52 protein-coding genes (2 of these 52 cut by a window edge) are annotated in these 56350 nt (G+C 61.3%); 26 read left to right on the top strand and 26 right to left on the bottom strand.

The annotated features are described in order from the left end of the window. Positions 1 to 1745, bottom strand: partial view of a leucine--tRNA ligase gene (gene leuS / locus KSS91_RS25360; RefSeq protein WP_217836455.1) — the 5' portion only. It extends 862 nt beyond the left edge of the window; 1745 of the gene's 2607 nt are visible here — the first part of the coding sequence; the start codon lies at positions 1743 to 1745; the stop codon falls past the left edge of the window. A gap of 281 nt (positions 1746 to 2026) precedes the next feature. On the opposite strand from leuS, the gene KSS91_RS25355 reads away from it, so the two are divergent. Together KSS91_RS25355 and KSS91_RS25350 are read left to right on the top strand one after the other, a co-directional pair. Next, positions 2027 to 2347 (top strand): hypothetical protein, encoded by a 321-nt coding sequence (locus KSS91_RS25355; RefSeq protein ID WP_007975866.1) that lies wholly within the window; start codon positions 2027 to 2029, stop codon positions 2345 to 2347. A gap of 104 nt (positions 2348 to 2451) precedes the next feature. Further along, complete coding sequence (locus tag KSS91_RS25350; protein WP_217836454.1) at positions 2452 to 3231, top strand: YdcF family protein; 780 nt, start codon at positions 2452 to 2454, stop codon at positions 3229 to 3231. Between the two features lie 117 nt (positions 3232 to 3348). On the opposite strand, the gene lnt is transcribed toward KSS91_RS25350, so the two are convergent. The 5 genes from lnt to miaB form a co-directional block, all read right to left on the bottom strand. Next, positions 3349 to 4872 (bottom strand): apolipoprotein N-acyltransferase, encoded by a 1524-nt coding sequence (gene lnt, locus KSS91_RS25345; RefSeq protein ID WP_217836453.1) that lies wholly within the window; start codon positions 4870 to 4872, stop codon positions 3349 to 3351. Positions 4873 to 4880: 8 nt separating this feature from the next. After that, positions 4881 to 5720 carry a CorC family transporter gene (locus KSS91_RS25340; protein ID WP_015096964.1) on the bottom strand — a complete coding sequence of 280 codons (840 nt, stop codon included), beginning with the start codon at positions 5718 to 5720 and terminating at the stop codon, positions 4881 to 4883. Positions 5721 to 5725: 5 nt separating this feature from the next. Continuing rightward, complete coding sequence (gene ybeY, locus KSS91_RS25335) at positions 5726 to 6220, bottom strand: rRNA maturation RNase YbeY (protein ID WP_217838475.1); 495 nt, start codon at positions 6218 to 6220, stop codon at positions 5726 to 5728. After that, positions 6213 to 7220 (bottom strand): PhoH family protein, encoded by a 1008-nt coding sequence (locus KSS91_RS25330; protein WP_015096962.1) that lies wholly within the window; start codon positions 7218 to 7220, stop codon positions 6213 to 6215. Before KSS91_RS25330 ends, ybeY begins: the two co-directional genes overlap by 8 nt. 215 nt (positions 7221 to 7435) lie before the next feature. Continuing rightward, the gene (miaB, locus tag KSS91_RS25325) at positions 7436 to 8764 is read right to left on the bottom strand and encodes a tRNA (N6-isopentenyl adenosine(37)-C2)-methylthiotransferase MiaB (RefSeq protein WP_217836452.1); all 1329 of its coding nucleotides are present in this window, start codon (positions 8762 to 8764) and stop codon (positions 7436 to 7438) included. Positions 8765 to 8899: 135 nt separating this feature from the next. Between miaB and KSS91_RS25320 the strand changes: the two genes are divergently transcribed. After that, on the top strand, positions 8900 to 9229 hold the full coding sequence (locus KSS91_RS25320) for a DUF1820 family protein (RefSeq protein WP_003185742.1): 330 nt from the start codon (positions 8900 to 8902) through the stop codon (positions 9227 to 9229). A gap of 128 nt (positions 9230 to 9357) precedes the next feature. On the opposite strand, the gene KSS91_RS25315 is transcribed toward KSS91_RS25320, so the two are convergent. The 4 genes from KSS91_RS25315 to KSS91_RS25300 form a co-directional block, all read right to left on the bottom strand. Then, positions 9358 to 9912, bottom strand: a complete 555-nt coding sequence (locus KSS91_RS25315) for a tetratricopeptide repeat protein (protein WP_095965710.1) — start codon at positions 9910 to 9912, stop codon at positions 9358 to 9360. Positions 9913 to 10136: 224 nt separating this feature from the next. After that, on the bottom strand, positions 10137 to 11420 hold the full coding sequence (gene hemL / locus KSS91_RS25310) for a glutamate-1-semialdehyde 2,1-aminomutase (protein WP_217836451.1): 1284 nt from the start codon (positions 11418 to 11420) through the stop codon (positions 10137 to 10139). 10 nt (positions 11421 to 11430) lie between these two features. Next, positions 11431 to 12054 (bottom strand): thiamine phosphate synthase, encoded by a 624-nt coding sequence (thiE, locus tag KSS91_RS25305; RefSeq protein ID WP_217836450.1) that lies wholly within the window; start codon positions 12052 to 12054, stop codon positions 11431 to 11433. Positions 12055 to 12085: 31 nt separating this feature from the next. Then, the gene (locus KSS91_RS25300) at positions 12086 to 12883 is read right to left on the bottom strand and encodes a hydroxymethylpyrimidine/phosphomethylpyrimidine kinase (RefSeq protein WP_008052407.1); all 798 of its coding nucleotides are present in this window, start codon (positions 12881 to 12883) and stop codon (positions 12086 to 12088) included. Positions 12884 to 13269: 386 nt separating this feature from the next. Between KSS91_RS25300 and KSS91_RS25295 the strand changes: the two genes are divergently transcribed. The 4 genes from KSS91_RS25295 (at position 13270) to KSS91_RS25280 (ending at position 19774) form a co-directional block, all read left to right on the top strand. After that, on the top strand, positions 13270 to 15654 hold the full coding sequence (locus KSS91_RS25295; RefSeq protein WP_217836449.1) for a hybrid sensor histidine kinase/response regulator: 2385 nt from the start codon (positions 13270 to 13272) through the stop codon (positions 15652 to 15654). 74 nt (positions 15655 to 15728) lie between these two features. Continuing rightward, complete coding sequence (locus KSS91_RS25290) at positions 15729 to 17378, top strand: acyl-CoA dehydrogenase family protein (protein WP_217836448.1); 1650 nt, start codon at positions 15729 to 15731, stop codon at positions 17376 to 17378. Between the two features lie 186 nt (positions 17379 to 17564). Next, on the top strand, positions 17565 to 19064 hold the full coding sequence (amn, locus tag KSS91_RS25285; protein ID WP_217836447.1) for an AMP nucleosidase: 1500 nt from the start codon (positions 17565 to 17567) through the stop codon (positions 19062 to 19064). Positions 19065 to 19135: 71 nt separating this feature from the next. Beyond that, positions 19136 to 19774, top strand: coding sequence for a pseudouridine synthase (locus tag KSS91_RS25280; RefSeq protein WP_095965705.1), 639 nt, complete (start codon positions 19136 to 19138; stop codon positions 19772 to 19774). Here KSS91_RS25280 and KSS91_RS25275 read toward each other — a convergent pair. Continuing rightward, positions 19769 to 19978: a DUF2788 domain-containing protein gene (locus KSS91_RS25275; RefSeq protein ID WP_015096955.1), complete on the bottom strand. Its 210-nt coding sequence runs from the start codon at positions 19976 to 19978 to the stop codon at positions 19769 to 19771. The two genes, KSS91_RS25280 and KSS91_RS25275, sit on opposite strands and share 6 nt — an antisense overlap. Positions 19979 to 20184: 206 nt before the next feature. Continuing rightward, a complete protein-coding gene (locus KSS91_RS25270) occupies positions 20185 to 20664 on the bottom strand; it encodes an Lrp/AsnC family transcriptional regulator (RefSeq protein ID WP_007937367.1) in 480 nt (159 codons plus the stop codon). Between the two features lie 438 nt (positions 20665 to 21102). Here KSS91_RS25270 and KSS91_RS25265 point away from each other — a divergent pair, with 438 nt between their 5' ends. Beyond that, the gene (locus tag KSS91_RS25265) at positions 21103 to 22164 is read left to right on the top strand and encodes a DUF6515 family protein (protein WP_217836446.1); all 1062 of its coding nucleotides are present in this window, start codon (positions 21103 to 21105) and stop codon (positions 22162 to 22164) included. Here the strand turns inward: KSS91_RS25265 and KSS91_RS25260 are convergent. Together KSS91_RS25260 and pmcY are read right to left on the bottom strand one after the other, a co-directional pair. Next, the gene (locus KSS91_RS25260; protein WP_217836445.1) at positions 22158 to 23054 is read right to left on the bottom strand and encodes a cation diffusion facilitator family transporter; all 897 of its coding nucleotides are present in this window, start codon (positions 23052 to 23054) and stop codon (positions 22158 to 22160) included. The two genes, KSS91_RS25265 and KSS91_RS25260, sit on opposite strands and share 7 nt — an antisense overlap. Positions 23055 to 23095: 41 nt before the next feature. Continuing rightward, positions 23096 to 23515, bottom strand: coding sequence for a periplasmic Zn2+ metallochaperone PmcY (gene pmcY, locus KSS91_RS25255; RefSeq protein ID WP_102673653.1), 420 nt, complete (start codon positions 23513 to 23515; stop codon positions 23096 to 23098). Positions 23516 to 23624: 109 nt separating this feature from the next. Between pmcY and hrpB the strand changes: the two genes are divergently transcribed. Further along, positions 23625 to 26141, top strand: a complete 2517-nt coding sequence (gene hrpB / locus KSS91_RS25250; RefSeq protein WP_217836444.1) for an ATP-dependent helicase HrpB — start codon at positions 23625 to 23627, stop codon at positions 26139 to 26141. A 135-nt stretch (positions 26142 to 26276) separates the two neighbouring features. Here hrpB and KSS91_RS25245 read toward each other — a convergent pair whose 3' ends face one another. Further along, complete coding sequence (locus KSS91_RS25245; protein ID WP_015096950.1) at positions 26277 to 27197, bottom strand: LysR substrate-binding domain-containing protein; 921 nt, start codon at positions 27195 to 27197, stop codon at positions 26277 to 26279. A gap of 226 nt (positions 27198 to 27423) precedes the next feature. Between KSS91_RS25245 and KSS91_RS25240 the strand changes: the two genes are divergently transcribed. The 5 genes from KSS91_RS25240 (at position 27424) to KSS91_RS25220 (ending at position 33301) form a co-directional block, all read left to right on the top strand. Beyond that, complete coding sequence (locus KSS91_RS25240) at positions 27424 to 28914, top strand: aldehyde dehydrogenase (RefSeq protein ID WP_217836443.1); 1491 nt, start codon at positions 27424 to 27426, stop codon at positions 28912 to 28914. Between the two features lie 21 nt (positions 28915 to 28935). Then, positions 28936 to 30306 (top strand): aspartate aminotransferase family protein, encoded by a 1371-nt coding sequence (locus KSS91_RS25235; RefSeq protein ID WP_217836442.1) that lies wholly within the window; start codon positions 28936 to 28938, stop codon positions 30304 to 30306. Between the two features lie 375 nt (positions 30307 to 30681). Next, complete coding sequence (locus KSS91_RS25230) at positions 30682 to 31668, top strand: ABC transporter substrate-binding protein (RefSeq protein ID WP_217836441.1); 987 nt, start codon at positions 30682 to 30684, stop codon at positions 31666 to 31668. Positions 31669 to 31676: 8 nt separating this feature from the next. Further along, positions 31677 to 32480 (top strand): ABC transporter permease, encoded by an 804-nt coding sequence (locus KSS91_RS25225; protein ID WP_007975817.1) that lies wholly within the window; start codon positions 31677 to 31679, stop codon positions 32478 to 32480. Further along, a complete protein-coding gene (locus KSS91_RS25220; RefSeq protein WP_007975815.1) occupies positions 32468 to 33301 on the top strand; it encodes an ABC transporter ATP-binding protein in 834 nt (277 codons plus the stop codon). The genes KSS91_RS25225 and KSS91_RS25220 overlap by 13 nt, the downstream gene beginning before the upstream one ends. A gap of 135 nt (positions 33302 to 33436) precedes the next feature. On the opposite strand, the gene KSS91_RS25215 is transcribed toward KSS91_RS25220, so the two are convergent. After that, complete coding sequence (locus KSS91_RS25215; RefSeq protein ID WP_217836440.1) at positions 33437 to 34516, bottom strand: endonuclease/exonuclease/phosphatase family protein; 1080 nt, start codon at positions 34514 to 34516, stop codon at positions 33437 to 33439. A 66-nt stretch (positions 34517 to 34582) separates the two neighbouring features. Continuing rightward, the gene (locus KSS91_RS25210; RefSeq protein WP_217836439.1) at positions 34583 to 35257 is read right to left on the bottom strand and encodes a YciC family protein; all 675 of its coding nucleotides are present in this window, start codon (positions 35255 to 35257) and stop codon (positions 34583 to 34585) included. A gap of 177 nt (positions 35258 to 35434) precedes the next feature. Here KSS91_RS25210 and KSS91_RS25205 point away from each other — a divergent pair, with 177 nt between their 5' ends. The 3 genes from KSS91_RS25205 (at position 35435) to KSS91_RS25195 (ending at position 37441) form a co-directional block, all read left to right on the top strand. Further along, positions 35435 to 36211: a DUF2076 domain-containing protein gene (locus KSS91_RS25205; RefSeq protein ID WP_217836438.1), complete on the top strand. Its 777-nt coding sequence runs from the start codon at positions 35435 to 35437 to the stop codon at positions 36209 to 36211. A 122-nt stretch (positions 36212 to 36333) separates the two neighbouring features. Next, entirely contained in the window at positions 36334 to 36813 is a 480-nt protein-coding gene (locus KSS91_RS25200; protein ID WP_015096943.1) for a LabA-like NYN domain-containing protein, read from the top strand. Positions 36814 to 36835: 22 nt separating this feature from the next. After that, positions 36836 to 37441, top strand: a complete 606-nt coding sequence (locus KSS91_RS25195) for a 3'-5' exonuclease (protein ID WP_217836437.1) — start codon at positions 36836 to 36838, stop codon at positions 37439 to 37441. Positions 37442 to 37561: 120 nt separating this feature from the next. Here the strand turns inward: KSS91_RS25195 and KSS91_RS25190 are convergent, their stop codons facing one another. Next, on the bottom strand, positions 37562 to 38017 hold the full coding sequence (locus KSS91_RS25190) for an Lrp/AsnC family transcriptional regulator (protein WP_007994028.1): 456 nt from the start codon (positions 38015 to 38017) through the stop codon (positions 37562 to 37564). A 165-nt stretch (positions 38018 to 38182) separates the two neighbouring features. Between KSS91_RS25190 and yedA the strand changes: the two genes are divergently transcribed. Together yedA and rhlE1 are read left to right on the top strand one after the other, a co-directional pair. Beyond that, entirely contained in the window at positions 38183 to 39112 is a 930-nt protein-coding gene (gene yedA, locus KSS91_RS25185) for a drug/metabolite exporter YedA (RefSeq protein ID WP_217836436.1), read from the top strand. Between the two features lie 78 nt (positions 39113 to 39190). After that, complete coding sequence (gene rhlE1, locus KSS91_RS25180) at positions 39191 to 40531, top strand: RNA helicase RhlE1 (RefSeq protein ID WP_217836435.1); 1341 nt, start codon at positions 39191 to 39193, stop codon at positions 40529 to 40531. Between the two features lie 130 nt (positions 40532 to 40661). Here the strand turns inward: rhlE1 and KSS91_RS25175 are convergent, their stop codons facing one another. Beyond that, on the bottom strand, positions 40662 to 41903 hold the full coding sequence (locus KSS91_RS25175) for a TIGR03862 family flavoprotein (RefSeq protein WP_217836434.1): 1242 nt from the start codon (positions 41901 to 41903) through the stop codon (positions 40662 to 40664). 281 nt (positions 41904 to 42184) lie between these two features. After that, entirely contained in the window at positions 42185 to 43105 is a 921-nt protein-coding gene (locus KSS91_RS25170) for a histone deacetylase family protein (protein WP_217836433.1), read from the bottom strand. A gap of 79 nt (positions 43106 to 43184) precedes the next feature. On the opposite strand from KSS91_RS25170, the gene KSS91_RS25165 reads away from it, so the two are divergent. The 3 genes from KSS91_RS25165 (at position 43185) to KSS91_RS25155 (ending at position 45319) form a co-directional block, all read left to right on the top strand. Then, the gene (locus KSS91_RS25165) at positions 43185 to 43754 is read left to right on the top strand and encodes a GNAT family N-acetyltransferase (protein ID WP_217836432.1); all 570 of its coding nucleotides are present in this window, start codon (positions 43185 to 43187) and stop codon (positions 43752 to 43754) included. Positions 43755 to 43859: 105 nt separating this feature from the next. Continuing rightward, positions 43860 to 44729, top strand: coding sequence for an acyl-CoA thioesterase II (tesB, locus tag KSS91_RS25160; RefSeq protein ID WP_104451364.1), 870 nt, complete (start codon positions 43860 to 43862; stop codon positions 44727 to 44729). Continuing rightward, positions 44726 to 45319, top strand: a complete 594-nt coding sequence (locus KSS91_RS25155; RefSeq protein ID WP_015096935.1) for an HAD family hydrolase — start codon at positions 44726 to 44728, stop codon at positions 45317 to 45319. Before tesB ends, KSS91_RS25155 begins: the two co-directional genes overlap by 4 nt. Positions 45320 to 45444: 125 nt before the next feature. Here the strand turns inward: KSS91_RS25155 and KSS91_RS25150 are convergent, their stop codons facing one another. Beyond that, positions 45445 to 46404: an alpha/beta hydrolase gene (locus KSS91_RS25150; protein ID WP_217836431.1), complete on the bottom strand. Its 960-nt coding sequence runs from the start codon at positions 46402 to 46404 to the stop codon at positions 45445 to 45447. Beyond that, a complete protein-coding gene (gene ypfJ, locus KSS91_RS25145) occupies positions 46405 to 47298 on the bottom strand; it encodes a KPN_02809 family neutral zinc metallopeptidase (RefSeq protein WP_217836430.1) in 894 nt (297 codons plus the stop codon). Between the two features lie 166 nt (positions 47299 to 47464). On the opposite strand from ypfJ, the gene KSS91_RS25140 reads away from it, so the two are divergent. Further along, on the top strand, positions 47465 to 48241 hold the full coding sequence (locus KSS91_RS25140) for an IclR family transcriptional regulator (RefSeq protein WP_015096932.1): 777 nt from the start codon (positions 47465 to 47467) through the stop codon (positions 48239 to 48241). Positions 48242 to 48366: 125 nt separating this feature from the next. Continuing rightward, positions 48367 to 49251 (top strand): DMT family transporter, encoded by an 885-nt coding sequence (locus KSS91_RS25135; RefSeq protein ID WP_217836429.1) that lies wholly within the window; start codon positions 48367 to 48369, stop codon positions 49249 to 49251. A 63-nt stretch (positions 49252 to 49314) separates the two neighbouring features. Here KSS91_RS25135 and KSS91_RS25130 read toward each other — a convergent pair whose 3' ends face one another. Beyond that, on the bottom strand, positions 49315 to 50652 hold the full coding sequence (locus KSS91_RS25130) for an MFS transporter (RefSeq protein WP_217836428.1): 1338 nt from the start codon (positions 50650 to 50652) through the stop codon (positions 49315 to 49317). 612 nt (positions 50653 to 51264) lie between these two features. Here KSS91_RS25130 and quiC point away from each other — a divergent pair. Further along, positions 51265 to 53166: a 3-dehydroshikimate dehydratase QuiC gene (quiC, locus tag KSS91_RS25125; protein WP_217836427.1), complete on the top strand. Its 1902-nt coding sequence runs from the start codon at positions 51265 to 51267 to the stop codon at positions 53164 to 53166. Between the two features lie 102 nt (positions 53167 to 53268). Further along, complete coding sequence (locus KSS91_RS25120; protein WP_217836426.1) at positions 53269 to 53946, top strand: TetR/AcrR family transcriptional regulator; 678 nt, start codon at positions 53269 to 53271, stop codon at positions 53944 to 53946. Positions 53947 to 54025: 79 nt separating this feature from the next. Here the strand turns inward: KSS91_RS25120 and KSS91_RS25115 are convergent, their stop codons facing one another. The 3 genes from KSS91_RS25115 to KSS91_RS25105 all read right to left on the bottom strand — a co-directional run. Beyond that, positions 54026 to 54880 carry a shikimate dehydrogenase gene (locus KSS91_RS25115; RefSeq protein ID WP_217836425.1) on the bottom strand — a complete coding sequence of 285 codons (855 nt, stop codon included), beginning with the start codon at positions 54878 to 54880 and terminating at the stop codon, positions 54026 to 54028. Between the two features lie 5 nt (positions 54881 to 54885). Next, positions 54886 to 55326 (bottom strand): type II 3-dehydroquinate dehydratase, encoded by a 441-nt coding sequence (aroQ, locus tag KSS91_RS25110; protein ID WP_008022574.1) that lies wholly within the window; start codon positions 55324 to 55326, stop codon positions 54886 to 54888. Between the two features lie 140 nt (positions 55327 to 55466). Beyond that, positions 55467 to 56350 carry the 3' portion of a LysR family transcriptional regulator gene (locus tag KSS91_RS25105; protein WP_015096925.1) on the bottom strand. It continues 28 nt past the right edge of the window, so the window shows 884 of its 912 coding nt (coding positions 29-912); its start codon lies off the right edge, out of view; the stop codon is at positions 55467 to 55469.

Below are 56350 nucleotides of genomic sequence, written 5' to 3'. Positions count from 1 at the left end.
TAGTAAGTCTCGGCGATCACCATGCCCTGGGTCAGCAGGTTCTTGAACGGCTCGTTGGAGCTCACCAGGCCTTCGTCGCGCATCAGCTTGTGGAAGAAGCGCGCGTACAGCAGGTGGAGAATCGCGTGTTCGATACCGCCGATGTACTGGTCAACCGGCAGCCAGTGGTCGGCCGCCGATTTTTCCACCAGGCCGCCTTCGAAGTGCGGCGAGGCGTAGCGGGCGTAGTACCACGAGGACTCGACGAAGGTGTCCATGGTGTCGGTTTCACGCTTGGCAGGCGCGCCGCATTTAGGGCAGCTGCACTCGTAGAACTCGGGCATGCGCGCCAATGGCGAACCGGCGCCATCCGGCACCACGTCTTCGGGCAGCACGACCGGCAGTTGATCTTCAGGTACCGGCACGTCACCGCAGGTGGTGCAGTGGATGATCGGGATCGGGCAGCCCCAGTAGCGCTGACGGCTGATGCCCCAGTCGCGCAGGCGGAACTGGGTACGCGAGGCGCCCAGTTCTTTCTTGATCAGCGCGACTTCGATGGCGTCGAAGGCGCCCGCGAAGTCGAGGCCGTCGAACTCGCCGGAATTGATCAGCGTGCCGTGCTCGCCGTAGGCGTCTTGCCATGGCGCGGGGTTGGTGTCACCGGAACTGGTGCGCACGACCGATTTGACCGGCAGGTTGTATTTGTGGGCGAATTCGAAATCGCGCTCGTCGTGGGCCGGAACCGCCATTACCGCGCCATCACCGTAATGCATCAGCACATAGTTGGCGACCCATACCGGCAGCTTTTCGCCGGTCAGCGGATGCTCGACGAACAGGCCGGTCGGCAGGCCTTTTTTCTCCTGGGTGGCGACGTCGGCTTCAGCCACGCTGCCGCCTTTGCATTCAGCGATGAACGCTTGCAGCTCGGGATTGTTCTGTGCCGCGAGGGTGGCCAGGTGGTGTTCGGCGGCCACGGCGACGTAAGTCGCTCCCATTAAAGTGTCCGGACGGGTGGTGAAGACTTTCAGTGCACCGGTTTCGCCGATGGAGTCGACGTTGTACGGGAACTGCACTTCCATGCCGCGGGACTTGCCGATCCAGTTGCGCTGCATGGTCTTGACCTGTTCAGGCCAGCCAGTCAGTTCGTCGAGGCTTTCCAGCAGTTCATCCGCGTAGGCAGTGATCTTGAAGTAGTACATCGGGATTTCGCGCTTCTCGATCAGCGCGCCGGAACGCCAGCCGCGACCGTCGATCACCTGTTCGTTGGCCAGGACGGTCTGGTCGACCGGGTCCCAGTTCACGGTGCCGCTTTTCTTGTAGATCACGCCTTTTTCGAACAGGCGGGTGAACAGCCATTGTTCCCAGCGGTAGTAATCGGGCTTGCAGGTGGTCACTTCGCGCGACCAGTCCACCGCCAGGCCCAGGCTGCGCAGCTGGCTTTTCATGTAGGCGATGTTTTCGTAGGTCCACTTGGCGGGCGCTACGTTGTTCTTCATCGCGGCGTTTTCCGCCGGCATGCCGAAGGCGTCCCAACCCATCGGTTGCAGAACGTTCTTGCCCTGCATGCGCTGGTAGCGGGAGATCACGTCGCCGATGGTGTAGTTGCGCACGTGCCCCATGTGTAGCTTGCCGCTGGGGTAAGGGAACATCGACAGGCAGTAGTAGGTCTCCTTGCCTGGCTGTTCACTGACTTCAAAGGACTTTTGCTCGTCCCAGAACGACTGGGCGGCGGCTTCGATTTCACGGGGCTGATATTGTTCGTGCATGGCTACTTTTGAACTGAATAGGGGTGGCCTAATCCTCTTCAATGCAACGCTGGACGTTGAAGCCGCCACATTGGCGTTTTCGCTGCCCAGCCGAGCTGGAAGTGGAGTTACAGGAAGCGCCGTAGCATACATGACCGCGCTCTACCGAGGGAAACCCTGATTGCTGCCATACATCCTGCGAAAACCGCTGCGAGGGCCGTTGGTCGCGGCGTTCAGCCGGTTTGTTCATGGAAGCTAAGCTCTAACTGGGGAGTAGGTCATATCTTCCAATGAGGTGAGGGATGGTTGAGTCACAGCAAAAAGCTACAAAACCGGAGCTATACGAAAGGCTGATCGATCGTTTGGCCTTGGCCCTGGAAGCGGCAAGGACCGCTGGCCGGTTGCGCGACGAACGCCCTCTGGAGCTGGAACTGCGCGGCCTGAGCGCCGCAGAGTTTGCACTGGTCAAGGCGTATCTGGATCGCAGTGAACGTGAGACGCACGGATGCTTGTCAGAAGCGGTAAAGCAGCTCGACGCACCACGTTCAGCCAAAATCATCTGGCTCAAGGACAAGGTACCCGGCAGAGACGCGGTAAAGGTCCGGTCTTTGCAGTTCAAATAGGACACGGTGCCATGCTCCTTGAATTTTTGAAGCATAGTCCTTCCATATTGATTGTCGCATTGCGCCAACCCACTTAGGCTTCGGGCATCTCCAGGAGATGCTCGATGCCGTTCCGATATTTCGTAAAACAACTTCTATTGCCGCCCGGCATTCTATTGCTGCTGCTTTTGCTCGCCTGGTGGTTGCGCCGCTCAAGGCCGAGGCTTGCCGGTGCGTGCTTTGCTCTGGGCCTGGGTGGTTTCTGGCTGATGAGCCTGCCGGTGGTTGTGCAGTGGGGTGCCGGCCTGCTCGAGCGGGAGCCACCGCTGGCCCGCGATGAATGGGCTGTCCTGGGGCAACGTGCGGACGCGATCGTGGTCCTTGGCTCGGGGCGTGAGCGCGGTGACGTGGCCTGGGGTGCCGACCAGCCCACGGGCGTCGGTCTGGAGCGCCAACGCTTTGCCGCGCATCTGGCCAAGGCTTCCGGGTTGCCGGTACTGACCAGCGGCGGCCTGCATTACGGCACGCCGCCCAGCGAGGCGCAGATGATGGCTGACGCCTTGCGTGACGATTTTGGCTTGAGCGTGCGCTGGCAGGAAGGGCGCAGCCGCACGACCTGGGAAAATGCGCAGTTCAGCGCCGAGGTGTTGCTTCCCCAGGGCATCAAGCGAGTCGTGCTCGTGACTCAGGCCTGGCATATGCCACGGGCGGCCTGGAGTTTTCGCAAGGCCGGTTTTGAGGTGGTGCCGGCGCCGGTAGGGTTTCTGGGTGGCGATAACGCGCGGCCGCTGGGCGGCTGGATGCCGGAGTTCAAGGCGATCTGGCAGAACGGGCAATTGATCAACGAGGCGGTGGGGCAGGTCGGTTATTCGCTGTTCTATCGAGGTGATGTCGGCACTGATTGATGCGGTGCAGTGAGGCCGCCTTCGCGAGCAAGCCCGCTCCCACATTTGATCGGCGTCGTACACAAATACTGTGACCGACTTAGATCCAGTGTGGGAGCGGGCTTGCTCGCGAAGCTTTTAAAGGGTCTTGGCCATCCGGCTGGCAATCAGCGCCCAGCCAAACAACAACACGCAGACTATGAGCAATGGCCATGAACGCCATTCCAGGTATGGCGTCAGGTTGTGCATCGGCACCACTTCGCCATACAGGATGCCGCGTTCGAACTGCGGGATCTGATCGGTAATCTGACCGAACGGGTTGATCAGGCCGGACACGCCGTTGTTGGTGGCGCGGATCATCCAGCGGCCGGCTTCCAGCGCGCGCATCTGTGCCATCTGCAGGTGTTGCAGCGGGCCAATGGAGGTGCCGAACCAGGTGTCGTTGCTGATGGTCAGCAACAGGTCGCTGCGGGCGGCAAGGCTGGCGGCGAATTCCGGGTAGACCACTTCATAGCAGATGAACGGCGCGATCTGATAACCCTTGGCTTGCAGCAGCGGCTGGTCAGACGGGCCGCGAGCGAAGTCCGACATTGGCAGGTCGAAGAAGGCGATCAGCCCGCGCAGGATGTCCTGCAAGGGAACATATTCACCAAAGGGCACCAGTTTTTGCTTGAGGTAAGTGCCGTCGCCTTCACCGGTCACGGTGATGCCATTGAAGAAACGCTTCTCGTGGCGTACCTCCATGCGGACCGGGACGCCGGTAATCAACGCCGATTTACGTTCGGCCGCGAAGTCGCCCATCATGTTCAGGTAGCCTTCGGCGGACTCCTTGAGTACCGGGATCGCCGTTTCTGGCCAGATGAGCAAATCGACGCGTTTGGAGCTGAAGCTCATGTCGCGGTACAGCGCCAACTGCGCGTTGAGCTGCGCCGGATCCCACTTCATGCTTTGTTCGATGTTGCCCTGAATGGCGGCGACGCTCAGTGGCGGGCCCGAAGGGCTGGTCCAGGCGTGGTGTTTGAGCGCCATGCCGACCAGCCATGGGCCGACCAGCAGCAATACACCGGCAGCGATGAAGCCTTTGCGTCCCGTGCGAACCAGGCGCAAGCCGTTGTAGATCAACGCCGCTGTCAGGGCCAGGGTAAAGGAAATCAGCCACATCCCGCCGAGAGGGGCGAGCCCGGCCAGCGGGCCATCGAGCTGGCTGTAACCGGAATACAGCCACGGGAAACCGGTCAGGAACCAGCCGCGGAAGGCTTCCTGGGCGACCCACAGCGCAGCGAAGGCCAGGGCGTCGGCCAGCGGCGCCTCATTGCGGCGCAGCCAGCGCGCCCAAATCCAGGCGGGCAGGGCAAAGAACCAGGCAATCGCCGCCGTGAAAAGCAGCATCAGGAAGCCGGCCAGCAATACCGAAGCGCCGCCGAAGTGGTGAATGCTGTAATAGATCCAGCTGGTGCCGGCACCGAACAGGCCGAAACCGAAACACCAGCCGCGACCCAAGGCTTGACGTGGGCTCAGTTCGCGCAGGCCGGCATAGAACAGGCCGACGGCGAGCAGTGCCAGTGGCCAGATATCGAACGGCGCCAGGGCCAGGGTGGTGATTGCACCGGCCGCCACGGCCAGCAGGTTACCGGGCCAGCCGGGGCGGGTTGTCCAGCGCATTTCAATCCTTAGCGAGCAATGGGCGTCAGGCGAAGCAAGTGAATCCGACGGCTGTCGGCGTTCAGGATGCGGAAGCGGTATGTGCCGATTTCAGTGATTTCGTTACGTTTTGGCAGATGTCCGAACGCACTCATCACCAGACCGCCAACGGTGTCGAATTCATCGTCGGAGAACTCGCTGTCGAAAAACTCGTTGAAGTTCTCGATCGGCGTCAGGGCCTTGATCAGGAAATCACCGCTCGGCAGCGGCTTGATGTAGCTGTCTTCTTCGACATCGTGTTCGTCTTCGATGTCGCCGACGATTTGTTCCAGCACGTCTTCGATGGTGACCAGGCCTGCCACGCCACCGTACTCGTCGATAACGATGGCCATGTGGTTGTGGTTGGCGCGAAATTCGCGCAGCAGCACGTTAAGGCGCTTGGATTCCGGCACGAAGGTGGCTGGACGCAGCAGATCCTTGATGTTGAAGCTGTCGCCGTTCTCCTTGAGGATCAACGGCAGCAAGTCCTTGGCCAGCAGCACGCCCATCACGTCATCGTGACTTTCGCCGATGACCGGGTAGCGCGAGTGAGCCGAGTCGACCACGGCAGGCAGGAACTCGCGGGGTGTCTGGTTCGCCTTGATGCTGACCATTTGCGAGCGCGGGACCATGATGTCCCGCACCTGCAAGTCAGCCACCTGGATGGCGCCTTCGACGATGGCCAGCGCTTCGCTGTCCAACAGTTTGTTCTGGTGTGCATCGCGCAGCAGCTCCAAAAGCTCCTGGCGGTTTTTCGGCTCGTGGGCAAAAGCCTGGGTGAGCTTCCCCAGCCATGACTTCTGCCCGTTGCTCGATCGATCTTCGCTCATAGCGATTACTCTGAATCCTTTGTTGTTTCTGTGGGGGATAAATCGGTTTCGTCGTCCGCGTACGGATCGGGAAAGCCCAGTTCTGCAAGCAACGTTCGTTCCAGTGCTTCCATCTCCTCGGCTTCGTCGTCATCAATATGGTCGTAACCAAGCAGATGCAAGCAGCCGTGAATCACCAGATGTGCCCAATGGGCCTTGAGTTGCTTGCCTTGTTCGGCGGCTTCACGCTCGACCACGGCGACACAGATCACCAGATCGCCCAGCAGCGGGATGTCGAGGAACTCATCCGGCACATCGGCCGGAAATGACAAGACGTTAGTTGCGTAATCCTTTTGCCGCCAGGTGTGGTTCAGCTCGCGTCCTTCGGCTTCGTCGACCAGGCGAATGGTCATTTCCGAGTCGGCGCTGCGCTGGCGCAAAGCCAGTTCGCACCACTGGCGGAACTCGGTTTCGCTGGGGGCAGGGGCTTGGGTAGCGATTTGCAGGTCAAGCTCAAGCATCGCGGCGGCTATCCTTGGCGGCTGCATCATCGGCCGCACGGGTTTCGAAGCGCTCGTAGGCTTCAACGATGCGCTGTACCAGCGGATGGCGCACGACGTCCTTGGGCTGGAAATGGGTGAAGCTGATCCCCGGCACTTCCTTGAGCACTTCAATCACATGGTGCAGGCCGGACTTGGTGCCGCGTGGCAGGTCGACCTGGGTGATGTCCCCGGTGATGACGGCCGTGGAGCCAAAGCCGATCCGGGTCAGGAACATCTTCATTTGCTCGACCGTGGTGTTCTGGCTTTCGTCAAGAATGATGAAGCTGTTGTTCAGCGTGCGACCGCGCATGTAAGCCAGTGGCGCGACTTCGATCACCTGGCGCTCGATCAGCTTGGCAACGTATTCGAAGCCGAGCATTTCGTAGAGTGCGTCATAGAGCGGGCGCAGGTACGGGTCGATTTTCTGCGACAGATCGCCGGGCAGGAAACCGAGTTTTTCACCCGCTTCGACCGCTGGGCGCACCAGCAGGATGCGGCGAATCTGCTCGCGCTCCAGTGCATCCACCGCGCAGGCGACGGCCAGATAGGTCTTGCCGGTACCGGCCGGGCCAATGCCGAAGTTAATGTCGTTACCGAGGATTTCCTTCACGTAGCGCAACTGATTCAAGCCGCGGGGGCGAATCATGCCTTTCTTGGTGCGCAGCGCCACGGACGGTTCGGCGGGGGAGTGGTTGTCCAGCTGTTCTACGGCAGATTCCTGCAGGAACAGGTGCACCATGTCCGGCGACAGCTCGGTACCCTTGGTTTCCCGGTACAGGCGGCGCAGGAGGTTTTCCGCGGAGGTGGTGTGTTTGGGCTCGCCGATCAGCTCGAACTGGTTGCCGCGATTGCGGATCTCGATGGTCAGGCGTTGTTCGATCAAGCGCAAATGCTCGTCGAATTGCCCGCACAGATTGGCGAAGCGGCGAGCTTCAAAAGGCTCGAGGATGAAACGATGTGGTTCTATGGGTGCGTTCAAGGTCGTATTTAGCCGCCCTGGGGCAATTGAGATGAAATCAAGGATAACGCCAGTGGCGCGGGTACGAAAGCTCTTAAATGAGGCAACCCGATTCCCGCCTCTGGCGCTGTACCTGTGGGAGCGGGCTTGCTCGCGAAGACGGAGTGTCAGTCGACATTAATGGCGCTGACAGACCGCCTTCGCGAGCAAGTCCGCTCCCACAGGGATATTCGGTGTTATTGAATCAGCGAACCCCGCAGCGAGTGCGGTTGCGCGGCATCGATGTGCACGTCCGCGAACTGGCCGATCAGGGTCGGATTGTCGCAGCGGAAGTTGACGATACGGTTATTCTCGGTCCGGCCTTGCAGTTCGCCCGGGTCTTTTTTCGAGTAATCGGTCACCAGGATCCGCTGGATCGAACCGACCATTTGTCGGCTGATCTCGAAACCTTGCAGGTTCAGGCGATGCTGCAGGGCGTTCAGACGTTCTTTTTTCAGCTCTTCCGGCGTTTCATCGGCAAGGTCGGCGGCCGGTGTGCCCGGGCGTTGGCTATAGACGAACGAGTAGGAAAAGTCGAAACCGACGTCGGCAATCAGCTTCATGGTCTGTTCGAAGTCTTTCTCGGTCTCACCCGGGAAGCCGACGATGAAGTCCGAGCTGATGCAGATTCCCGGCACGGCGGCGCGCAGCTTGCGCAGTTTGGATTTGTATTCCAGCGCGGTGTGGTTGCGTTTCATCGCGGCGAGGATGCGGTCCGAGCCCGACTGCACTGGCAAGTGCAGGTGCTTGACCAGTTCCGGTACATCGGCGTGGGCCTGGATCAGGCTGTCGGAGAACTCCAGCGGATGCGACGTGGTGTAGCGGATGCGGTCGATGCCATCGACGGCGGCAACCACGCGGATCAGCTCGGCCAGATCCGCCAGGCGCCCGTCATGGGTGAGGCCGCGATAGCCGTTGACGTTTTGCCCCAGCAGTGTCACTTCGCGCACGCCGTTTTCGGCCAGGTGAATGATCTCGGCAATCACGTCGTCGAACGGCCGGCTGACTTCTTCGCCGCGGGTGTAGGGCACCACGCAGAACGTGCAGTACTTGCTGCAGCCTTCCATCACCGACACGTAAGCGCTCGGGCCGTCGATGCGCGGCTCGGGCAAATGGTCGAACTTTTCGATTTCGGGGAACGAGACGTCGACTTGCGGCAGCTTGCTGATGCGCGCGGCGTCGATCATTTCCGGCAGGCGGTGCAGGGTTTGCGGGCCGAACACCACGTCGACGTACGGCGCGCGATCGCGGATGGCCGCACCTTCCTGGCTGGCCACGCAACCGCCGACGGCGATCACCATGTCCGGGTTGGCCAGCTTCAGTTCGCGCCAGCGCCCGAGTTGGGAGTAGACGCGGTCCTGCGCACGTTCGCGGATCGAGCAGGTGTTGAGCAGGATGACGTCGGCGTCTTCAGCGCGCGCGGTGACTTCCAGGGCCTGGTGTTCGCCCAGCAGATCGACCATGCGCGAGCTGTCGTACTCGTTCATCTGGCAACCGTGGGTTTCGATGTAAAGCTTCTTGGCCATGGAAAGAGTCATCAAGTGATTCAAAGAACCGCGCATTATAGGGAACATGTCTCAAGGTTCCTACCGCTGTGCGTCCGGCGGCTATGCTATAGTTCGCGCCCTCTTTTTTATCCCTCGATGTGTTACCCGCCCACCATGACCAAACGTGAAGCTCCAATCTACAAGGTGATTTTCCTCAACCAGGGCCAGGTGTTCGAAATGTACGCCAAGCAGATCTATCAAAGTGATCTGTGGGGCTTTCTGGAAGTGGAAGAGTTCGTCTTTGGCGAGCGCACGCAAGTGGTCGTCGATCCGAGCGAAGAAAAGCTCAAGGCTCAGTTCGAGGGCGTGGTGCGCAGTTTTGTGCCGATGCATTCGATCGTGCGTATCGACGAAGTCGAGCGTCTGGGGACCCCGAAAATCAGCGAAGCCCGCGGCGCGGTCGGCAATGTCATGCCGTTTCCGATGCCGATGCCTGAGAAGTAAGCCTCAAGATCGAGTCGCCCCTTTCGCGAGCAAGCTCGCTCCCACATTTGACCGTATTTCCATGAGAAAACTCGGTTAACTGTGGGAGCGAGCTTGCTCGCGATGGGGCCAGTCAGATCAACGCAAAATCAGGGCAGCGGCGCGAAAGGCGTACGCCCATCGGCACTCTGCAGCTCCATAAGATATTTACGGAAAATTTGCCCGAGCACCTGGGTGGCGAGTTCGAGCTCTTCGCGGGGCATTTTTTCGGTGACTTCGTCAGCGGTGTCCAGTGCGTCTTCGGCGCCGTTGACCGCCGCCATCTTCAGCAGGATGTACGCCTGAACGTTATTGGCCGGTACGCCTTCGCCGTGGAAGAACATGGTACCGAGCTTGAATTGCGCCTGGGCGTGGCCTTGCAACGAGGCTTTTTCGAAATAGCTCAGGGCTTGATTGAGGTCGCGCGGTGCGTTTTTGCCTTCGTAGTAGAACTCACCCAACTCGTATTGCGCTTGCGCATCCCCTTCATCCGACGCTTTCTGGCAGGCGGCGATCGCCTGTTCCAGGTCTTGCGGCTGGGTATTGAGGGTGCAGCGACCCATCGCTGGGATCAACAACGAGTTGCCGCCTGCTTGTGCGTGCGCGAGCAGGGGCTGAAGAAGCAACAGGCAGCCCAGTGCAAGGGTGCGGCCGGTGCGGTTCATGGGAATCGACTTACCTCTGAAGGGCGCGCGGACCCATCGAGGGATCCAATAAGCGCGCATTATGAAATAAGCAGGGCCAACCTTACAAAGTCTTTACTCGTTTTTCTGCTGCGCGGGAAATATATCTCCCGTTTTGCGGAGGATTTTTGCTGGAAGTGCAGGAATGGAGGCGGGCGTGTAGGTGAAAGCTGACGCTGGCAATGGCCAACGTCAGCGCTACAGCGTTATTTCAAGGCAGCGAAGGCACGTTCGGCGGCGTCCAGGGTCAGTTTCAGTTCGGCTTCGCCGTGGGCGATCGACGTGAAACCGGCTTCGAAGGCACTCGGTGCCAGGTACACGCCACCTTCGAGCATCAGGTGGAAGAAGCGGCCGAACAGCGCGGCGTCACTGGCCATCACGTCATCGAAAGTGACGATGTCGTCGGCGCCACTGAAGTACAGGCCGAACATGCCGCCGGCTTGTGTGGTCACGAACGGAATGCCCGCCGCATCGGCGCGCTGTTGCAGACCGTCGAGCAGGCGAGTGGTGTAGTCGGTCAGTTCGGCGTGGAAGCTCGGACGGCTGATCAGGCGCAGGGTAGTCAGGCCGGCGGCCATCGCCAGCGGGTTGCCCGACAGCGTGCCGGCCTGGTAGACCGGACCCAGCGGGGCGATGCGCTGCATGATTTCACGCTTGCCGCCGAAGCAGCCGACCGGCATGCCGCCACCGATGATCTTGCCGAAGGTGGTCAGGTCCGGCGTCACGCCGTAGTACGCCTGGGCTCCGCCGAGGGCGACGCGGAAACCGGTCATCACTTCGTCGAAAATCAGCACCACGCCGTGCTTGTCGCACAGGGTCCGCAGGCCTTCGAGGAAACCCGGTGCCGGCGGCACGCAGTTCATGTTGCCGGCCACTGGCTCGACGATGATGCAAGCCACGTCCTGGCCGACTTCGGCGAGCATGGCTTCAACGGCGTCGATGTCGTTGAACGGCAGGGTCAGGGTATGTTTGGCGAACGCTGCCGGTACGCCGGCCGAACTCGGTACGCCCTGGGTCAGTGCGCCGGAACCGGCCTTGACCAGCAGGCTGTCGGAGTGACCGTGGTAGCAGCCTTCGAACTTGATGATGCTGTCGCGGCCGGTGAAGCCTCGGGCCAGGCGAATGGCGCTCATGGTCGCTTCGGTGCCGGAGCTGACCATGCGCACCATTTCCATCGACGGCACGAGGGAGCAGACCAGGTCGGCCATCTGCGTTTCCATCTCGGTCGGCGCGCCGTAGGACAGGCCGTGCTCCAGCTGCTTGCGCACCGCGTCCAGCACATCCGGGTGGCTGTGGCCGAGGATCATCGGGCCCCAGGAACCGACGTAATCCACATAGCGCTTGTCGTCTTCGTCGGTGACGTAGGCGCCTTCGGCGTGCTTGAAGAACAACGGCGTGCCGCCGACGCTCTTGAACGCGCGAACCGGCGAGTTCACGCCACCGGGAATGTGTTTCTGGGCATTGGCAAACAGCGTTTCGGAACGAGACATGATCGGGTTCTCAGATTTTAAGTAATTCGTTAAAGGCGCGGGCACGGCGGGTGACTTCAGCTGTGCTCTCGGCGCCGAACAGGCCATGCACCACGGCCAGCAGATCGACCCCATGGGCCACCAGCGGGGCGGCGTTGTCCAGGGTGATGCCGCCGATCGCGCAGATTGGCAGGTGCAGTTGCTTGCGGGCCTGGTCGAGCAGTTCGAGGCTGCAGGTCGGTGCGCCGGGCTTGGTGTTGGAATTGAAGAAGCGGCCGAAGGCAACATAACTGGCGCCCTCTTTGGCAGCCTGTTCGGCCAGTTCGAGTTGCGCGTGGCATGTCGAGCCGATGATGGCTTTGGAACCGAGCAGGGCGCGGGTCGGTGACAGCGGACCATCGGTCTGGCCCAGGTGCACGCCCACATTCAGGCGCGCGGCCAGTTCGGCATCATCGTTGATGATCAGATGGGTCTTGTAGCGTTCGCACAGCTCGCGCAAGGCTTCGGCCTCACGCAGGCGGCGGGCCTCGTCGCTGCTTTTGTCGCGGTACTGCAGCAAGGTGACGCCGCCTTCCAGCGCCGCCTCCACGTACTTGAGCAACTTACCATCCAGCAAATGGCTGTCGGTAATGGCGTACAGGCCACGTAATTTCATCGGACAAGTCTCACCGCATTACAAAAGGAAGTTACGAACAGAAATCCAGCGGCAGGCGGCGCGGCACAAACTGGCCTTTGCCCAGCTGCTCGGCGTCACGCAGGGTGCGCCATGTGTAGTTAAGCGCGGTCTGCACGGCGCTGGCGAGGTTTTCACCTTGGGCCAGACGACCGGCCAGCGCGCTGGCCAGGGTGCAACCGGAACCGTGATAACTGCCGGGCAGGCGCTGGCAGGTATAGGTTTCGCGCAGGCCGTCGCGACTGTACAGGCGATTGTGGATTTCGGTTTCGTCGCCATGGCCGCCGGTGATCAGCAGGTGTTTGACAAACGGCAAGAGTTTTTCAGCGCACTCGTCCGCGGTGCCTTCGGGCAGTTCGGCGAGGATCCGGGCTTCGGGAAGGTTGGGGGTGGCAATGATCGACAAGGGCAGCAGGCGTTCGCGCATGGCGTAGCCGACTTCGTCCTTGCCCAGGCGTCCGCCACCGCCGGCGCGCAGCACCGGGTCGCAGACCACTGGCAAATGCGGGTGCGCCGATAGCAGTTCGACCACGGTGTCGACCATTTCCAGGGAGCCGAGCATGCCCAGTTTGACCGCCGCGACTTCGGAATCGTTGAGCACGGCATTGGCCTGGGCCAGTACCCACTCACGGTCGAGGACGCGGAAGTCAGTGACATTGACGGTGTCTTGCACGGTCAGGGCGGTGACGGCCGGAGCCGCATGGCATCCCTGGGCGAGCAGGGCTTCGATATCTGCCTGCAAGCCGGCGCCACCACTTGGGTCGTGGCCGGAGAGACAGAGGACAACGGGGCGAGAGCTGTAGATATTCATGGTGCGCGAGCTTACCACCAAACATTCTTTTTCGGGTGCAGCGACACTCCATTGTGGCGAGGGAGCTTGTCGGATCGCCGCACCGTCCCGCTGGGCGCGAAGCGGCCCCAAAAAACCTTCATGTTCATTGCGTCGACTGGTTTTACGACTGCTTCGCAGCCGAGCGGGAGCAAGCTCCCTCGCCACAGTCGTCTTCGTGCCACTGTTTGTGTTGCTGAAACGCCCGTCCTAGAGCCTTTTCATGAAAAATTTCAATGGTGTTTAATGGCCATCAACGGCTATGCTAGAGTGGATCCAAACCAATAACAGGTGATACCGGTTTTACGTCTGCTCAAAAGGAATGGGGGGCTTCCTGACAGAACCGGACAGGCCACGCTGGGGCTTCAATGCGCTATTTGCTGATGTTGCTGTTGTGTTTGCCCCTCCTGGCAAACGCCGTCGAGTTCGATGAGTTCACTCAGAGCCTCCCCTTGGGCCGAACCCTGCAGGTCTATGAGGACGCGGGTGGTCAGGCAACCATCGCGGATATCCGCGCGCAAGCGGCGGCCGGCAACTTCAAGGCGCACAACAAAGACACGCTCAACGCCGGGTACTCGCGCTCGGTGTTCTGGCTGAAAATCGACCTGCATTACCGCCCGACCGATCCGGCGGTGCAACGGACCTGGCTGCTGGAACTGGCCTATCCACCCCTCGATCATCTCGATCTCTATTTGCCCGATGCGGCCGGCAACTATCAGTTGGTCAGGCAGACCGGCGATGCCTTGCCCTTCGCCAGTCGCGAGATTCGTCAGAACAACTATCTGTTCGACCTGACGTTCAAACCTGAACAGGCCGAAACCCTATTCCTGCGATTGCAAAGCGAAGGCTCGATTCAGGCACCGGTAACCTTGTGGTCGAGCACCGCCTACCTCGAAGAGCAGCCTGTGCGCCTCTACGTACTGGGGCTGATCTACGGCGTGTTGCTGGGGATGCTGGTCTACAACCTGTTCATCTACCTCAGCGTGCGCGACACCAGTTACCTCTACTACATCTTCTATATCGCTTCGTTCGGCTTGTATCAGCTGTCGGTCAATGGCGCGGCGGTGCAGTATTTCTGGCCGGACAACCCTTGGTGGGCCAACGCCGCGACGCCGTTTTTCATCGGCTGCGCGGGCCTGTTCGGCAGTCAGTTCGCCCGCAGTTTCCTGCAAATGGCTATCCACAGTCGCTGGCTCGATCGCTTGTTGCTGGCGCTGGTCGCCTTCGGTGCGCTGGTGGTTGGCCTGTCATTGATGACCAGCTACGCCCTGGCCTTGCGCCTGGCCACGGCCCTGGCGCTGACGTTCACGGTGGTGATTTTTGCTGCCGGGATCTTTGCCTGGCTGCGGGGCCTGCGCGTCGCGCGGTATTTCATCATTGCCTGGTCGGCGTTTTTGCTCGGCGGCATCGTCAATACGTTGATGGTGCTTGGATACCTGCCTAATGTGTTCCTGACCATGTATTCCAGCCAGATCGGCTCGGCCATCGAAGTGGCGTTGTTGTCCCTGGCACTGGCCGACCGCATTAACGACATGCGCGAGCAGCAGGCGCAAACGCTATTCGACGCCGGCCAGAAGCTTGAAATCCTCAACCAGCAACTGGCTCGCAGTAACAAGCTCAAGGACGAATTCCTGGCCACCCTGACCCACGAACTTCGTACGCCCATGAACGGTGTGATCGGTTCACTGGAACTGATGCAGACGGTCGAAATGAACCCGGAGCTTGAGCAGTATCAGCAGACGGCTTCGGGGTCGGCGCGGGACATGATGCGCATGGTCAACGGTATCCTGACCCTCACCGAACTGCAGGCCGGCAAGCTTCAGGCCTCGACCGACACCTTCAGCTTGCGCAGCATGGTCGAGGCACTGCGCACGCAGTTCGAGGGCAACGCTTCGAGCAAGTCGCTGGACTTCAAGGTCGACGTCGCATCCGGTGTACCGGATCGCGTGCACGGCGACAACACCAAGATTGCGCAATGCCTGGAGTGTCTGCTGGACAACGCCATCAAGTTCACCCGGGTCGGCGGCCTGGCCTTGCGGGTGACCGGCAATGCCACTGGGACCGACCGGCTGGCGTTGACCTTTGCGGTGATCGACACGGGCATTGGCTTCACCGATCTGGGAGAGGCCACGATGTATCAACGGTTCTTTCAGGTCGATGGCTCTATGACCCGTGAATACGGTGGCCTGGGTGTTGGTCTGGCGATTTGCCGGCAGTTGGTCGAATTGCTCGGTGGACGCCTGACGCATCGTTCCGAGCCAGGACGCGGCAGCCGGTTTCAGCTGGACGTGGAAGTCGGGCTGCCGGTGTCCGAACGCCCGCTGGCGCCGTTGAAGTCCCGGGATTTTCCGCACCTGCGCTTGCCTCAGGATTGTGCCGTGTTGTTGGTGGATGACAACAGCATCAGCCAGTTGGTGATGCGCGGCATGTTGCTCAAGCTGGGTTTCCGCGTGCGTACGGCCGACGGAGCCGATGTCGCGCTCGATCTCCTGCAGCGCGAAGTGTTTGATGCGGTGCTGGTCGATTGCCAGTTGCCGCGCCAGGACGGTGAGTCGCTGTGCTGCCGGATCCGCGCGCTGCCGGGCTATGCCGAGCTACCGTTGTTCATGATCGCCCTGGGGGGTGACCGTGAACGCTGCCCGACCGGTGCGTTGATTGATTACTTGAGCAAGCCGGTGAAATTCGAAGACTTGCAGGCCGCACTCTACCGCCGGGTGCTCTGCTCGCAACAGGGCGAAAGCGCCGACAGTTAGGCGGATATGACACTTTGTTCGGTTGAGGGGCGGTGCTTAACTGAAGTCCCTTGGCCGACCAAAGGAGCCCAGTCATGAACCTGCATCAGTTTGCCGAAACCCACGAAGTCACCAACCAGCCACCGTCCCTGGACGGCGCTAACCTCTACCGCATCGACTTGCCGTTGCAGGAATGGTCGCGGCGGTTCGGGGCCGGTTGGGCCGAATCGCGGATCGACGCTTACGGGGCGCTGGCCGGTGGTCCGTTGATGGAAGCCGGGTTCCTCGCCAATCAGAACAAGCCGGTGTTCAACAGTCATGACCGCTTTGGTCATCGCATCGATCTGGTGGAATTTCATCCGGCCTATCACCAACTGATGCGCACGGCAGTCGAGCACGGCCTGACCTCGTTGCCCTGGGCGCACCCGCAGGACGGCGCTCATGTGGCCCGCGCTTGTATGTCGTATCTGCATAGCCAGGCCGAAGCCGGCAGTGGCTGTCCGTTGACCATGACCTTCGCCAGCGTTCCGGCCATGCGCCTGCAGCCGGACCTGGCGCAAAAGTGGTTGCCGAAAATCCTCGCCACCGAATACGACCCGCGCAACGTCGGCATGGCCCACAAGGCCGGGGTCACCATCGGCATGGCCATGACCGAGAAGCAGGGCGGCACCGATGTGCGGGCCAATACCACCAAGGCTTATCCGGTCGGAGCCAGCGGTCCGGGCCAGGCCTATGAGTTGGTGGGGCACAAGTGGTTTTGCTCGGCGCCGATGTGCGACGCCTTCCTGACACTGGCGCAGACCGACAAGGGCCTGACCTGTTTCCTGCTGCCACGCCATCGCCCGGACGACACACGCAATCAGTTCTACATCCAGCGCCTGAAGAACAAGCTCGGCAATTGCTCCAACGCTTCCAGCGAAGTGGAGTTCCGCGGCGCACTGGCGTGGATGATCGGTGAAGAGGGGCGTGGTGTTCCAACGATCATCGAGATGGTCGCCATGACCCGCTTCGATTGCATGGTCGGTTCCAGTTCGCTGATGCGTCAGGCGTTGACCCAGGCCAGCCATCATTGCGCTCATCGTTCGGTCGGCGGCAAATTGCTCAGCGAACAGCCGTTGATGCAGAACGTGCTGGCGGACCTGGCGCTGGAAAGCGAAGCCGCCCTGGCCTTGAGCCTGCGCATGGGCCGGGCACTGGATCATCTGGACGATTCGCAGGAAGCCGGGTTCGCCCGGCTGGTAACGGCGGTGGGCAAGTACTGGATCTGCAAGCGGGCGCCGGCCATGATCAACGAAGCCGCCGAATGCATGGGCGGCGCGGGTTATGTCGAAGACAGCATTCTGCCGCGGCTTTACCGCGAGGCGCCGGTAAATTCGACGTGGGAGGGTTCCGGCAACGTGCAGTGTCTGGACGTGCTGCGTGCCCTGTCAAAGGAACCGGGCGTGCTCGATGCACTGTTCAGCGAGCTGGGCGATGGCCATGGCGACAAGCGCCTTGCCGCGCACATCCAGCAATTGCAGGCAGCCTTCAAGGACACCAGCGACATTCAGTATCGCGCCCGGCAACTGACGGAAGACATCGCCTTGGGGTTGCAGGCCAAGTTGCTGCTGGAAGCCGGGAATTCGGTGGTCAGTGATGCCTTCATCGCCAGTCGCCTGGACGGTGGCGGCCGGGTGTACGGCGCGTTGCCACGCGGGCTGGACGTGGAAGCGATTGTTGCCCGTTCGACCCCGCAGGGTTTCTGATCCCAGGTGCAAGGTCACCACTGGCCAATGTGGGAGCGGGCTTGCTCGCGAATGCGGTTTCACATTCAACCTTGATGTGACTGACAGACCGCTTTCGCGAGCAAGCCCGCTCCCACATTTGATCTGCGGTGCGCCCCGGGGTTTGTGTAGCAATCACTGTTCCCGTGAAGCGACGATGCAGGCAAGATGAAGGTCTGCAAGTCAGAACACAGGATGCTGATCGTGACCGAAGCTTTTATTGTCGTTCAAACCGCCGAGCAAGCCGTGGATCGGCTTGCACTCTTGCACAATCGTGCAACCACCGCGCTGAGTCAGGCGCTCAAGCGTTACCTCAAGGACCGCGTCGAGCCTGATGCCGAGCAGCGGGCGTTGTTCCGGTATCCCGAGCTGCGCCTGACCTACCACTGCCAGGGCGAAGTCCCGCAGACCACGCGTGCCTATGCCAAGGTCCAACTGCCGGGCACCTACAGTGTCACCGTCACCCATCCGTCGGCTTTCCGTAAGTACCTGCTGGAACAACTGGTTCCGTTGATGCACGACTTCACCGTGACGGTGGAAGTCGGTGTCAGCCAGCAGAACATCCCGTATCCGTATGTGGTCGAGCAGGGCGATGAATTGGGAGGTTCCGGCGTCACCGCAGCCGTGCTGGCGCGGGTGTTCCCGAGTACCGACCTGTCGGCCGCGACCGACGGCATTGCCGACGGTTTGTACGACTGGGAAAACACCGATCCGCTGCCCCTGGCGCTGTTCGATGCCGCACGGGTGGATTTCTCCCTGCGCCGACTGGTGCATTACACCGGCAGCGACTGGCGCCATGTGCAGCCGTGGATTCTGCTGACCAACTACCACCGCTATGTCGACCAGTTCATTGTCCACGGCCTGGAACAATTGCGCCAAGACCCGCGCTTCGTGCGCATGGTGCTGCCGGGTAACGTGATCATCGAAAAGAGCATGGATCACGGCGAAGCGTCGGCGATTGCCGCCGGCGTGGTCTGGCACCGTTACCAGATGCCGGCCTATCACCTGATCGCCAGTGACGGCCACGGCGTGACCCTGGTCAACATCGGTGTCGGCCCGTCCAACGCCAAGAACATCACCGACCACCTCGCCGTTCTGCGTCCGCATTGCTGGCTGATGATCGGCCACTGCGGCGGCCTGCGTCAGTCGCAGACGATTGGCGACTACGTGCTGGCCCACGCCTACATGCGCCGCGACGGCATTCTCGACCGGGTCGTGCCGCCGAACATTCCGATTCCGGCCCTGGCCGAAGTGCAGATGGCGCTTCAGCAGGCGGCGGCCAACATCACCGGCGAGAAGGGCGACGAACTGAAAAAACGCCTGCGCACCGGCACCGTGCTGACCTACGACGACCGTAACTGGGAGCTGCGCTGGGCGCAAGAAAGGCCGCTGATCAACCTGTCCCGCGCCGTGGCGGTGGACATGGAAAGTGGCACCATCGCCGCCCAGGGTTATCGTTTGCGGGTGCCGTACGGCACGTTGCTCTGCGTCTCGGACAAACCGCTGCACAGCGAAATCAAGTTGCCGGGCTCGGCCAACGCCTTCTATGAGCGCGCGGTCAGCCAGCACTTGAAGATCGGTATCGAGGCGGTGGATCTGTTGCGCACCGAACTCAACTCACTGCACTCGCGCAAACTTCGCAGCTTCGACGAGCCGCCGTTCCGCTAACGGTTGTCATGGTCATTTGACGGTTGGGGCACTAGCATTGGCAGCCCTGACCGTTAGATGTTTCCTTTCTCATGTCTCGTCCTCCTCAACGCCCCGTTTCCCGCCGCCCAGGCACGAAACCATCGCCTGCAGCCCCGCGCCGTGTCGCCAAGGCACCACCGGCCGAGCCGAAGCTGATCCTGTTCAACAAACCCTTCGATGTGCTGACGCAGTTCAGCGACGGCGAAGGGCGCGCGACGCTCAAGGACTACATCGATGTACCGGGGATCTATCCGGCCGGACGGCTGGATCGCGACAGCGAAGGCTTGTTGCTGCTGACCAACGACGGTCAGCTTCAGGCGCGAATTGCCGACCCGAAGCACAAGCTGGCAAAAACCTATTGGGTGCAGGTCGAAGGCGAGCCGAGCGCCGAGCAATTGCAGCGCCTGCGTGACGGCGTCGAATTGAATGACGGCATGACCTTGCCCGCCGAGGCGCGACAACTGGACGAGCCCGAGCTATGGCCGCGCAATCCACCGGTGCGCTTTCGCAAAAGCGTGCCGACCAGCTGGCTGGAGTTGGTGATTCGCGAAGGGCGCAATCGGCAGGTGCGGCGCATGACCGCTGCGGTCGGTTTGCCGACCTTGCGCCTGGTGCGGGTCAGAATCGGTGACTGGACGATCGAAGGGCTCGATCAGGGGCAGTGGAAAGAAGTACCGGCGCGCTTATAAGGTGCCGGATTCGATCAAGCCGATCACCACGCTCTTGATGATGAACGCGGCCACGCCCAGGCCCAGCACGAAGAACAGGATGAACGAGCCAAAGCGTCCGGCCTTGGACTTCTTCGCCAGATCCCAGACGATGAAACCCATGAAAATGATCAGGATCGTGACCAGACCGGTCATCATCCACTCTTCAAAAACTGCAGGATCCATCGAACATCTCCAGCGCGGGCGAGGCTAAAAGGGCGCGGGGAGTATACGCCTCGCTGGCTGCGTGCAGTATTGACCTGCGTCGGTGTGTCGCAGTCATTCGTCGCCTGTGCCGGCCTCTTCGCGAGCAAGCCCGCTCCCACATTTAACCGAGTTCTACCATGAGAATGCGGTCGATTGTGGGAGCGGGCTTGCTCGCGAAGGCGTCATCAGCTACGCAGATGAGTCAGAGGCAGTTCGGTGCTGTTCAAAACCTGGTTCAGCACAAAACTCGAACGCACGCTGGTCACGCCTTCAATCCGGGTCAGATGCCCGAGCAGCAGTTTCTGGTAGTGATCCATGTCCGGCACCACGACCTTGAGTTGATAGTCGGCATCCATCCCGGTCACCAGGCTGCATTCGAGCACTTGGGGCAAGGTGCGAATGGCCGCTTCGAAGTTCTCGAAACGCTCCGGCGTATGGCGGTCCATACCGATCAGCACGTAGGCCGTCAGGCTCAGGCCGAGCATCTTGCGGTCGAGAAGGGCGACCTGACGGGAAATGTAGCCGTCGTCTTCCAGTTGCTTGACCCGCCGCGAGCACGGCGAAGGCGACAGACCGATGCGCTCGGCCAACTCCTGGTTGGAGATGCGTGCGTCGCGCTGCAATTCCGCCAAAATACTCAGGTCGTAACGATCGAGCTTGCTCATCAATCAGTCCTTTGTCGTAACTATTGCGGCAGATTATGTATCTTGGGTTAAAAATTGCGCAAGTGATGTTTAATCAAGCAATCTTCGCAATCCTCTGTCGGCGCTCACGGCCTATTCTTATCACCAGAATCACTGCTCGGACAAACAGTCCAGTGCGGCTCGCCCAATCAGGCCCGCCGCGGTCGCCACCCCCACCGGGGATGTGCCGGCCCCCGAGCTACACACTGTCCAGAAGACGGCGTGAGGTGAGCCGGCGCCACAAGCGTTGAGCCAGGACGAAGTTCTCCAAGGGGAGGCCGACGGGTCTCCCCTTTTTCTTGCGTGGAATTTGACCCTCCTGGCCTCAATAAATAAGTTGCGCGACTGATAACCTGTCGCAGAACCGGCCACTGCTTTCCCAGTCTTACGTACAGGCCTTGACCCGCAATGAGGATAAGCATGAAATCGCGCATCTGGCGTTTGGCCGGTGTTGGTTTGCTGTGTGTCAGTGTCACTGCGCAAACGCTGGCCGATGATCAGCAAAACCGTGGCCATGATGGCGGGCAACACGGCCAGGATGGGCATCAGGGTGGTAACCAGGGGGGGAGTCAGGGCCGTGGTGGCAACAACCAGCCACGCCCGCAGAACGGCCCGCCACAGAACCCGCCGCGTGCGCAGAACAACGACAATCGCCAGTACGAGCACAACGGCCAGAATCAACATCAGAACAATAGCCAGAGGCAGCCCCGTCCAGCGCCGGATTTCAACAGCCCGGTTCGCTCACCGCCACCACCGCCGCAGGCACCGGCCACTGACATGCCGATCCAGCCCCGCCCCGACACCGTGCGCCAGACCCAGCCGCCGCGGCGCGGTGACTATCAGGATCAGCCGCATCGCAACGATTACAATCAGCGCTGGAAGGGCTATATCGGTGCGCCGACCAATGACAATCACTGGGACGGACGCCCGAGTGGACGCAGTTACGGCTGGGGGCCAGGTCCCAGGTATCGCCCCGGCCAGGTGATCGATCGCTTCCCCGAGCGTAACTTGCGCGTGCCTTACCGTGGCATGGATTACTACTATTCCGGTGGCTACTGGTATCGCCCGCTGGGCCCGCGTTATGAGGTGGTAGCGCCGCCACGCGGGATTCGCGTCAACTACCTTCCTGATTACGCCGAGCAGATATGGATCGGCGGGGCGCTGCTGTTCCTCGCGGCCGGTTCGTATTACGCCTATCAGGAGAGCACCCGGGATTACGTCGTGGTCGAGCCGCCGATTGGCCAACCGCAGTCGCCACCACCGGCCGCCAGCAATGGTTATGACGTGGAGGCGTACCCGGCCAACGGCCAGTCGCCGGAGCAGGTCAGTCGCGATGGCTACGAGTGTTATCAGTACGCGGTGCAGCAGAGTGGTTTCGATCCACGCACCGCCACTTACCAGCCAGACCCGTCGGTGGTGCAAGCCTACCGACAGGCCCAGGGCAATTGCCTGAGCAGTCGTGGTTATCAGGTCAACTACTGAACCCGAGCGGTTTTCACCACTTCCTGCGGGTCGGCGTGCACCAGCACTTCGGCTCGCGGGTAGGCGTCGTGAATGGCCGCGGCAGCCTGATCGCTGATGCCGTGGGCCACTGACAGCGTCAGCTCCCCCGGCAGCTCCAGATGCAACTGCACAAACCACTGGTTGCCGGAGATCCGCGTGCGCAGGTCATGGGCACCCAGCACGCCGGGCACGCTGCACGCCAATTCCAGCATGTGCTGGCTGACCTCCGGCGGCAGTTCTTCATCCATCAACACCGCAAAGCTCTCCCGGGCGATCTGCACTGCGCTCCATAGAATGTAGGCGGCGATTCCCAGACCGAACCAGGGGTCGACCTGATGCAGGCCATACCCGGCCAGCACCAGCGCGATCAGAATGCTGCCGTTGAGCAGCAGGTCCGAGCGGTAGTGCAGGGAGTCGGCGCGTACCGCGTTGGAGCCGGTGGCCTTGACCACCCTATGTTGAAACATCAACAACGCCAGGGTCAGTACGAGGGAGAACACAATCACGCCGATACTGATCCACGGCGCGCCGACCGGTTCGGGATGTTTGAGCCGATCATAGGCCTGCAACGCAATCAGTACCGCACTGCCGCCAATGAACAACGCCTGGGCCATGCCCGCCAATGACTCGGCCTTGCCGTGCCCGTAGCGATGATCATTGTCGGCGGGGCGCAGGGCGTAATGCACCGCCAACAGGTTGAGCAATGAGGTGACGCCGTCGAGTGTCGAGTCGGTGAGCCCGGCGAGCATGCTCACCGAGCCGCTCAGCCACCAGGCGATGGCTTTGGCGATGATCAACATGCATGCCACCGCCACCGAGGCACGGGTCGCCAGCCGCAGCAGGCGGGCGTGTTCGGAGCTGGAGGTCATAGTGGCCATCGTTCCTTGAAGAGTCCTTTCGCGTGTAGGGGTTACGCGGCCGGTTGCAGGCCGAACATCGCCAGTTGCTGGGTGCTGCCTTTGCTCTGGATCAGGCGTGGATCGTCCAGCGGGAAGCTGCGGCCCAGCTCGCTTTCCAGAATAGTCTGCAACTTGCGGTTATCGACCTGACCGTCGGGGCCGATGGCATCCTTGAGTTTTTGCGGATCGACCTGGGCGGTCTTGCCCGGTTCGAAATAAATCGCACCGGTGGCGAAGTCCACGGCAAACGCGATCAGGCCGGGGATGATGTAGAACAGCAGGCCCACGGCATCGAGTGCGGCGATGGCCGGGTCGATCTTGCCTTCGATCTGGCCACGGCGGTCGGGGTAGAAAATCGACCCGCAGGCGGTCACTTGAGTCAGCAAGGTTGCGACCAGAACACCGCCAATCAGGCGAAAGGGAGCACGCATATGAAATCTCCTGGGTAATCTCGAAACGAAACGTCGTCGGTATGAATTAGGACCGTGATTAACGCCACGCAGTTCGCCGTTATACTCGCGGCTCTGTTTGGGAGCCAGCATGATTTCTTTGCCGATCGATGAAGTTTTACCCGCCCTGCGTGAAGCCCTCGCTACACGCCACGAAGCCGTGCTCGAAGCTCCGCCCGGCGCCGGTAAAACCACCCGCGTGCCTTTGGCCCTGCTCAACGAGCCGTGGCTGGCCGGGCAGACCATCCTGATGCTCGAACCCCGTCGGTTGGCCGCACGCGCAGCGGCGGAACGGTTGGCCAGTGAGCTGGGGGAAAAGGTCGGCGAAACCGTGGGCTATCGCATTCGCCTCGACAGCAAGGTCGGCCCCAATACCCGAATCGAAGTGGTCACCGAAGGCATCCTCACCCGGCGCCTGCAGGATGATCCGGCGCTGGAAGGCGTGGGCCTGCTGATTTTCGACGAGTTTCACGAGCGCAGCCTCGACGCTGACCTGGCCTTGGCCCTGAGCCTCAATGGCCGCGAACTGTTCCGTGACGATCAGCCGCTGAAAATCCTCTTGATGTCCGCCACGCTTGAAGGCGAACGCCTGGCCGGGTTGCTCGACGACGCGCCGATCCTGCGCAGCGAAGGGCGCATGTACCCGGTGGCGATGCGCTGGGGCCGGCCGTTCCAGGCCGGTGAATTTATCGAGCCGCGCCTGGTGCAGACCATCCTCGAAGCCTTGAACGACGAGACCGGCAGCGTGCTGGTGTTCCTGCCGGGGCAAGCGGAGATCCGCCGCGTGCATCAGCAATTGGCCGATGCCTTGGGTGACAACCCACAGGTTCTGCTGTGTCCGTTGCACGGTGAACTGGACCTGACGGCGCAACGGGCGGCGATCGATCCGGCGCCGCCGGGCAAGCGCAAAGTGGTGCTGGCCACCAACATCGCTGAAACCAGTTTGACCATCGACGGCGTGCGCGTGGTGATCGATGCCGGGCTGGCGCGGGTGCCGCGTTTCGACCCGGGCAGCGGCATGACCCGTCTCGACACCCAGCGCATTTCCAAGGCCAGTGCGACCCAGCGCGCGGGCCGGGCCGGGCGTCTGGAACCCGGTGTTTGTTATCGCCTGTGGTCCCAGGATCAGCACGAGCAGCTGGCGGCTTATGGCAGCGCGGAAATCCTCTCGGCGGACCTTGCCGGGCTGGCCTTGCAGCTGGGTCGTTGGGGTGTGATGCCCGGGCAACTGGTGTGGCTCGACGTTCCACCTGCAGCGGCTTATGCACAGGCTCAGGACTTGCTGGAACGCCTGGGCGCACTGGACGGCGAAGCGCTGACCCGTCACGGCCAGGCCATGGCCGAACTGCCGGCCCATCCGCGTATCGCGCATTTGCTGTTGCGCGGCCAGGCACTGGGTCTGGCGGAGATGGCTTGCGACGTCGCCGCACTGCTCGGCGAGCGCGATATCTTGCGCGGCGCCGGGGCGGACTTGCACAGCCGACTGGTATTGCTGTCTGGCGAAGAACGCGCCGCACGTGGCGCGCAGGGTGGCGTGCAACGCGCACGGCAACTGGCGCGGCAGTATCGTGGTTACTTGCGCGGCAAAGCCTCGGAGCCGGTCAGCGATCCGGATCACCCGCGTTGGCTCGGTGCGTTGCTGGCGCTGGCCTATCCCGACCGCGTCGCCCAACAACGGCGCGCCGGTGGTGCGGAATATCGCCTGGCCAACGGTCGTGCCGCGCTGTTCGCCGAGGCCGACAGCCTGATGAAGCAACCGTGGCTGGTGATCGCCGATCTGGGCAGTCGCCAGGGGCAACGCGAAGAGCGGATTTATCTGGCGACGGATTTCGATCCGGCGCTGTTCGACTCAGTGCTGGCCGAGCAGGTGCGTTGCGTCGATCAACTGGATTGGGATGAGCGCGAAGGTGTGCTGCGGGCCGAGCGTCAGCGCAAGGTTGGCGAATTGATCCTCAGCCGTGAACCGCTCACCGGCCTCGACGAAAGCGCCCGCAGCCAGGCACTGGTGAATCTGGTGCGGCGCAAAGGCCTGGAGCTGTTGCCATGGACCCCGGAGCTGCGTCAGTGGCAGGCACGAGTGGCGTTGTTGCGGCAACTGGACCTCGCCGGCAAGGGCGAGAGCGAATGGCCGGATGTCAGCGATGCAGCATTGCTCAAAGGCCTGGAACACTGGCTGATGCCGTATCTGGGTAAAGTGTCGCGTCTCAGTCACTTCGCCAATCTGGACCTGTCGAGCATCGTCCACAACCTGCTGCCGTGGCCGCTGCCGCAGCGGCTGGACGAGTTGGCGCCGCATCATTTGAGCGTGCCATCGGGCTCGTCGATTCGCCTGGACTACAGCGAACAGCCGCCGATTCTGGCGGTGCGTCTGCAGGAGTTGTTCGGCCTGGCCGAAACCCCGCGTATCGCCGGAGGGCGGCAAGTGGTCAAGCTGCACCTGTTGTCCCCGGCGCGGCGGCCGGTGCAGGTCACGCAGGACCTGGCGAACTTCTGGCGCAGCACCTACGCCGAAGTGAAGAAGGATTTGAAGGGGCGTTATCCGAAGCATTACTGGCCGGATGATCCGCTGGTGGCCGAAGCGACTGCGCGGATCAAGCCGCGTAAATAATCATTTGGATGCGAACTCTGTGGCGAGGGGGCTTGCCTGTGGCGAGGGGGCTTGCCCCCGTTGGGTCGCGCAGCGGCCCCAGCTCCAGGGCCTGCTACGCAGTCCAACGGGGGCAAGCCCCCTCGCCACAGGGGATCAGTCTGATCGTTCGGACTTGGCGGTCAGTTGCTCGCGGCAATAGTCGGCAAACAACTGCGCCGGCTTGGTCAGTTGCCCGCGCTTGAGCCAGGCCGCCACCAGCCCGGAGCCGGTGACGTCTTCGGCGATGTCCACGCACACCACTTTCTGCCCGTCGTAGGTGCACTCCGAATGCGGCTTGGTCACCAGGATCGAGAAACCAAAGCCTTGTCCGACCATGCCGCGCACCATCTCGATCGATGGCGAGCTGAAGGCAATGCGCGGGGTCAGGTCCAGCTCTTCGAACAGGCTGACGAAATAGGTCCGGCTCGGCTGCACGTCCAAAAGAATCATCGGCTCCAGGTACAGGTCGCGCAGTGAGACTTGTGCCTGCTGGGCAAAACGGTGATCGGCCGGCAGCAGCGCGTAAGGCCGTTGCGCCGGCATCAAGGGTTCGGTTGCGATGGTGCCGTCGAGATCGTGCTCATAGAGGATCGCCAGGTCGAAGGCGCCGGAGGTCAGGCCCTGCACCAGTTCCTGCTGCTCGCCGTCGCGGATGCGGATTTCCACTCCCGGGTACAACGCCGAAAACCCGGCGATCAATTGCGGCAGGTACAGCGGCGCGACGGTTTCGAAGCAGCCGATATCGATCTGCCCGGACACCACATCGTTGTCGGCCAGGGCATTCTGCTCGAACTCCTTGGCCATGCGCAGCAGTTCCTGGGCCTTGCGGTAGAAGCGTGCACCGCTGGGCGTCAATGACACGCCCTGTGCATGGTGACGAATCAGCAATTGCACACCGAAGCTGTCTTCCAGCCCTTTGATGGCCGTGGAGATCGACGGCTGGGCGATGTACAGCTTGCGCGAGGCCTCGGCGACGCTGCCGCACTCGACGGTGGTGATGAAGTATTTCAGTTGACGCAGATTGTAGGCAGCCACAGCAAACCTCGGGGGAGAACGAATCAGGCATCCAGGCAATTTGCGCGCCACCCCTATCCGCTCGGGTAGCGATTTGTTGTGGTTGAACAATAACCACATGCTGCGCCAGAAGGGAGATTGGCTACGTAGTTTTTTCTTGGCCTGCGAACACATTTTTACTGGTTTTCCACCGCTCGGGCCTGAGCGACTATCCAATACACAAGAATGTCCTCTGGAGCATCCGAACGTGTTCGAGCTTGAGTATTGGCAACGCAAAGCCGCTTCCCTGCGGTTTCCCGACCAGGCCGTGATCGATGGCCAGCGCCGAGCGGCGCAATCGGGGCAGACTTTCGCCGCGATCAACCCCGCCACCGGGCAATGCCTGGCCAATGTCGCGGCCTGTGGCGAGGAAGATGTGAATGCGGCGGTGCGCAATGCGCGGCAAGTGTTTGAAGCCGGCACCTGGTCGGCACGTTCGCCGACCGAACGTAAACAAGTGCTATTGCGCCTGGCCGACTTGATCCTCGAAAACCGTGAAGAACTGGCGCTGCTCGATTCGCTGAACATGGGCAAGCCCGTCACGGACGCCTACAACATCGATGTGCCGGGTGCCGCCGGGGTGTTGCGCTGGTACGCGGAGAGCCTCGACAAACTCTACGATCAGGTCGCACCGAGTGCGCAGAACGTGCTGGCGACCATCACCCGCGAAGCCCTCGGCGTGGTGGCTGCCGTGGTGCCGTGGAATTTTCCGCTGGACATGGCCGCGTGGAAACTCGCCCCGGCCCTGGCCGCGGGTAACTCGGTGATTCTCAAACCGGCCGAGCAGTCGCCGTTTTCGGCCTTGCGTCTGGCGGAGCTGGCGCTTGAGGCCGGTGTGCCTGCGGGTGTGTTGAACGTGCTGCCGGGTTTGGGCGAGCAGACCGGCAAAGCCCTTGGCCTGCACCCGGACGTCGATTGCCTGGTGTTCACCGGCTCCACTGAGGTCGGCAAATATTTCATGCAGTACTCGGCCCAGTCGAACCTGAAACAGGTGTGGCTGGAGTGCGGCGGCAAGAGCGCCAACCTGGTATTCGCCGATTGTCAGGATCTGGACTTGGCCGCCGAAAAAGCAGCGTTCGGCATCTTTTTCAATCAGGGCGAAGTCTGCTCGGCCAACTCGCGATTGCTGGTGCAGCGCTCGATTCATGACGAGTTCGTCGAACGTCTCAAGGCCCAGGCCGAACGCTGGTTGCCGGGCGATCCGCTGGATCCGTCGAGCGCTGCCGGTGCCATCGTCGACAGCCGTCAGACCGCGCGCATCATGAAGTTCATCCAGCAGGCCGAGCAGCAAGGTGCGACCAGGATCTGTGGTGGTCGGCAGTCGATCTTCAACGGCTCCGACAACTTCATCCAGCCGACGATCTTTACCGGCGTGACGCCGGACATGCCGCTGTTTCGCGACGAAGTATTCGGCCCGGTTCTGGCGGTCACGGCGTTTGATGACGAGGCCCATGCGTTGCACTTGGCCAACGACAGCGTCTACGGTCTGGCGGCTTCGCTGTGGACCGACGACCTCAACCGCGCCCACCGCGTGGCGCGACAATTGCGAGCGGGCACGGTGTCGGTCAACAGCGTCGATGCACTGGACGTGACCGTACCTTTTGGCGGCGGCAAGCAGTCCGGTTTCGGCCGCGACCTGTCCCTGCATTCATTCGATAAATACACCCAGTTGAAGACCACCTGGTTTCAATTGCGCTGATAACAAAACGGAGAACTGGCGATGACCACACCACGTGAAACCCGCGACTACCAGGCCGCCGACGCTGCGCACCACATCCATGCGTTCGTCGATCAGAAAGCCCTCAACGAGGAGGGGCCACGGGTGATGGTCCGTGGCGAGCGCCTGCACCTGTGGGACAACGATGGCCGCCGTTACCTCGATGGCATGTCCGGGCTGTGGTGCACCAACCTCGGTTACGGGCGCAAGGACCTGGCGGCCGCGGCGAGCCAGCAACTGGAACAGCTGCCGTACTACAACATGTTTTTCCACACCACCCACCCGCAGGTGATCGAGCTGTCCGAGCTGCTGTTCAGCCTGCTGCCGGGTCACTACAGCCACGCGATCTACACCAACTCCGGCTCCGAGGCCAACGAGGTGTTGATCCGCACGGTACGGCGTTACTGGCAGGTGCTCGGCAAGCCCGAGAAGAAGATCATGATCGGCCGCTGGAACGGTTACCACGGTTCGACCCTGGCCGCGACGGCGCTGGGCGGCATGAAATTCATGCACGAAATGGGCGGCATGATTCCGGACATCGAGCACATCGACGAGCCGTACTTCTTCGCCCACGAAGGCAACCTGACGCCGGCTGAATTCGGTCTGCGTGCGGCCCGGCAACTGGAAGCGAAAATTCTCGAACTGGGTGCGGACAAGGTCGCAGGCTTCATTGCCGAACCCTTCCAGGGTGCCGGCGGGATGATCTTCCCGCCGGAAAGCTACTGGCCGGAAATCCAGCGCATCTGCCGCAAGTACGATGTGCTGCTATGCGCCGATGAGGTTATCGGCGGCTTCGGGCGTACCGGCGAATGGTTCGCCCACGAGTACTTCGGTTTCGAGCCGGACACCCTGTCCATCGCCAAGGGCCTGACCTCGGGTTACATCCCCATGGGCGGCCTGATCCTGTCGAAGAAAATGGCCTCGGTGCTGGTGGAGCAGGGCGGCGTGTTTGCCCACGGCCTGACCTATTCCGGGCACCCGGTGGCGGCGGCGGTGGCGATTGCCAACCTCAAGGCCCTGCGCGATGAAGGCGTGGTGACGCGGGTCAAGGACGACATCGGCCCGTACCTTCAACAGTGCCTGCGCGAAGTGTTCGGCAAGCACCCGTTGGTGGGCGATATCCAGGGCACCGGCATGGTCGCGGCGCTGCAACTGGCTGAGGACAAATCCACGCGCAAGCGCTTCGCCAATGAGAACGACATCGCCTGGCGCTGCCGTACGATTGGCTTTGAGGAGGGGGTGATCATTCGCTCGACTTTAGGCCGGATGATCATGGCGCCGGCGTTGATTGCCAGCCGTGAAGAGATTGACGAACTGATCGCCAAGACCTTGAAGGCGGTGGATCGTACGGCGCAGGAATACGGCCGGCTCTGATCGTGTAGCGTTCTCTCGGACCTCTTCGCGAGCAAGCCCGCTCCCACATTGGACTTGTGTCTGACACGGATCCCCTGTGGGAGCGGGCTTGCTCGCGAATGCTATGGCCCATTCAACATAATTCCAGCACCTTGCACCGACCTCGGGCATCCCCGCCCACAGCGCCCTTTAGCAGTGCGCGCTAGCGAGTTTTTTCATCGTTCGCATCCACAAATTTCCTCATTTTCCTAATCCCGCCCTTGGGCCAACATCGATCTCGCCAGCCCGCCGAATGCTGCCCGCCGAAGGGTCCCTCAGAGACCACAGGTTGCAGCCGATTCAGGGCTCGCCGTACTGCCCATGACAAAACTAAATCAACAGCTTTGGGAGTGCTCCATGATCAAGTCCTTGCTTACCCGTGTTGTCCATCCACTGGCGGTCACCGCCATCGCCGCGACGGTCGCCACCAGCGCCCAGGCCGGCACCCTGTCCATCGGCCACACCACCTGGGTCGGCTACGGCACCCTGTACCTGGCCCGGGACCTGGGCTACTTCAAGGAAAACGGTTTGACCGTCGAGTTGCCGGTGGTCGAAGAGGCGGCGATGTACATGGCCGCACAAGCGTCTGGCGAGTTGTCCGGCTCGGCGTCGACCATCGACGAGGTGCTCAAGTACCGTCCGCAATTCTGCTTCAAGGCCGTGGCCGCACTGGACGACAGCCATGGTGGCGACGGCGTGCTGGTAGGCAAGGACGTCAAGAGCCTACAAGAGCTCAAGGGCCAGGCCGTGGCGGTCAACGAAGGGTCGACCTCGCAGTTCTGGTTGTCGTACCTGCTGAAAAAGAACGGTATGAAAATGAGCGACATCACCGTGCAGAACATGACGGCTGACGATGCCGCCACCGCGTTCATCGCCGGTCGCGTACCCGCTGCCGTGACCTGGGAGCCGCACCTGTCGATGGTGCGCGACAAGAAGCAGGGCAAGGTGCTGATCGACAGCAGCAGCACACCGGGGGTGATCGTCGACGTGGTGGCACTGAACTGCTCCGTCATCGAAAAACAGCCGGAAGACGTCAAGGCACTGGTAGCCGGTTTGTACAAGGCCGTGCAGTACACCAAGGATCATCCGCAGGAAGCCTACAAAATCATGGCCAAGGGTGTCGGCGGCTACCTGGCCGATCCGAAGGAAATGGAAGCGGCCGCCCAGGGCGTGCGCTTCTACGATCAGGCCATGAGCGAAAAACTGCTGGGTTCGCCGGGCAAGCCGGGTGACAGCGCACCGCTGATCAAACTGGCCAACGAGACCGCCAGCGAGCTGCAAGGCAAGCCCTACAACGTCAGCAATGACGACCTGATCGACAACCGTTTCGTCACCCCGCTCTAGGAGGCTGCATGTTCAAGCGCAATTCGTGGCTGAGCCGCTGCATCACGCCCAAGACCGGGTTGCCGGTCTCGGTGATCTGGAGCGCGAGTGGCCTGGCCTGGGTGCTGTTGGTCGGCCTGTGGGCCGGGTTGTCCTACGGCGGTGTGGTGCCGGGTATGTTCCTGCCGACGCCGGGCGCGGTGGTCGAGGCCGCTGTGCGCCTGGGTCGCGACGGCACCCTCGGCCAGCATGTGTGGGCCAGCGTCGAAGTGGTGATGGTCGGTTTCATCGTGTCGTCCCTGGTGGCGGTGCCGCTGGGGCTGTTGATGGGCAGCTTCCGCATCGTCCAGGCGTTCCTGGAGCCGATGGTCAACTTCATTCGCTACCTGCCGGTGACGTCGTTCGTACCGCTGTTCATCCTGTGGATCGGCATCGGTCTGGAGCAGCGGGTCTCGGTGATCATTTTCGGCGTGTTCTTCCAGCAACTGGTGATGATCGCGGACGTGTCCAAAGGCATCTCCAAGGACCTGATCAACGCCTCCTATACCCTCGGTTCGAACCGTCGTGACGCGGTGCTGCATGTGATCGCCCCGGCTTCCTTGCCAGGCGTGCTCGACACCCTGCGGGTGACCATGGGCTGGGCCTGGACTTACCTGGTGGTGGCTGAACTGGTCGCCGCTTCCAGTGGCCTGGGTTACCTGAGCCTCAAGGCCATGCGCGGCTTCCAGGTGGATGTGATTTTCCTCGCCATCGCGATCATCGGCCTGCTGGGCCTGGTCACCGATCAACTGTTCCGTTTCCTACGTCTGAGGATTACCGCATGGGCTCAGTAACCGCCGCCACTCATCGTTTTGTCGCCCCTCAGGCTGCCCCGGTGAACGCGCCTCGGCTGCAAGTGGACAAGGTCAGCCTGCGTTACAAGAAGCCGGATGGCGGAACCTTTACCGCGTTGGAAGAAGTGTCGTTTGAGGTGCCGGACCAGCAATTTGCCGTACTGGTAGGGCCGTCGGGTTGCGGCAAATCGAGTCTGCTGTACCTCACCGCCGGCCTGGCCGAACCAACGTCGGGGGAGATCTACGTCGGTGGCCAACAGGTGGAAGGCCCCGGCGCGGATCGCGGCATGGTGTTCCAGAGCTACACGCTGTTCCCGTGGCTGACCGTGCGGCAGAACGTCGAGTTCGGCCTCAAGCGGCGCGGCATGCCGGCGGCGCAGCGCAAGGATATTGTCGACTACTACGTCAATGAAGTGGGCCTGAGCGGCTTTGCCGACAACTATGCCAAGCAGTTGTCCGGCGGGATGATGCAACGCGTCGCCATTGCCCGCGCGCTGGCCAACGACCCGCAGATCCTGCTGATGGACGAACCCTTTGGCGCCCTCGACAGCCAGACGCGCCTGCAAATGCAGCAGTTGTTGCTGCGGGTGTGGGGCAACAGCAAGAAGACCGTGTTGTTCGTGACCCATGACATCGACGAGGCGATTCTGCTCGGCGACCGGGTCTACGTCATGGGCGCAAGGCCAGGGCGGATCAAGCAGATCCTCGATGTGCCGATCGAACGTCCGCGCAACCTGGACATGGTCATGGAGCGCTCATTCATCGAGATGAAGCGCGAGATCTTCGGGCTGCTGCATGATGATCTGGAGGAGGTGCATTAAGCCTGATTCCAGCACATGCATGACCCCTGTGGGAGCGAGCCTGCTCGCGATGGCGTAGTGTCAGTCAATATTGATCTGTCTGACACACCGCAATCGCGAGCAGGCTCGCTCCCACAGGTTTTGCATCTGGAGGGGCTAGGGTGTTGCGGGCAACAGGAACCGTGCAATCACCGGCAGGTGATCGGAGATGCGCAACGTATCGTCCTGCCGCACCGTCGCCTCCACCCGTTTGATCCGCGGACTGTAGAACAGGTAGTCGACGGTCCGGTCCGGGCCGTTCAGCCCGGGGTCGTTCGGGTAGTGGGTCAGCCAGCGCTCGCGGTCGATCCCGCTGGCTTCGTTGTTGGTCGGGATCATCGGGTACTTGTCCCACAGCAGGTGCAACGGGCTGTCGGCAGAGTAGGGTGCGCGTTGCGCATCGGACAGGCGTCGATACTGACCCAGCGGCAACAGGTTGAAATCCCCGCCGATCAACCACGGTGTGCCACGGCTTTCGAGTTTGTCGAGGGTCCGGGCCACGGCGTTCACCTGGTTTTGCAAGGTGTTGTCGGCTTGGGTCGCACGCTCCAGATGGGTATTGAGCACCGCCATCTGTCCACCGTCACTCAACGGCAAGTAGCTCACCAGCAAGGCGTTTCTGGGTTTGAATTGGCGGCTGAGCGGATTACCCGAGACGACGGGCAGTTGCAGGCGTTGGGCATGTTCGATCCGGTAACGGCTCAGGGTTGCCAGTTGCCGGCCGACGCTGCCGAAGATGTGCAGGTCCGGGACGAAATCAGCCTTCCAGTCGAAGGCGCTGACGCTGCATGGGTACAAATCGGCGAGCCGTTCTTGCAGCAGTTTGAACTGGTGCTGGTAATCGCTGGTCTTGGCGCCGTCGTCCAGCTCCTGCAACAGCACGATGTCCGGTTGTTCGTCGCGAATCACCCGCGCCACTTCGTCGAGGCTGAAGGCCATGTCCTCCGCTGTGGGGCGTTCGTCGGTACCGGCGGCCAGGTCATTCCAGAACACGTAACGCTTGCCGGCCAGGTACTGGACGTTCCAGGTCATCACTTTCAGTGCCTGCCCGGGGACCAGGGTGGGGGCCTGGGCACTGCAACTGACGGGCAACTCTTCTTTGGCGTCGGGGCGCCAGGTCAGGCTGTAGGTCATCACGGCGATCAGGCCGATCACGATCAGCAGGCCCAGCAGGGTGTGGCGCAGTAGACGGGTCATGGCTCAGCTTATTGGCGTTGCAAAATTGTTCCCGAGCATACCCGACAGCGATGGGCGCGCCCAAGGTCAGAGCGAGCTGTCATTGCTCTCAGGCAACGGGTTGATCAGCATGAACAAACGGAACAGCACCACACTGGTAAACAGCTGCAGGAAACTGTGGGCGCTGTCGATCAGCAGCGAGATCAACGGGTTCTGCGGTTCAGGGTACACCGCCAGTGTCGCCCCCTTGAGCAGCCACAGCGGCCCCATCACACACAGAATGCACAGCAGGATGCGCAGGAAGTGACCTTGGGTCATGCGCAGGCTTTCCTTCATGGCCGCCAGCGGCGCCGTGCCGCGCAACACCAGCAGGTATTCGCCAAACGCCAGGGTCACCATCAGGTAAATACCCGGCAGGAAATACAGCGACAGGCCTAGCAGTATCAGCACGGTGTTGAGCGCCGTCAGCAGGGCGAAACGCGGCCACAGGCTCGCCGCCATCGCCAGCAGGTCGCGGTTGCGCGGTGATTCGCCCCGGCTGCGAGCATCGAGAAACAGAATCAGCGCGGCGGTGTACAGCGGGTACACCAGCAAGCCGACAATCACGCTGATGCCGGGGAAACTGTCCGGTTCGGTGGAGTGGTCGACCACTTGTTGCAGCAGCGCCTCAAAAATGACCAGCGGCAGGCACAGCTGCACGATCTGGCCCAGATTGCGCTTGAAGAAATACAGAGAGTCACGCAGCACTTCTAACGGATTCATCGTTGGTATCGCAGGTTGAAAGCAGTGGTCCACTTTAACCGATCAAGTGCCGGGAGACGCAAACGTAAACGTTCAGTAAAGGTCATTGAAACAGTTTGTTTCAGCCTCCATTAAGGTCGGGCACCTTATCCTCATTGGATAAAGGCAACGATTTTCCCGGCAATCTACGAGGTCGCCATGAACAGCGAAGAACAAACCCTGATCGATGGACTGTTTTCCCGGCTGCAACAGGCCGAAACGGACTCAGCCCCGCGCGACGCTCAGGCCGAGGCGCGGATCAAGGAACACCTGACGCGCCAGCCTGCGGCAGGATATTTCATGACCCAGGCGATTCTGGTGCAAGAGGCAGCGATCAAGAGCCTCGATGAGCAGAACCAGCAACTGACCCGGCAAGTCCAGCAATTGCAGGCCGAACTGCAACAGGCCAAGGCCCAGGCGACCCCGGCTCCAGCGTCGAGCGGCGGTGGTTTTTTGTCGAGTATCTTTGGCGGCGCTTCCCGTGATCCACAACCGGCATCGACCCAGAACTCGGTGCCATCGAGCGGTGGCTGGCGTGAGCCGGGGCGCTCGTCGTTCGGTTCGCAAGCGCCACAGCAGAACTTCGGTGCTGCGCAACAGGCATTTCCACAACAGGGCTATGCCCCACAGCAGCAAGCACCGGCAGCGGCCGGCAGCAGTTTCCTCGGTGGAGCGCTGAAAACCGCCGCTGGCGTGGCGGGTGGCGTGATGCTGGCTCAAGGCATCAGCAGCCTGTTTCATCACAATCAGCAACCGGAAGTCGTCGAAGTCATCAAGGAAGAGCCAGCCCAGGTCAACGACCAGGGCACCAATGGCTGGGGCGATGACCAGCGCATGGCCGGCAATGATTCCTGGAGCAACGATCAGGGTGGCTTCAGCGACGCTGACTACAGCGATGATTCGCTCTTCGGCGGCGACGACGATTCCTTCGTCTGACACATCTGTGGCGAGGGCAAGCTCTCTCGCCACATAGCCGATTATTCGCGGAACAATCCTCCGGGCTGGCATACTGGGCGACCTTTCGGGCCAGGTGCCTGAATCAGCCTTGAGGAAAGCCGGTGAAAAAAATCGCAGTGTTCGCCGATGTCCAGAACCTCTACTACACCGTGCGTCAGGCTTATGGTTGCCATTTCAACTATGCCGCGCTGTGGGCTGACATCAGCCAGCAGGGCGAGATCGTCGAAGCCTACGCCTACGCCATCGACCGTGGCGACAGCAAACAGCAGCAGTTCCAGCAGATCCTGCGTAACCTCGGTTTCACCGTGAAGCTCAAGCCCTACATCCAGCGCAGCGATGGTTCGGCCAAGGGTGACTGGGACGTGGGTATCACCCTCGACATCATGGACGCCGCCGACCATGTCGACGAGATCGTGCTGGCTTCCGGCGATGGCGATTTCGACATGCTGCTCGAACGCATCATCAGCAAGCATGGCGTGCAAGCCGTGGCCTACGGCGTGCCGGGCCTGACGGCCAACTCGCTGATCCGCGCCGCCAGCCGCTACGTGCCGATCGAAGGCGCGTTGTTGCTCAAGAATTGATTTTTACGGAGTTGAAACAGGTTTGGAACGCATCGCAGTCATCGACTTTGAAACCACCGGGATCTCCCCGAGCAGCAGCTGCCGGGCCACGGAAATTGCCGTGGTGATCCTTGAACAGGGACGCATCGTCGAGCGTTACCAAAGCCTGATGAACGCCGGCGTGCGCGTCCCGGCTTTCATCGAGCAGCTTACCGGCATCAGCAACGCCATGCTGCGCACCGCGCCGTCGGCGGAGCAGGTGATGAACGAAGTGAATGAGTTCGTCGGCACCACACCCTTGCTCGCGCATAACGCCGCGTTCGACCAGAAGTTCTGGGACTTCGAACTCGGGCGAATCAAACGCACCCGCTTGCAGAACTTTGCCTGTTCGCTGCTCTTGGCCCGCCGCCTGATGCCTGGCGCGCCGAACCACAAACTCGGCACCCTCACCACGTTTGCCAATTTGCCGCACACCGGCAAGGCCCACCGGGCCATGGCCGATGCCGAGATGGCGGCCAACCTGACGGCGCACCTGGAGGAAGAGTTGCTCCACAAGCATGGCCTGCGCGAGCTGTCCCATGACTTGCTGTGCAAATTGCAGAAGGTGCCGGCGGCGAAGGTGGGTGAGCATCTCAAGCGCTATCGCTGATCCCGAACTCACCACAAATCCCCTGTAGGAGCGAGCCTGCTCGCGACGGGGTGTCAGGATTCCCGCGTTATCGTTGGCGACCATCGCGAGCGGGCTCGCTCCTACAAGTTACGCGTTCGATCAAAGCTTGCCGTTGCCTTCGATATGCCCCAACGGCACTCGCTTCTCTATCGCACTGGACAACACAATCGACGTCTTGCTGAACCCGAACGTGGCGATCCGGTTGATCAGTTCTTCCAGCTCCGGCATCGAGCCCACCGCGGCTTGCATGATCACGCACGGATCGCCGGTCACCCGATGGCATTCGGTCAATTGCGGGATTTTGATCAGGTCGTCGTAGGCCTTCTGGTTGCCGTGCTGGTTCAGGCGCAGTTCGATCACGCACTGGATCGGCAGGCCGAGCTTGGCCATGTCGACCTTCGCCTGATAGCCGGTGATGACGCCACTGGCTTCGAGCTTGGCCACGCGCTCGGCCACGGCGGGGGCTGACAGGTTGACCTTGCGCGCCAGGTCCGCGTAGGACGCGCGACCGTTTTCCAGCAGGGCGCTGAGCAGCATGCGGTCGTATTTGTCCATGGTGCGACTCCTGAAAGTGGTCGGCTTTCGAAAACACGGTTTATAGCGCTGAACTCCGTGTTTTGAAAAGTGTACTGGCGCTTTAAACAGGTTTTGTAACTTATTTTCCGTCTCCAGCCTTTCTAGAATAGCCGTTCACTTGTCCTTGCCTGTGAGCTGCCCCCCATGTCCGGCCTTCGTCGCTTTCCCTTACCGTTGATCGCTGCCTTTTTCGCCTTGTACGTGATTTGGGGCTCGACTTACCTGGTGATTCGTATCGGTGTGGAATATTGGCCACCGCTGCTGCTCGCCGGGATCCGCTTCGTCATTGCCGGGACCTTGATGTACGCCTTCCTGCGCTGGCGCGGGGCGCCGGCACCGACCTGGGCGCAGTGGAAAGCCGCCGGGGTCATTGGCGTGTTGCTGCTCGCCTGTGGCAATGGCGCGGTCAGTGTCGCCGAGCACACCGGGGTCGCTTCTGGTGTCGCCGCATTGGCGGTAGCGACGGTGCCGCTGTTTACCCTGCTCTGCGGGTATTTCTGGGGCGCACGTAATACCCGTCTGGAGTGGGCCGGGATTGTGCTCGGGCTGATCGGCATTGCCATGCTCAACCTGGGTTCCAACCTGCAATCGAGTCCATTGGGGGCGGCGTTGCTGATCTTTGCGGCGGCGACCTGGGCGTTCGGCTCGGTATGGAGCAAACACTTGCCATTGCCACAAGGGGCAATGGCAAGTGCCGTGGAAATGCTGGTAGGTGGTGTAGTGCTGCTGATCGCCAGCGCGGTCAGCGGTGAACACCTGGAAAAGGTGCCGCCCATCGAAGGTTGGGCAGCCCTGGCGTACTTGACCGTGTTCGGCTCGATCATCGCCTTCAACGCCTACATGTACCTGTTGAAACACGTGCGCCCGGCGGCGGCTACCAGTTATGCCTACGTCAATCCTGCAGTGGCGGTGTTGCTGGGGATCGTGTTTGTCGGCGAGACCATCGGCATCGAAGAAGCACTGGCGATGGCTGTGATCATCAGCGCCGTGGTGCTGATCGGATTGCCGCAGTGGCGTCGGACGCCGGTTAAGCCTGTGGTGACGGTGGTGCCGACAGAATCCCGAGTGAATTAGGGTAAACTGCGCGGCATTGCATCTTGTTTTGCACACTTGTTTTGAACAACCCGCGCTGAATTTTCCTACGGTACTCCCATGACTTTCGCCACCCTTGGCCTGATCGAACCCTTGCTGCGCTCACTTGAGACGCTCGGCTACCAGACTCCGACGCCGGTTCAGGCGCAAGCCATTCCGGCGGTGCTGGCCGGTCGCGACCTGATGGCCGCCGCTCAGACCGGCACCGGCAAGACCGCCGGTTTCGCCTTGCCGCTGCTGCAACTGCTGGCCATGGAAGGGCCGAAAGTCACCGCCAACTCGGTCCGCGCGCTGATCCTGGTACCGACCCGCGAGCTGGCCGAGCAGGTTCACGAGGCCGTGCGCCAGTACGCCGAAAATCTGCCATTGCGCACCTACGCGGTGTACGGCGGCGTCAGCATCAACCCGCAAATGATGAAGCTGCGCAGCGGTGTCGACCTGCTGGTGGCAACCCCGGGCCGCTTGCTCGACCTGTTCCGCCAGAACGCGCTGAAGTTCAACCAGCTGCAAACCCTGGTGCTGGACGAAGCCGACCGCATGCTCGACTTGGGCTTTTCCGAGGAGCTGGCGAACATTTACCGCGCGCTGCCGAAGAAACGTCAGACGCTGCTGTTCTCCGCGACCTTCTCCGATGACATCCGCCTGCTGGCCGGACAGATGCTCAACGACCCGCTGAGCATCGAAGTCAGCCCGCGCAACGTGGCGGCCAATACGGTCAAGCAATGGATCGTGACGGTGGACAAGAAGCGCAAGCCGGAACTGTTCGTGCACCTGATGCGCAAGGGCAAGTGGAAGCAAGTGCTGGTGTTCGCCAAGACCCGCAACGGCGTGGACGCGCTGGTGGAAAAACTTCAGGGGCTGGGCATCAACGCCGACGGCATCCACGGCGACAAACCCCAGGCGACCCGCCAGCGCGCGCTGGATCGTTTCAAGGCAAGTGAAGTGCAGATTCTGGTCGCTACCGACGTGGCCGCCCGTGGCCTGGACATCGAAGACCTGCCGCTGGTGGTCAACTTCGACTTGCCGATCGTCGCCGAGGATTACATCCACCGCATCGGTCGTACCGGCCGCGCGGGGTCGACGGGCGAGGCGATTTCCCTGGTGTGCGCCGATGAAGTGAATCTGCTGTCGGCCATCGAGATGCTGACCCGCCAGACCTTGAAGCGGCAGAACGAGCCGGACTTCGAGCCGGAGCACCGCGTACCGGACACCGATGCCAGTGGCCAGGTCGTCAAGAAGCCGAAGAAACCGAAGAAGCCCAAGGCTTCCGGTGGTGGCGGTGGTAAACGCAATCTTGGCAAGTGGGTGGATAGCGGAGAGGTTGCACCGGCGGAGCCTTCGACCAAGCCGGTGCGCAAAGTGCCGGTGTTCAATACCGGGCCGCGTAAGCGTAAGCCTTAATAGCTTCAGCGACCGTTCGACCGCCATCGCGAGCAAGCTCGCTCCCACAGGATCCATGTCGTACACAAATTATGTGTTCACTGAAGATCAATGTGGGAGCGAGCTTGCTCGCGATTGGGGCGACTTGGTCTCAGCCCTCGCGCCGCAACCACTCCACCATCCCCAACCCCGCCGCCCGCCCACTGGCAAAACACGCGGTCAGCAGATAACCGCCCGTCGGCGCTTCCCAGTCAAGCATTTCCCCGGCGCAAAACACGCCAGGCATTTGCTTGAGCATCAAGCGCTCATCCATCGCCTCGAACAACACACCGCCCGCGCTGCTGATGGCCTCGTCCAGTGGACGGGTTTTCACCAGTGTCAGTGGCAATGCCTTGATCGCCTTGGCCAGCAAGGCCATATCGGCAAAGCACTCGGCACTGGTGAGTTCACGCAAAAGCGCCGCTTTTACCCCATCGATACCCAACTGACTGTGCAGGTGCTTGGCCATCGAGCGTGAACCTCGTGGTTTGCTCAACGCCGCCAGAACTTTATCCACAGGCCGGCCGGGCAGCAGGTCCAGATGAATCGTCGCTGTACCGTGCTGGTTGATCGCTTCGCGGATCGGTGCCGACAGGGCGTAGATCAAACTGCCCTCGATCCCGGTGGCGGTCATCACGCATTCGCCGAGCCGGGGGATGTCGTCGTTCAGGCCGATGGCGATATTTTTCAGCGGCGCGCCGGCGAATTTGCTGACCATCAATTCGCTCCAGGCCTGCACCTCGAAGCCGCAATTGCTCGGTTGCAAAGGTGCCAGTCCTACGCCGTGCTGCTCCAGTGCCTGCATCCAGGCGCCGTCCGAACCCAGCCGTGACCAACTGCCGCCACCGAGGGCGAGCAGGGTGGCATCGGCCTGAACGGTTTTTTCGCCTTCCGGGCTGTCGATGCGCAAACCGCCATGCTCGTTCCAGCCGAGCCAGCGATGGCGGGTGTGGATAACTACACCGCTGTCGCGCAGGCGCTTGAGCCAGGCGCGCAGCAGCGGTGCGGCTTTCATGTCGGTGGGGAATACCCGGCCGGAACTGCCGACGAAGGTTTCGATGCCCAGCTCGTGAATCCACTGGCACAGCGCTTCGGCGCCGAAACCGCGCAGCAGCGGGGCGATTTGCGGGGCGCGTTCGGCGTAGCGCGAGAGAAATGCCGGGTAGGATTCGGAGTGAGTGATGTTCATGCCGCCGACGCCGGCCAGGAGGAATTTTCGTCCAACCGAAGGCATGCCGTCGTACAGGTCGACCTTGATCCCGGCCTGGCTCAGCACTTCAGCTGCCATCAAACCGGCAGGACCGCCGCCGATGATGGCGACGCGGGAAGGGGAGGCGGTTGAGGGCTGGTTCATGATGAGAGCTGCGGCCTGGCTGGATAAGCCGCGCATTCTAGCAGCCCGGATCCCTGTGGGAGCGGGCTTGCTCGCGAAAGCGGAGTGTCAGATACATAGGCGTTGAGCGTGCCGACGCCTTCGCGAGCAAGCCCGCTCCCACATTTGAACTGTGGTGGTTGCAGCTGGTGGTTAAAAAACAACCAATGCTCTGTAGCCTATAGACGGCATGACCTGCAGGCCCTTTCACTCAGGTTATCCACAGGCAGCTCCACAGGCATTGTGGGTAAAGCATCCACAACTCAGTGACAACCTGATGACTGCCAGACGCGCTGCGCGCTGTGATGGAGGATGCCGTGGCGGCGGGCCAGGGCCTGGCGGTCCTTGCTGTAGCCGCCGCCGATCACCCCGACCAGCGGGATGTCGCGGCCCAGGCAATGGCGCATCACGCTTTCATCGCGGGCGGCGACGCCTTCGTCTGTCAGCTTCAGATAACCCAGGGCGTCGTCCTTATGCACATCGACCCCGGCGTCATACAGCACCAGATCCGGTTGGTAGAGCGGCAGCAGGTAGTTGAGCGCATCGTCCACCACCTTCAGGTAGTCGGCATCGCCCATGCCGTTGGGCAGCGGAATGTCCCAGTCACTTTCGGCTTTGCGTGCAGGAAAGTTCTTTTCGCAGTGCAGGGAAACGGTTACCGCTTCCGGGGTGTGGTGCAGGATTCGTGCGGTCCCGTCGCCTTGATGCACGTCGCAATCGAAGATCAGCACCCGGTTCACCCGACCACTCTCCAGCAGGTAGTGGCTGATCACCGCCAGGTCATTGAAGATGCAGAACCCGGCCGGGTAGTCGTAGTGCGCATGATGGGTGCCGCCCGCCAGGTGACAGGCCAGGCCATGTTCCAGCGCCTGCTCGGCCGCCAGCAGCGAGCCGCCGACTGCGCGCACCGTGCGCCGGGCCAGGGCTTCGCTCCAGGGCAGGCCGAGGCGGCGCTGGTCTTCGCGGGACAAATCGCCACTCATGTAGCGGTCGATATACGAAGGGTCATGGGCGAGGGCGAGAATGTCTGCCGGACACAGATCCGGGCGCAGCAGGTCGGCGTCGCGGGTCAGGCCGCTGTCCACCAGGTGATCGCGCAGCAGGCGGAACTTGTCCATGGGGAAGCGGTGATCCGCCGGAAACTCGGGACTGTAGTCTTCGTGATAAATCAGCGGCAGTGGCATGGTCATTTCATGTAGGAATGAGAGAAGGATCCTACCAGCGTTGTAGACTGGCGACATTGAAATGGAGGGGCGGGGCACGATGGAGCCAATACTGGAGCTTGAAAGCGCTCGGCTGCTGTTGCGCCAGTGGCGCGATGAAGATCTGGCGGACTTTGCGGCGATGTGTGCCGATCCGCAGGTGATGCGCTATTTTCCAGGCACTTTGAGTCGGCTGGAAAGCGCGTCATTGATCGGGCGAATCCGTGGTCATTTCGCCGAGCATGGTTATGGGCTCTGGGCCTTGCAGCGAAAGGACTCTGGCCAGTTCATCGGGTTTACCGGGCTCAATGTGGTCGGATTCGACGCGCCATTCACCCCTGCAACGGAAATCGGCTGGCGCCTGGCCCGCGAGCACTGGGGCCTCGGTTACGCCAGTGAAGCGGCGTGGACCGCTCTGCGCTGCGGGTTCGACCGCTTGCCACTGAAAGAGGTGGTGGCCTTCACGACGCAAACCAACCTGCCGTCAGAGAAAGTCATGCAGGCCATCGGCATGCACCATGACCCGGCGGATGACTTCGAACACCCGCGACTCGAAGCCGATCATCCGTTGCGTCGGCACGTTCTGTATCGCATCAGCCGCGAACAATGGCTGCAAACCTTGCATGGATAAGCTGGCACGGACGTTTACAATGGCCCCATGCTGGCCCGGGCCGGAAACTGAATCGACCGTTGCAGCCAAGACTGCGCGGCAATGTTTTGCGTGAGGAGAGTCTGAATGAGCCAAGTGTTGGAAGATCTGGTCGACTTGCTGACCCTGGAACCGATCGAGGAAAACCTGTTCCGCGGCCGTAGCCAGGACCTGGGTTTCCGTCAGCTGTTCGGTGGCCAGGTACTCGGCCAGTCGCTGTCGGCGGCGAGTCAGACGGTAGAAGAGGCGCGCCATGTGCATTCGATGCACGGCTATTTCCTGCGTCCGGGTGATGCCGGGTTGCCGGTGGTGTATCAGGTTGACCGGGTGCGTGACGGCGGCAGCTTCAGCACGCGCCGGGTGACGGCGATCCAGAAGGGCCACCCGATCTTCACGTGCAGTGCGTCGTTCCAGTACGACGAGGAAGGCTTTGAGCACCAGAGCGAAATGCCGGTTGTGGTTGGCCCGGAAAATCTGCCCTCGGAGCTGGAACTGACTCAGCAGCGCGCGCACCTGATTCCCGAGAAAATGCGCGAAAAGCTGTTGTGCCCCAAGCCGATCGAATTCCGCCCGGTGACTGAAAAAGATCCCTACAACCCGTTGCCGTCCGATCCGGTCAAGTACGTCTGGTTCCGCGCCGACGGGGCCTTGGCCGATTCGCCGGCGCTGCATAAATACCTGCTGGCCTATGCATCGGACTTCGGTCTGCTGGTCACCTCGATGCAGCCCCATGGCAAATCGGTCTGGCACAAGGACATGCAAGTCGCCAGCCTCGATCACGCACTGTGGTTCCACCAGAATCTGCGTGCCGATGACTGGCTGCTCTACGCGATGGACAGCCCGTGGGCCGGCAACTCCCGCGGATTCTCCCGAGGCAGTGTGTTCAACCGCGCCGGGCAACTGGTGGCCTCGGTCACTCAGGAAGGCTTGATCCGTCACCGCAAGGATTGGGCGTGAGCCTGGTCGACGTGCGTCACTGGGTGTTCGACATGGACGGCACCCTGACCGTGGCCGTGCACGACTTCGCAGCGATTCGCGTAGCCTTGGCGATTCCTGCCGAACACGACATCCTGACCCACCTCGCCGCACTGCCAGCCGATGAAGCCGCTGCCAAGCATGCGTGGTTGCTGGAGCACGAACGGGACCTGGCCCTCGGTTCGAAACCGGCGCCGGGCGCAGTGGAGTTGGTGCGCGAGCTGGCCGGGCGCGGTTATCGCCTGGGCATTCTCACGCGCAATGCCCGGGAGCTGGCGCATGTCACGCTGGAGGCCATTGGTCTGGCCGACTGCTTTGCGGTCGAGGACGTGCTGGGGCGTGATGAAGCACCGCCCAAGCCGCATCCGGGCGGTTTACTGAAACTGGCCGAAGCGTGGAAGGTGCCGGCAAGCGAGATGGTGATGGTCGGTGATTACCGTTTTGATCTGGATTGCGGGCGAGCGGCGGGGGCACGCACGGTGCTGGTGAACCTGCCGGATAATCCTTGGCCGGAATTGACCGATTGGCATGCGGCGGATTGTGTCGAGTTGCGGCAGATGTTGTCGGCTTGAGGAAATGGTTGGCTGATCTGACGCCTTCGCGAGCAAGCCCGCTCCCACAAGGGATTTGTGAACGACACAGATCCAGTGTGGGAGCGGGCTTGCTCGCGAAGAGGCAGGCCCAGGCACTACAAGAGTCATTCCCCAAACAACGCCTTCTGCCCCTCCGGCGAGGTAAACATCCCGTCCCCGCTATGCCCGACTCCGGGTACTTCAATCAGTTGCTGCTTCAGCCCTTGCGGTTGCAGCCGCTTCAGATAATCAAAGTAAAAACGCCCGCGCGCCAACCGATACGGCCCTTGCGCCCTGGCCTCACAGCTTTTATCCAGCGCCGGATGATTCGGGTCGGTGTCCTGCTGGCCCAGTAGGTAAACGATGTCACGCTTAAGGTACTTTTCCTGCAGTTGTGTGGGCGTTTGTCCTTCGGCGTAGGCGGGCAAATCCGCTAGCCCATACTTCCAGCGATTGAATTGCGGGCAACCGGCGTGACTGAACGCCACGGGCCGGCGCTCATCGAAATAGGCGTAGGACGACGGGTTGGCAATCACGTATCGAACCTGTACGCCGGCCGCCTCGAGGGCTGGCTGATCATGACCGAGCAACGCATAGCGCTGAACCACCTGCGCGCCCCCGGAGTGCCCGGCGATGACAATTTGCTTCACATCCGGAAACTGCTGGCGATCTCCCAGGCGGGCAATGATTTCGTCGAGCGCGGCGTAGGAACTCAGCCGAAACGGCGCCGTGGATTCGCCGCCGGCCATCCATTCATTGCCTTGCCAGCGCAAAACGGTGTCGGCCACCGGATGAACCGCAACATCGGTTTCATTGAGGAATTGCGGGGCGATCACCAGGGTCGTTGCGCTTTGCCCGGCCAGTTCGGCCGCGTGCTCACCGCTCTGCAGATAAGTTTGCGCGTTGCGCAAGCGACCGTGGAGGATGATCAGCACCCGTTCGATTTTTGCCGGGGCGGGGCTGATGCCCACCGCGATTTCACCTGATTTCAACAGCAGGCGCCCGGGACTGAGTTCCTTGACCTCATGCTCGGCGGCCTGGGACGTTGCGCAAGTAAACAGAACAACCAACAACCACTTCTTCATTTACAGATTTTTCGTCGCAAAGGTATCGCACTGGCTTACCTGGCCTTGGGCGAAACCGGTTTTGAACCAGCGCACCCGTTGCGCTGACGTACCGTGGGTGAACGAATCCGGGACCACGCGGCCCTGACCCTGTTGCTGCAAACGATCGTCACCGATGGCGTTCGCTGCGTTCAGTGCTTCTTCGATGTCGCCCGGTTCCAGCCAGTTCAGGCGCTTCTGCGCATTGTTGGCCCAGACACCGGCCAGGCAATCGGCCTGCAGTTCCTGACGAACCAGCAAACCGCCGTCGCCTTCCATCTGCCGGCCTTGTTGGCGGGCTGCCTGAATTTTTGCAGACACTCCAAGCAGGGTCTGCACATGGTGTCCGACTTCGTGAGCGATTACGTAGGCCTGGGCGAAGTCGCCCGCGGCGGAAAAGCGTTGGGACATTTCCTGGAAGAACGCCATGTCCAGGTAGACCTTCTGGTCCGCCGGGCAATAGAACGGCCCGGTGGCCGAGGTAGCCAGACCGCAGGCCGAGTTCACGCGGTTGCTGAACAGCACCAGGGTCGGGTCTTTGTATTGACGGCCGGCCTGCTGGAATATCGTGCCCCAGGTGTCTTCGGTGTCGCCGAGGATCGAGCGCACGAACTCCGCGCCTTCGTCATTGGCCGGTGGTGCCTTGCGGCTCTGGTTGGTGGCGGGCGCTGATTGCTGGTCCATTTGCCCGGTCAGTTGTCCGAGGATTTGCAGCGGATCCTGGCCGGTGATCCAGCCGATGCCGACGATCAGCAGGATCGCCGTCAGGCTCAGGCCCTTGCCACCGCCGAAGCGCATCCCACCGCCGCCACTGCCGACATCACCACCACGGGCATCGACAACGTTGTCGCTGCGTCGGCCTTTTTTCCATAGCATGTGTGAATCCTCTTCTGTTCCGGGTCACGAGCCGTGCGATGAGTGTTGCTGCCAAGTGGGAGCCGCGCCAGTCCGGTCGTCAGACTGCCGGTTGTGTGACTGGTTCCATATTTTGCTTCGTGGGGCTTCTCTTCTAGAATCAGCCAAATTTTGTTTGGGACATACCATGGCTGGCAGTCAGATCGAACGTGTCTTCAGCGTGCTGGAAAGCCTGACCGGTGAACCGCAGGGTTTGCCGATGCAGACGTTGGCCGAGCAACTGGAAATCCCTAAAAGCGCGACTCATCGTTTGCTCGCTGAACTGATTCGCCTGGGGTACGTGCGGCAGAATCCGGACAACCTGCGCTATCACCTGTCGACCAAGCTGGTGGCCATGGGCTTTCGATACTTGTCCGGCAGCGGCGCGGATATCATCCAGCCAGTGCTCGATCGTCTGGCCGGGGAAACCGGTGAGCTGGTGCGTCTGGGGGTGATCCAGGGGGAGCGCCAGGTGTGGATCGCCAAGTCCCAGGGTGCCCGTTCCGGTCTGCGCTACGACCCGGACATGGGGCGCGATGCGCCTTTGTTCTACACGGCCTCCGGGCACGCGTGGCTGGCGTGCATGAGCGATGCCGAGGCGCTGTTGCTGGTTGAGCGGCAAGGGACCGAGCTGCCTCAAGACGTCGGGCCTAATGCACCGCGTTCGAATATTGAACTGCTGGAGCGCTTGCGTCTGGCGCGGGAGCAGGGTTATGCCTGGGTCGAGGAAAGTTCAGCGGTGGGCACCTCGGCGATTGCCGCCGTGGTACGTCATCCACTGGATGGCCGGGTCATCGGCGTGCTCAGTATTGCCGGGCCAAGTGCGCGAATGCCCGGCGCGCGATTGCATGAATTGGCGCCAACCTTGTTGAAATACGCCGATGAGCTTTCACTGGCGAGCCAGGCATCAGAGTTGTTCAGTTGAACCTGAAGTCTGCTTGAATAAACAGTGTGCGGTATTCGCCCACTTTCTTGAGTCGTAGATTTCATAAAATGGAACCAGGTTCTAAATTATTTATGTCTCGCCTCAACCCATAAAAGGACTTTGTCTTGACGTCGCCCGGCAGTACCCCGCTTTCCGGCGTCAATCAGCCCTTCAAAGGGATCTTGCTGATCGTTGTCGCGACTTTCCTGTTTTCCAGCCACGACGCCTTTTCCAAATACCTCTCCGGTTTCTATCCCATTGTCATGGTGGTCTGGGCGCGTTACGTGGTTCACACCTTGCTGATGGCCGGGATTTTCCTGCCGCAGTCCGGACTCCGGGTGCTGCGTACCAAGCGGCCATTATTGCAATTGATCCGGGCATTGTGCCTGCTGGGCACCAGTCTGTTTTTCACCACGGGGCTGATGTACATCCCGCTGGCGGAGGCCACGTCGGTCAACTTCCTGGCGCCGGTGCTGGTCACCGCGTTGTCGGTGCCGCTGCTTGGCGAGCGGGTGACGCGGGGGCAATGGCTGGCGGTGATCTGCGGTTTTATCGGGGTGCTGATCATCGTTCACCCAGGGGGGGATCTGTTTACCCCGGCGGTGTTGCTACCGTTCTGCTCGGCGCTGTTTTTCTGCTTCTATCAACTGCTGACGCGCAAGCTCAGCGAGATCGACAGCCCGACCACCAGCAACTTCTTCGCAGGCCTGTGTAACACACTGGTGATGAGTGCGCTGGTGCCGTTCTTCTGGCAGACGCCGAACCTGGTGCATGGCGCGATGATGCTGGCGCTGGGGGCCTGCGGGATGACGGCGCACCTGTTCCTGACCCAGGCTTTTCGTCTCGCGGCACCGGCACTGCTGGCGCCGTTCAGCTATTGCCAGATCATCTTCGCCGGCCTGCTGGGCTGGCTGCTGTTTTCCCACACGCCGACACTGACCACCGTGCTTGGCATTGCCGTGATCTGTTGCAGCGGGCTGGCAGCGGCCTGGCAGCAAAGCCGTCGCTAAGCTGCGGCAAAACGCAGGCAAGAAAAAGCGCAGACCCGAGATCGGGCCTGCGCCGAGGGAGCATCAGACTTCTACTGTCGGAATCTTGCGCGGTGCCATGAAGTACATCCAGATCAGCGCAATGAAGTACATCGCCGGAATCATGGTGAACAGCACGGTGTAATTGTTGTTGGTGATGGTCAGGATATGGCCGACCAACTGAGTCATGAACATCCCGCCAATCGCCGCACACATGCCGCCGAAGCCGAATACCGTACTCATCATGTGCTTGGGCGTGTAGTCCATCACCAGGCTCCAGATGTTAGCTGTCCAGGCCTGGTGCGCGCCGATGGCCAGGGAGATGGCGGCTACGGCGACCCACAGATTGCTGGAGCCGGCAGCCATGATGACGCCGATGATGCAGCAGGCGAACAGGAACATGGACATCAGTCGCGCCTTGATCGGGTTGACGCCGCGACCGATCAGGAACGAGGAGAGGATGCCGCCGCCGACGCTGCCGAAGTCGGCCGTGAGGTAGATGATGATCAGCGGAATGCCCATCTGGGTCACGTTGATGCCCAGGTTGTATTGCTGATTGAGGAACGGCGGCAGCCAGTACAGGTAGAACCAGAACACCGGCGCGGTCATCGAGTAGGCGAGGGCGAAGGCCCAGGTGCCGCGCATGCGCAGGATCTTCGAGAACGGCACGCGGGATTGTTCCGGCTCGACTTCCTTCTGGATGTAGTCCAGTTCCGATTGTTTGACGCTCGGATGCTCTTCCGGGTTGAAGTACTTCAGGCCCCAGAACAGCAACCAGATCCCGCCCAGTGCCGACATGCACAGGAACGCGGCCTGCCAGCCCCATGCGTGGAGGATCAGCGGCAGCAGCATCGGGGTGACCATCGCACCGACGTTGGTCCCGGCATTGAATATCCCGGTGGCCACGGCGCGCTCGCCGGCCGGGAACCACAGGCGGGTGGTTTTCACGCAGGCCGGATAGTTGGCGGCTTCGGTCAGGCCAAGGATGAAACGGCAGACCATGAAGCCGGCCGCTGAAGTGGCCAGGCCATGGGCGCCGGTTGCCAGGCTCCAGAGCAACACCGCGCAGAAGAACACGCGCTTGACGCCGACTCGGTCGATCAAGCGGCCTTGCAGCACGAAGCCGATGGCGTAACCGACCTGGAACCAGAAGTTGATGTTGGCGTAGTCCATCGCCGTCCAGCTCATCTCCTTGGCCAGGATAGGCTGCATTACGCCCAGGGCGGCGCGGTCGATGTAGTTCAGGGTAGTGGCGAAAAACACCAGCGCCAGCATGCCCCAACGGGTTTTGCCGACCGCCATGGCGCCGCGGATTTTATCGCCGATGCCGCCAGAGGCAGCGCTCATGGCCGGAGCCATGCGTGAGCTAGGTGCAGGATTCATGTGTGCCATCCGTTCAATGACTGACAAGCGAAGCTCGTCGGGACTTCAAGGGCGCGTGATCAATCGATGGCGACGGGCGCGGTTGGACTGATCGGCTGCGTTCGTCGGGCTGACGAGTTATTCAGCGAGCGGCACGCGAGTGCCAGCGGTGCGCGGGGGGCGGATGGACGCCAGGCAAGGCGTAATGACGATTGAGTGATCGAGCAAGGCGTTGAAGGAGCGCATGAGCGTATACCCGTTTTTTGAAATTTTTATGTGGTGTTCTGGGTCTTGTTAACCGGGAACCGGTGATTCATGACCGGACCCAATGTGGTGTTGATGTTGCGCAGTGGACAAAAAATCGTCAATTCGCCAACCACCATTGTGTTCGATAATCGAACACAAAACTAACCGGATAGTACACTTTGAATTGCTGTGCGGGATCGTCAAGCCAATAATTTACCCAGGACAAACACTACCCCTGTAGGAGCTGCCGAAGGCTGCGATCTTTTGATCTTGAAAAGCGAAATCAAAAGATCGTCCGAACGCGGCCCGAGCCTTCGGCAGCTCCTACAAGGATTCGGGCGTGCGATGCCCCCTAACAAAATGGTCCCCATTACCGGGAGTCGAAATATGCAGCGTTCCATTGCCACCGTATCCTTGAGCGGTACCCTGCCGGAAAAACTCGAAGCCATTGCCGCCGCCGGTTTCGACGGTGTGGAGATTTTCGAGAACGACCTTCTCTACTACGACGGCAGCCCACGGGAAATTAAACAGATGTGCGCCGATCTCGGGATCGCCATCACCCTGTTTCAACCTTTTCGTGATTTTGAAGGCTGCCGGCGTGATCGGCTGTCGCGCAATCTGGAGCGCGCCGAGCGCAAATTCGACCTGATGCAGGAACTGGGCACCGACCTGGTGCTGGTGTGCAGCAACGCGTCGGCCGACTCCATCGGTGATGAACAGATTCTGGTCGACGATCTGCGACTGCTGGCTGAGCGTGCCGGGGCCCGTGGTCTACGCATCGGTTACGAAGCGCTGGCCTGGGGCCGGCATGTGAACACATATCAACAGGTGTGGAACATCGTGCGTCAGGCCGATCATCCAAGCCTTGGCGTGTTGCTGGACAGCTTTCACACCCTGTCGCTCAAGGGCGATCCAAGTGCCATCGCCGAGATTCCCGGCGACAAGATCTTCTTCGTGCAAATGGCCGACGCACCGATCCTGGCCATGGACGTGCTGGAGTGGAGCCGGCATTTTCGCTGCTTCCCGGGCCAGGGTGAGTTCGACTTGCCAGGGTTCCTCGCGCCGATCATCCAGAGCGGCTACACCGGGCCATTGTCGCTGGAGATCTTCAACGACGGCTTCCGCGCCGCGCCGCCACGGGCCAATGCCGCCGACGGCTTGCGCTCGTTGTTGTACCTGGAAGAGAAAACCCGCGAGCGTCTGGCGCAGCAAACCAGGCCTGCGGCCAACCCCGGGATTCTGTTCGAAACACCCAAGGCCAGCGAGTACAACGGCATCGAATTTCTCGAATTCGCCGTGGATGAAAGCCTCGGCGCCAAGCTCTCCCATTGGCTGGAGCGACTGGGTTTCGTCAAGGCCGGGCAGCATCGCTCCAAGAGTGTCAGCCTGCTGCGTCAGGGCGATATCAACCTGATCCTGAACTCGGAGCCTTACTCATTCGGCCACAGCTTTTTCGAAGCCCACGGCCCTTCGCTGTGCGCTACGGCCGTGCGGGTCAAGGACAGCGCCAGCGCACTGGCCCGCGCCGTAGCCTACAAGGGCCAGCCCTATCGCGGGCTGGTCGGCCCCAACGAACTGGAGCTGGCGGCGGTGCGTGCGCCTGACGGCAGCCTGATCTATCTGGTGGATCAACACGCCGATGTTTATGGCACGGACTTCAATCTGTACCCGCAAGCGCCGGTCAGCGGCGGCCTCAAGCGCATTGACCACATGGCCATGGCGCTGCCGGCCGACAGCCTCGACAGTTGGGTGCTGTTCTATAAGAGCCTGCTGGATTTCGAGGCGGACGATGAAGTGGTGCTGCCGGATCCTTATGGCCTGGTGAAGAGTCGTGCCTTGCGCAGTCGCGACAGTTCGATCCGCTTGCCGCTGAACATTTCCGAGAACCGCAACACCGCGATCTCACACGCGCTGTCGAGTTATCGCGGCTCCGGAGTGCATCACATAGCCTTTGATTGTGATGACATCTTTGCCCAGGTCAGCCGTGCAAAAGAGGCGGGCGTGCCGCTGCTGGATATCCCGCTCAACTACTACGATGACCTGGCGGCGCGGTTTGACTTCGACGACGATTTCCTCAGCGAACTGGCCTACTACAACGTGTTGTACGACCGCGACGCCCAGGGTGGGGAGCTGTTTCACGTGTATACCGAGCCGTTCGAGGGGCGGTTTTTCTTTGAAATCATCCAGCGTAAAAACGGATACGCCGGCTACGGCGCGGCCAACGTGGCGGTGCGGCTGGCGGCCATGGCCAAATCCCGAAGCGGAGCCATCCGTCAGGCCAAGTTGTAGGAAATTCGTAAACGCGGGATTAAACGTGGGCCGCGCGGCTTCCTTCACCGTGCCGCGCAGCCCATAATCGCCAGCCTGTGCAGTGATGGCCGTGAGCCCGCAATGACAATGACTTCAGAACTCCCCGCAGCCTCCGTAGAACCCGGTACCGAGCCGCGCAAGAGTCGCAAGAACAACCCGGAAAAGACCCGCGAAAACATCCTGCAGGAGGCAATTGTCGAATTCGTCCAGCAGGGGCTTTCCGGGGCCCGCGTCGATGCCATCGCCGAGCGCATCCACACCTCCAAGCGCATGATCTATTACTACTTCGGCAGCAAGGAGCAGCTCTACGTCGAGGTCCTGGAAAAACTTTACGGCGATATCCGCAACACTGAAAGCCGTTTGCACCTGACCGAACTGGCACCGGTGGAAGCGATTCGGCGGCTGGTTGAATTCACATTCGATCACCACGATCGCAACGTCGATTTCGTGCGCATCGTCAGCATCGAAAACATTCACAACGCCGAGTACGTGAAGCGCTCCGATGCGATCAGGGCGATGAACAATACCGTTCTCGATTCCCTCGATGTGATCCTGCGTCGGGGCGTTGAAGAGGGTGTATTCCGCGCCGGCCTGGTGCCGCTGGATGTGCATCTGCTGATCAGTTCGTTCTGCTTTTATCGCGTCTCGAACCGCCATACCGTGGGTGAGATTTTCCAGATCGACTTGCCGGATGAGCGCATCAAGCAGCGTCATCGGGAGATGATTTGCGAGTCGGTGCTGCGCTATTTGCAGGCTTGAACAGATCGCAGCCTTCGGCAGCTCCTACGTCAATCTCATTGATCTGTAGGCGCTGCCGAAGGCTGCGATCTTTTGATCTTCAGTCATTCATGCCCTGGAAATGTTCAAGCATTCTCTGGGCATCCGGCACCACGCCGCTGAACAACTCGAATGCCTTCACCGCCTGAAACACGGCCATGTTGCCGCCGTCCAGCGTCCGGCAACCGAGGGCGCGGGCGTTGCGCAGCAGTTCGGTTTCCAGCGGGAAGTAGACGATCTCCGCCACCCACAACTCGGCTCGAAGCAACTCGACCGGCACCGGCATGCCCGGCAGTTTTTTCATGCCCATCGGCGTGGTGTTGACCAGGCCGTCAGCCTGGGCCAGGGCGCTCGGCAGGTCATACCCGGCCATTGCCAGACCGACACCGAAATGCTGATTGAGGTTGTCGGCCAGATCCTGGGCGCGGCGGATGTCCACGTCAAAAATGCTCAGTTGCCGGACGCCTTCGCTCAGCAGGGCGTGGGCCACCGCCGCCCCTGCGCCACCGGCGCCCATCTGTACGACACGTTCAACGGCAACGCCTTTCAGACCCCGTCGAAAGCCCTCGGCAAAGCCCAGGCAATCGGTGTTGTGGCCGATGCGTTTGCCATCCTTGAGCACCACCGTGTTGACCGCACCGATACCGCGGGCCTCCGGCGATAGTTCGTCCAGCAGCGGGATGATTGCCTGTTTGCACGGAAAGGTGATGTTCAAACCGGTGAAGTTCATGCGCTCGGCGGCCATCAACAGGTCGGGCAGGGCGTTGCTGTCGAGTTTCAACTGATCAAGATCAATCAGACGATAGAGGTAGCGCAGCCCTTGGGCATCGCCTTCATGCTCGTGCAAGGCCGGTGTGCGGGAAGCCTGGATGCCGGCGCCGATCAGCCCGGCCAGTACCACGTTGTTCTGAGTCACGGCGATCACCCCTTCAAACGATGACTGAAGTGTTCCAGCGCTAGGCGATAGCCGTGACTGCCGAAGCCGGCCATCACCGCCGTTGCAATAGCGGATACGAACGAGTGGTGGCGGAAGGGCTCGCGGGCGTGCACGTTGGACAGGTGGACTTCGATGACTGGCAGCTCGCTGGCGACCAGGGCGTCGCGGATGGCGACCGAGGTGTGAGTCCACGCGGCGGGATTGATGACGATCCCGGCGCAGCGACCGCGGGCCGCGTGAATCCAGTCGAGCAATTCGCCCTCATGGTTGGTCTGGCGAAACTCCACCGCCAGGCCGAACTCTTCGGCGGCGCGTCCGCACAGGGCCGAAATGTCTGCCAGGGTTTCGTGGCCGTAAGTCGCCGGTTCGCGGGTGCCGAGCAGGTTCAGGTTCGGGCCGTTGAGCACCAGAACGATAGGGGACATCGGAATCTCTCCACTTATTATTGTTGGAATCGGCCAAGGTTCTCGGCCTGTGGAGATAAATTGTACTAACTAGTTAATTTGGTCAATTGAAGAGGCAGCATGCTGGCGGTTTGTGGGCGATGTTCGGACACTTTCTGTGTTCAGCGCGGCAAATGTTCCACCAGAAAATCAATGAACGCCCTCAAGCGCAGCGGTACATGCCGACTTTGCGGGTACAGCAGGGTGAATGGTCGCGAGCGCCCGCCATAGGGCTTGAGCACTTCCACCAGTGAGCCGTCGGCCAGTTCCTTTTCCACGATAAAACGATAGGTCTGAAACAATCCTGCCCCGTGTTTGGCCAGCGTCACCCCGCCCAATACATCATCGGAACAACTGAGGTTGCCCTCGGCCAGAATCTCCCGGGGCACGCCTTCATCGTTGAACAACCAGGCAATGCGCCGGCCGCTGCTGGGTAACTCGTATTGAATGCATTCGTGGTGTTCGAGGTCGTCGAGGGTTTGCGGCATGCCGGCCTGTTTCAGGTAATCAGGGCTGGCGATCAGCACCAGGGCGGCATCTTCCAACTGTCGGGCAATCAGGCCGGAATCCGGGATGGCTCGCACGCGAATCGCCATGTCGTAGCCTTCGCCGACGAAATCGATGTTGCGATTGCTGATATGCGACTCGACTTTCACCGCGGGATAGCGCGCCCGAAATTCGGGCAGCAGCGGCAGGATTCGATGATGCGCGTAGGTGGTCGGAATACTGATGCGCAAAGTACCGGACGGCACTTGCTGCTGGCCCATGACCTCGCGCTGGGCCTCGACCAGTTGCGCAAGGGCCTGGCGACATTCTTCGTAATAACGGCGACCACTGTCAGTGAGCTTCACGCTACGCGTGGTGCGCGCGAACAGCCGCACGCCCAGGCGTTCTTCCATGCGCGACACCGATCGGCTCACGGCAGCGGGCGTGACACCTGCCACCAGCGCCGCGGCAGTAAAACTGCCAGCCTCGGCGGCCAGGCAAAACAGCTCAATGCTGCCCA

Source organism: Pseudomonas azerbaijanorientalis, assembly GCF_019139795.1.
GTDB lineage: Bacteria > Pseudomonadota > Gammaproteobacteria > Pseudomonadales > Pseudomonadaceae > Aquipseudomonas > Aquipseudomonas laurylsulfatiphila.
The sequence above is the reverse complement of the archived record's forward strand: the minus strand, read 5'-3'. Positions and strand labels throughout refer to the sequence as shown.

What these genes read in the sequence shown, in the direction of transcription:
- KSS91_RS25355 (WP_007975866.1), top strand. Translation starts at nt 2,027, where the DNA reads ATGGTTGAGTCACAGCAAAAAGCTACAAAACCGGAGCTATACGAAAGG.
- KSS91_RS25350 (WP_217836454.1), top strand. Translation starts at nt 2,452, where the DNA reads ATGCCGTTCCGATATTTCGTAAAACAACTTCTATTGCCGCCCGGCATT.
- lnt (WP_217836453.1), bottom strand. Translation starts at nt 4,872, where the DNA reads ATGCGCTGGACAACCCGCCCCGGCTGGCCCGGTAACCTGCTGGCCGTG.
- KSS91_RS25340 (WP_015096964.1), bottom strand. Translation starts at nt 5,720, where the DNA reads ATGAGCGAAGATCGATCGAGCAACGGGCAGAAGTCATGGCTGGGGAAG.
- ybeY (WP_217838475.1), bottom strand. Translation starts at nt 6,220, where the DNA reads ATGCTTGAGCTTGACCTGCAAATCGCTACCCAAGCCCCTGCCCCCAGC.
- miaB (WP_217836452.1), bottom strand. Translation starts at nt 8,764, where the DNA reads ATGGCCAAGAAGCTTTACATCGAAACCCACGGTTGCCAGATGAACGAG.
- KSS91_RS25320 (WP_003185742.1), top strand. Translation starts at nt 8,900, where the DNA reads ATGACCAAACGTGAAGCTCCAATCTACAAGGTGATTTTCCTCAACCAG.
- KSS91_RS25315 (WP_095965710.1), bottom strand. Translation starts at nt 9,912, where the DNA reads ATGAACCGCACCGGCCGCACCCTTGCACTGGGCTGCCTGTTGCTTCTT.
- hemL (WP_217836451.1), bottom strand. Translation starts at nt 11,420, where the DNA reads ATGTCTCGTTCCGAAACGCTGTTTGCCAATGCCCAGAAACACATTCCC.
- thiE (WP_217836450.1), bottom strand. Translation starts at nt 12,054, where the DNA reads ATGAAATTACGTGGCCTGTACGCCATTACCGACAGCCATTTGCTGGAT.
- KSS91_RS25300 (WP_008052407.1), bottom strand. Translation starts at nt 12,883, where the DNA reads ATGAATATCTACAGCTCTCGCCCCGTTGTCCTCTGTCTCTCCGGCCAC.
- KSS91_RS25295 (WP_217836449.1), top strand. Translation starts at nt 13,270, where the DNA reads ATGCGCTATTTGCTGATGTTGCTGTTGTGTTTGCCCCTCCTGGCAAAC.
- KSS91_RS25290 (WP_217836448.1), top strand. Translation starts at nt 15,729, where the DNA reads ATGAACCTGCATCAGTTTGCCGAAACCCACGAAGTCACCAACCAGCCA.
- amn (WP_217836447.1), top strand. Translation starts at nt 17,565, where the DNA reads ATGAAGGTCTGCAAGTCAGAACACAGGATGCTGATCGTGACCGAAGCT.
- KSS91_RS25280 (WP_095965705.1), top strand. Translation starts at nt 19,136, where the DNA reads ATGTCTCGTCCTCCTCAACGCCCCGTTTCCCGCCGCCCAGGCACGAAA.
- KSS91_RS25275 (WP_015096955.1), bottom strand. Translation starts at nt 19,978, where the DNA reads ATGGATCCTGCAGTTTTTGAAGAGTGGATGATGACCGGTCTGGTCACG.
- KSS91_RS25270 (WP_007937367.1), bottom strand. Translation starts at nt 20,664, where the DNA reads ATGAGCAAGCTCGATCGTTACGACCTGAGTATTTTGGCGGAATTGCAG.
- KSS91_RS25265 (WP_217836446.1), top strand. Translation starts at nt 21,103, where the DNA reads ATGAAATCGCGCATCTGGCGTTTGGCCGGTGTTGGTTTGCTGTGTGTC.
- KSS91_RS25260 (WP_217836445.1), bottom strand. Translation starts at nt 23,054, where the DNA reads ATGACCTCCAGCTCCGAACACGCCCGCCTGCTGCGGCTGGCGACCCGT.
- pmcY (WP_102673653.1), bottom strand. Translation starts at nt 23,515, where the DNA reads ATGCGTGCTCCCTTTCGCCTGATTGGCGGTGTTCTGGTCGCAACCTTG.
- hrpB (WP_217836444.1), top strand. Translation starts at nt 23,625, where the DNA reads ATGATTTCTTTGCCGATCGATGAAGTTTTACCCGCCCTGCGTGAAGCC.
- KSS91_RS25235 (WP_217836442.1), top strand. Translation starts at nt 28,936, where the DNA reads ATGACCACACCACGTGAAACCCGCGACTACCAGGCCGCCGACGCTGCG.
- KSS91_RS25230 (WP_217836441.1), top strand. Translation starts at nt 30,682, where the DNA reads ATGATCAAGTCCTTGCTTACCCGTGTTGTCCATCCACTGGCGGTCACC.
- KSS91_RS25225 (WP_007975817.1), top strand. Translation starts at nt 31,677, where the DNA reads ATGTTCAAGCGCAATTCGTGGCTGAGCCGCTGCATCACGCCCAAGACC.
- KSS91_RS25220 (WP_007975815.1), top strand. Translation starts at nt 32,468, where the DNA reads ATGGGCTCAGTAACCGCCGCCACTCATCGTTTTGTCGCCCCTCAGGCT.
- KSS91_RS25215 (WP_217836440.1), bottom strand. Translation starts at nt 34,516, where the DNA reads ATGACCCGTCTACTGCGCCACACCCTGCTGGGCCTGCTGATCGTGATC.
- KSS91_RS25210 (WP_217836439.1), bottom strand. Translation starts at nt 35,257, where the DNA reads ATGAATCCGTTAGAAGTGCTGCGTGACTCTCTGTATTTCTTCAAGCGC.
- KSS91_RS25205 (WP_217836438.1), top strand. Translation starts at nt 35,435, where the DNA reads ATGAACAGCGAAGAACAAACCCTGATCGATGGACTGTTTTCCCGGCTG.
- KSS91_RS25190 (WP_007994028.1), bottom strand. Translation starts at nt 38,017, where the DNA reads ATGGACAAATACGACCGCATGCTGCTCAGCGCCCTGCTGGAAAACGGT.
- yedA (WP_217836436.1), top strand. Translation starts at nt 38,183, where the DNA reads ATGTCCGGCCTTCGTCGCTTTCCCTTACCGTTGATCGCTGCCTTTTTC.
- rhlE1 (WP_217836435.1), top strand. Translation starts at nt 39,191, where the DNA reads ATGACTTTCGCCACCCTTGGCCTGATCGAACCCTTGCTGCGCTCACTT.
- KSS91_RS25175 (WP_217836434.1), bottom strand. Translation starts at nt 41,903, where the DNA reads ATGAACCAGCCCTCAACCGCCTCCCCTTCCCGCGTCGCCATCATCGGC.
- KSS91_RS25170 (WP_217836433.1), bottom strand. Translation starts at nt 43,105, where the DNA reads ATGCCACTGCCGCTGATTTATCACGAAGACTACAGTCCCGAGTTTCCG.
- KSS91_RS25165 (WP_217836432.1), top strand. Translation starts at nt 43,185, where the DNA reads ATGGAGCCAATACTGGAGCTTGAAAGCGCTCGGCTGCTGTTGCGCCAG.
- tesB (WP_104451364.1), top strand. Translation starts at nt 43,860, where the DNA reads ATGAGCCAAGTGTTGGAAGATCTGGTCGACTTGCTGACCCTGGAACCG.
- KSS91_RS25150 (WP_217836431.1), bottom strand. Translation starts at nt 46,404, where the DNA reads ATGAAGAAGTGGTTGTTGGTTGTTCTGTTTACTTGCGCAACGTCCCAG.
- ypfJ (WP_217836430.1), bottom strand. Translation starts at nt 47,298, where the DNA reads ATGCTATGGAAAAAAGGCCGACGCAGCGACAACGTTGTCGATGCCCGT.
- KSS91_RS25140 (WP_015096932.1), top strand. Translation starts at nt 47,465, where the DNA reads ATGGCTGGCAGTCAGATCGAACGTGTCTTCAGCGTGCTGGAAAGCCTG.
- KSS91_RS25130 (WP_217836428.1), bottom strand. Translation starts at nt 50,652, where the DNA reads ATGAATCCTGCACCTAGCTCACGCATGGCTCCGGCCATGAGCGCTGCC.
- quiC (WP_217836427.1), top strand. Translation starts at nt 51,265, where the DNA reads ATGCAGCGTTCCATTGCCACCGTATCCTTGAGCGGTACCCTGCCGGAA.
- KSS91_RS25120 (WP_217836426.1), top strand. Translation starts at nt 53,269, where the DNA reads ATGACAATGACTTCAGAACTCCCCGCAGCCTCCGTAGAACCCGGTACC.
- aroQ (WP_008022574.1), bottom strand. Translation starts at nt 55,326, where the DNA reads ATGTCCCCTATCGTTCTGGTGCTCAACGGCCCGAACCTGAACCTGCTC.